The 55,550-nt window shown below is 70.4% G+C and carries 56 protein-coding genes and 1 pseudogene (2 of these 57 only partly in view); 34 read left to right on the top strand and 23 right to left on the bottom strand.

The features are described 5' to 3' along the window. Together KOI35_RS06135 and KOI35_RS06130 are read right to left on the bottom strand one after the other, a co-directional pair. Positions 1–1,048 carry the 5' portion of a sensor histidine kinase gene (locus KOI35_RS06135; RefSeq protein ID WP_246612621.1) on the bottom strand. Its footprint begins 131 nt before the window's first position, so 1,048 of the gene's 1,179 nt are visible here — the first part of the coding sequence; the start codon lies at positions 1,046–1,048; its stop codon lies off the left edge, out of view. A gap of 78 nt (positions 1,049–1,126) precedes the next feature. Next, positions 1,127–1,339, bottom strand: coding sequence for a DUF7455 domain-containing protein (locus KOI35_RS06130; RefSeq protein ID WP_215785057.1), 213 nt, complete (start codon positions 1,337–1,339; stop codon positions 1,127–1,129). Positions 1,340–1,653: 314 nt separating this feature from the next. On the opposite strand from KOI35_RS06130, the gene KOI35_RS06125 reads away from it, so the two are divergent. After that, positions 1,654–2,052, top strand: a complete 399-nt coding sequence (locus tag KOI35_RS06125; RefSeq protein ID WP_215785056.1) for a response regulator — start codon at positions 1,654–1,656, stop codon at positions 2,050–2,052. A gap of 612 nt (positions 2,053–2,664) precedes the next feature. Here the strand turns inward: KOI35_RS06125 and KOI35_RS06120 are convergent. Together KOI35_RS06120 and mshA are read right to left on the bottom strand one after the other, a co-directional pair. Beyond that, a complete protein-coding gene (locus KOI35_RS06120) occupies positions 2,665–3,147 on the bottom strand; it encodes a type III secretion system chaperone family protein (RefSeq protein WP_215785055.1) in 483 nt (160 codons plus the stop codon). After that, positions 3,141–4,409: a D-inositol-3-phosphate glycosyltransferase gene (gene mshA / locus KOI35_RS06115; protein WP_308120811.1), complete on the bottom strand. Its 1,269-nt coding sequence runs from the start codon at positions 4,407–4,409 to the stop codon at positions 3,141–3,143. Before mshA ends, KOI35_RS06120 begins: the two co-directional genes overlap by 7 nt. A 124-nt stretch (positions 4,410–4,533) precedes the next feature. On the opposite strand from mshA, the gene KOI35_RS06110 reads away from it, so the two are divergent. Further along, positions 4,534–5,292: an SDR family NAD(P)-dependent oxidoreductase gene (locus KOI35_RS06110; protein ID WP_215785054.1), complete on the top strand. Its 759-nt coding sequence runs from the start codon at positions 4,534–4,536 to the stop codon at positions 5,290–5,292. Between the two features lie 4 nt (positions 5,293–5,296). After that, positions 5,297–6,055, top strand: a complete 759-nt coding sequence (locus tag KOI35_RS06105) for a class I SAM-dependent methyltransferase (RefSeq protein ID WP_215785053.1) — start codon at positions 5,297–5,299, stop codon at positions 6,053–6,055. Here the strand turns inward: KOI35_RS06105 and KOI35_RS06100 are convergent. Then, positions 6,052–7,335, bottom strand: a complete 1,284-nt coding sequence (locus KOI35_RS06100) for an MDR family MFS transporter (protein ID WP_215785052.1) — start codon at positions 7,333–7,335, stop codon at positions 6,052–6,054. The two genes, KOI35_RS06105 and KOI35_RS06100, sit on opposite strands and share 4 nt — an antisense overlap. Before the next feature lie 134 nt (positions 7,336–7,469). Here KOI35_RS06100 and KOI35_RS06095 point away from each other — a divergent pair, with 134 nt between their 5' ends. Next, positions 7,470–8,216 (top strand): phosphoglyceromutase, encoded by a 747-nt coding sequence (locus KOI35_RS06095; RefSeq protein WP_215785051.1) that lies wholly within the window; start codon positions 7,470–7,472, stop codon positions 8,214–8,216. A 74-nt stretch (positions 8,217–8,290) separates the two neighbouring features. Here the strand turns inward: KOI35_RS06095 and phoU are convergent, their stop codons facing one another. After that, positions 8,291–8,944, bottom strand: a complete 654-nt coding sequence (gene phoU / locus KOI35_RS06090) for a phosphate signaling complex protein PhoU (RefSeq protein ID WP_215785050.1) — start codon at positions 8,942–8,944, stop codon at positions 8,291–8,293. A gap of 224 nt (positions 8,945–9,168) precedes the next feature. On the opposite strand from phoU, the gene KOI35_RS06085 reads away from it, so the two are divergent. Together KOI35_RS06085 and KOI35_RS06080 are read left to right on the top strand one after the other, a co-directional pair. Then, positions 9,169–10,434, top strand: coding sequence for a sensor histidine kinase (locus KOI35_RS06085; protein ID WP_438870589.1), 1,266 nt, complete (start codon positions 9,169–9,171; stop codon positions 10,432–10,434). A 31-nt stretch (positions 10,435–10,465) separates the two neighbouring features. Then, on the top strand, positions 10,466–11,149 hold the full coding sequence (locus tag KOI35_RS06080) for a response regulator (RefSeq protein ID WP_215785510.1): 684 nt from the start codon (positions 10,466–10,468) through the stop codon (positions 11,147–11,149). Between the two features lie 65 nt (positions 11,150–11,214). On the opposite strand, the gene KOI35_RS06075 is transcribed toward KOI35_RS06080, so the two are convergent. After that, positions 11,215–12,045: a DUF3109 family protein gene (locus KOI35_RS06075; RefSeq protein ID WP_308120809.1), complete on the bottom strand. Its 831-nt coding sequence runs from the start codon at positions 12,043–12,045 to the stop codon at positions 11,215–11,217. Positions 12,046–12,156: 111 nt separating this feature from the next. Here KOI35_RS06075 and KOI35_RS06070 point away from each other — a divergent pair, with 111 nt between their 5' ends. After that, positions 12,157–12,978, top strand: coding sequence for a sugar phosphate isomerase/epimerase family protein (locus KOI35_RS06070; RefSeq protein WP_215785049.1), 822 nt, complete (start codon positions 12,157–12,159; stop codon positions 12,976–12,978). On the opposite strand, the gene KOI35_RS06065 is transcribed toward KOI35_RS06070, so the two are convergent. Beyond that, a complete protein-coding gene (locus KOI35_RS06065; protein WP_215785048.1) occupies positions 12,930–13,514 on the bottom strand; it encodes a CGNR zinc finger domain-containing protein in 585 nt (194 codons plus the stop codon). The genes KOI35_RS06070 and KOI35_RS06065 overlap by 49 nt on opposite strands. Before the next feature lie 126 nt (positions 13,515–13,640). Between KOI35_RS06065 and KOI35_RS06060 the strand changes: the two genes are divergently transcribed. From KOI35_RS06060 to KOI35_RS06040, 5 genes are all read left to right on the top strand, one after another. Beyond that, positions 13,641–14,558: a proline dehydrogenase family protein gene (locus KOI35_RS06060; RefSeq protein ID WP_215785047.1), complete on the top strand. Its 918-nt coding sequence runs from the start codon at positions 13,641–13,643 to the stop codon at positions 14,556–14,558. A gap of 208 nt (positions 14,559–14,766) precedes the next feature. Next, positions 14,767–14,979, top strand: coding sequence for a helix-turn-helix domain-containing protein (locus tag KOI35_RS06055; RefSeq protein ID WP_127498359.1), 213 nt, complete (start codon positions 14,767–14,769; stop codon positions 14,977–14,979). Positions 14,980–15,143: 164 nt separating this feature from the next. After that, positions 15,144–15,245 carry a 30S ribosomal protein bS22 gene (locus tag KOI35_RS06050; protein ID WP_007465623.1) on the top strand — a complete coding sequence of 34 codons (102 nt, stop codon included), beginning with the start codon at positions 15,144–15,146 and terminating at the stop codon, positions 15,243–15,245. Positions 15,246–15,320: 75 nt separating this feature from the next. Beyond that, positions 15,321–16,385 carry an NAD-dependent epimerase/dehydratase family protein gene (locus KOI35_RS06045; protein WP_215785046.1) on the top strand — a complete coding sequence of 355 codons (1,065 nt, stop codon included), beginning with the start codon at positions 15,321–15,323 and terminating at the stop codon, positions 16,383–16,385. Beyond that, positions 16,382–17,392, top strand: coding sequence for a lysophospholipid acyltransferase family protein (locus KOI35_RS06040; protein ID WP_215785045.1), 1,011 nt, complete (start codon positions 16,382–16,384; stop codon positions 17,390–17,392). Before KOI35_RS06045 ends, KOI35_RS06040 begins: the two co-directional genes overlap by 4 nt. A gap of 110 nt (positions 17,393–17,502) precedes the next feature. On the opposite strand, the gene KOI35_RS06035 is transcribed toward KOI35_RS06040, so the two are convergent. Then, positions 17,503–18,717: a DUF5667 domain-containing protein gene (locus tag KOI35_RS06035; RefSeq protein ID WP_308120808.1), complete on the bottom strand. Its 1,215-nt coding sequence runs from the start codon at positions 18,715–18,717 to the stop codon at positions 17,503–17,505. Positions 18,718–18,883: 166 nt separating this feature from the next. Then, positions 18,884–19,753 carry an ECF subfamily RNA polymerase sigma factor, BldN family gene (locus tag KOI35_RS06030; RefSeq protein WP_246612718.1) on the bottom strand — a complete coding sequence of 290 codons (870 nt, stop codon included), beginning with the start codon at positions 19,751–19,753 and terminating at the stop codon, positions 18,884–18,886. A gap of 405 nt (positions 19,754–20,158) precedes the next feature. On the opposite strand from KOI35_RS06030, the gene KOI35_RS06025 reads away from it, so the two are divergent. From KOI35_RS06025 to hemB, 8 genes are all read left to right on the top strand, one after another. Next, a complete protein-coding gene (locus KOI35_RS06025; protein ID WP_215785042.1) occupies positions 20,159–21,676 on the top strand; it encodes an AMP-binding protein in 1,518 nt (505 codons plus the stop codon). Then, positions 21,673–21,900 carry a glutaredoxin family protein gene (locus KOI35_RS06020; RefSeq protein ID WP_215785041.1) on the top strand — a complete coding sequence of 76 codons (228 nt, stop codon included), beginning with the start codon at positions 21,673–21,675 and terminating at the stop codon, positions 21,898–21,900. Before KOI35_RS06025 ends, KOI35_RS06020 begins: the two co-directional genes overlap by 4 nt. A 10-nt stretch (positions 21,901–21,910) precedes the next feature. Further along, positions 21,911–22,552 (top strand): HAD family hydrolase, encoded by a 642-nt coding sequence (locus KOI35_RS06015; RefSeq protein WP_215785040.1) that lies wholly within the window; start codon positions 21,911–21,913, stop codon positions 22,550–22,552. A 173-nt stretch (positions 22,553–22,725) separates the two neighbouring features. Continuing rightward, positions 22,726–23,484, top strand: coding sequence for a redox-sensing transcriptional repressor Rex (locus tag KOI35_RS06010; RefSeq protein ID WP_215785039.1), 759 nt, complete (start codon positions 22,726–22,728; stop codon positions 23,482–23,484). Continuing rightward, positions 23,481–24,770, top strand: coding sequence for a glutamyl-tRNA reductase (locus KOI35_RS06005; protein WP_215785038.1), 1,290 nt, complete (start codon positions 23,481–23,483; stop codon positions 24,768–24,770). The genes KOI35_RS06010 and KOI35_RS06005 overlap by 4 nt, the downstream gene beginning before the upstream one ends. Beyond that, on the top strand, positions 24,767–25,696 hold the full coding sequence (gene hemC, locus KOI35_RS06000) for a hydroxymethylbilane synthase (protein ID WP_215785037.1): 930 nt from the start codon (positions 24,767–24,769) through the stop codon (positions 25,694–25,696). The genes KOI35_RS06005 and hemC overlap by 4 nt, the downstream gene beginning before the upstream one ends. Beyond that, on the top strand, positions 25,693–27,279 hold the full coding sequence (locus KOI35_RS05995) for a bifunctional uroporphyrinogen-III C-methyltransferase/uroporphyrinogen-III synthase (RefSeq protein WP_215785036.1): 1,587 nt from the start codon (positions 25,693–25,695) through the stop codon (positions 27,277–27,279). Before hemC ends, KOI35_RS05995 begins: the two co-directional genes overlap by 4 nt. A gap of 9 nt (positions 27,280–27,288) precedes the next feature. Then, a complete protein-coding gene (gene hemB, locus KOI35_RS05990; protein WP_215785035.1) occupies positions 27,289–28,275 on the top strand; it encodes a porphobilinogen synthase in 987 nt (328 codons plus the stop codon). Here hemB and KOI35_RS05985 read toward each other — a convergent pair. The 3 genes and pseudogenes from KOI35_RS05985 to KOI35_RS05975 form a co-directional block, all read right to left on the bottom strand. Beyond that, a pseudogene (locus tag KOI35_RS05985) lies at positions 28,272–30,428 on the bottom strand (lamin tail domain-containing protein); the annotation flags it as partial. The gene hemB and the pseudogene KOI35_RS05985 overlap by 4 nt on opposite strands. 207 nt (positions 30,429–30,635) lie before the next feature. Next, positions 30,636–31,655 carry a GNAT family N-acetyltransferase gene (locus KOI35_RS05980; RefSeq protein ID WP_215785033.1) on the bottom strand — a complete coding sequence of 340 codons (1,020 nt, stop codon included), beginning with the start codon at positions 31,653–31,655 and terminating at the stop codon, positions 30,636–30,638. Positions 31,656–31,742: 87 nt separating this feature from the next. Further along, complete coding sequence (locus tag KOI35_RS05975; protein WP_215785032.1) at positions 31,743–32,822, bottom strand: lytic transglycosylase domain-containing protein; 1,080 nt, start codon at positions 32,820–32,822, stop codon at positions 31,743–31,745. 82 nt (positions 32,823–32,904) lie between these two features. On the opposite strand from KOI35_RS05975, the gene KOI35_RS05970 reads away from it, so the two are divergent. The 3 genes from KOI35_RS05970 to KOI35_RS05960 all read left to right on the top strand — a co-directional run bounded on the left by KOI35_RS05970 (position 32,905) and on the right by KOI35_RS05960 (position 37,840). Next, on the top strand, positions 32,905–33,795 hold the full coding sequence (locus KOI35_RS05970) for a hypothetical protein (protein WP_215785031.1): 891 nt from the start codon (positions 32,905–32,907) through the stop codon (positions 33,793–33,795). A gap of 461 nt (positions 33,796–34,256) precedes the next feature. Further along, complete coding sequence (locus KOI35_RS05965; RefSeq protein WP_215785030.1) at positions 34,257–34,487, top strand: FmdB family zinc ribbon protein; 231 nt, start codon at positions 34,257–34,259, stop codon at positions 34,485–34,487. A gap of 710 nt (positions 34,488–35,197) precedes the next feature. Next, entirely contained in the window at positions 35,198–37,840 is a 2,643-nt protein-coding gene (locus KOI35_RS05960; RefSeq protein WP_215785029.1) for an ATP-binding protein, read from the top strand. On the opposite strand, the gene KOI35_RS05955 is transcribed toward KOI35_RS05960, so the two are convergent. After that, positions 37,837–38,334 (bottom strand): phospholipase, encoded by a 498-nt coding sequence (locus KOI35_RS05955; protein ID WP_215785028.1) that lies wholly within the window; start codon positions 38,332–38,334, stop codon positions 37,837–37,839. The genes KOI35_RS05960 and KOI35_RS05955 overlap by 4 nt on opposite strands. A gap of 165 nt (positions 38,335–38,499) precedes the next feature. On the opposite strand from KOI35_RS05955, the gene KOI35_RS05950 reads away from it, so the two are divergent. Further along, on the top strand, positions 38,500–39,513 hold the full coding sequence (locus tag KOI35_RS05950) for a potassium channel family protein (protein WP_215785027.1): 1,014 nt from the start codon (positions 38,500–38,502) through the stop codon (positions 39,511–39,513). Here KOI35_RS05950 and KOI35_RS05945 read toward each other — a convergent pair. From KOI35_RS05945 to KOI35_RS05935, 3 genes are read right to left on the bottom strand one after another with little or no spacing between them, the layout of a single operon-like run. Further along, positions 39,510–40,286: an SAM-dependent methyltransferase gene (locus KOI35_RS05945; protein WP_215785026.1), complete on the bottom strand. Its 777-nt coding sequence runs from the start codon at positions 40,284–40,286 to the stop codon at positions 39,510–39,512. The genes KOI35_RS05950 and KOI35_RS05945 overlap by 4 nt on opposite strands. 12 nt (positions 40,287–40,298) lie before the next feature. Then, complete coding sequence (locus tag KOI35_RS05940; RefSeq protein ID WP_215785025.1) at positions 40,299–41,321, bottom strand: 2-oxoacid:ferredoxin oxidoreductase subunit beta; 1,023 nt, start codon at positions 41,319–41,321, stop codon at positions 40,299–40,301. Next, positions 41,314–43,167: a 2-oxoacid:acceptor oxidoreductase subunit alpha gene (locus tag KOI35_RS05935; RefSeq protein ID WP_215785024.1), complete on the bottom strand. Its 1,854-nt coding sequence runs from the start codon at positions 43,165–43,167 to the stop codon at positions 41,314–41,316. The genes KOI35_RS05940 and KOI35_RS05935 overlap by 8 nt, the downstream gene beginning before the upstream one ends. A 158-nt stretch (positions 43,168–43,325) precedes the next feature. Here KOI35_RS05935 and ndhC point away from each other — a divergent pair, with 158 nt between their 5' ends. From ndhC to KOI35_RS05905, 6 genes are all read left to right on the top strand, one after another. Continuing rightward, complete coding sequence (ndhC, locus tag KOI35_RS05930; RefSeq protein WP_215785023.1) at positions 43,326–43,703, top strand: NADH-quinone oxidoreductase subunit A; 378 nt, start codon at positions 43,326–43,328, stop codon at positions 43,701–43,703. A gap of 69 nt (positions 43,704–43,772) precedes the next feature. Next, the gene (locus KOI35_RS05925; RefSeq protein ID WP_215785022.1) at positions 43,773–44,309 is read left to right on the top strand and encodes a DivIVA domain-containing protein; all 537 of its coding nucleotides are present in this window, start codon (positions 43,773–43,775) and stop codon (positions 44,307–44,309) included. Continuing rightward, complete coding sequence (locus KOI35_RS05920) at positions 44,306–44,800, top strand: SRPBCC family protein (RefSeq protein ID WP_215785021.1); 495 nt, start codon at positions 44,306–44,308, stop codon at positions 44,798–44,800. The genes KOI35_RS05925 and KOI35_RS05920 overlap by 4 nt, the downstream gene beginning before the upstream one ends. A 34-nt stretch (positions 44,801–44,834) precedes the next feature. Continuing rightward, positions 44,835–45,485: a DNA-3-methyladenine glycosylase I gene (locus tag KOI35_RS05915; protein WP_215785020.1), complete on the top strand. Its 651-nt coding sequence runs from the start codon at positions 44,835–44,837 to the stop codon at positions 45,483–45,485. Positions 45,486–45,498: 13 nt separating this feature from the next. Next, a complete protein-coding gene (locus tag KOI35_RS05910; protein WP_215785019.1) occupies positions 45,499–46,020 on the top strand; it encodes a hypothetical protein in 522 nt (173 codons plus the stop codon). A 284-nt stretch (positions 46,021–46,304) separates the two neighbouring features. Further along, the gene (locus KOI35_RS05905) at positions 46,305–47,108 is read left to right on the top strand and encodes a S1 family peptidase (RefSeq protein WP_215785018.1); all 804 of its coding nucleotides are present in this window, start codon (positions 46,305–46,307) and stop codon (positions 47,106–47,108) included. Between the two features lie 125 nt (positions 47,109–47,233). On the opposite strand, the gene KOI35_RS05900 is transcribed toward KOI35_RS05905, so the two are convergent. Beyond that, positions 47,234–48,034 carry an enoyl-CoA hydratase/isomerase family protein gene (locus tag KOI35_RS05900; RefSeq protein WP_215785508.1) on the bottom strand — a complete coding sequence of 267 codons (801 nt, stop codon included), beginning with the start codon at positions 48,032–48,034 and terminating at the stop codon, positions 47,234–47,236. Between the two features lie 29 nt (positions 48,035–48,063). After that, the gene (locus tag KOI35_RS05895; protein WP_215785017.1) at positions 48,064–48,873 is read right to left on the bottom strand and encodes a PaaX family transcriptional regulator; all 810 of its coding nucleotides are present in this window, start codon (positions 48,871–48,873) and stop codon (positions 48,064–48,066) included. Between the two features lie 260 nt (positions 48,874–49,133). Here KOI35_RS05895 and KOI35_RS05890 point away from each other — a divergent pair, with 260 nt between their 5' ends. Both KOI35_RS05890 and KOI35_RS05885 read left to right on the top strand, forming a co-directional pair. Then, positions 49,134–49,301 carry a DUF3117 domain-containing protein gene (locus KOI35_RS05890; RefSeq protein ID WP_014694782.1) on the top strand — a complete coding sequence of 56 codons (168 nt, stop codon included), beginning with the start codon at positions 49,134–49,136 and terminating at the stop codon, positions 49,299–49,301. A 77-nt stretch (positions 49,302–49,378) separates the two neighbouring features. Continuing rightward, positions 49,379–50,794 carry a leucyl aminopeptidase family protein gene (locus tag KOI35_RS05885; RefSeq protein ID WP_215785016.1) on the top strand — a complete coding sequence of 472 codons (1,416 nt, stop codon included), beginning with the start codon at positions 49,379–49,381 and terminating at the stop codon, positions 50,792–50,794. On the opposite strand, the gene KOI35_RS05880 is transcribed toward KOI35_RS05885, so the two are convergent. Continuing rightward, positions 50,774–51,343 carry an O-methyltransferase gene (locus tag KOI35_RS05880; protein ID WP_246612710.1) on the bottom strand — a complete coding sequence of 190 codons (570 nt, stop codon included), beginning with the start codon at positions 51,341–51,343 and terminating at the stop codon, positions 50,774–50,776. The two genes, KOI35_RS05885 and KOI35_RS05880, sit on opposite strands and share 21 nt — an antisense overlap. A 259-nt stretch (positions 51,344–51,602) precedes the next feature. Between KOI35_RS05880 and KOI35_RS05875 the strand changes: the two genes are divergently transcribed. Together KOI35_RS05875 and KOI35_RS05870 are read left to right on the top strand one after the other, a co-directional pair. Next, the gene (locus KOI35_RS05875) at positions 51,603–52,844 is read left to right on the top strand and encodes a S1C family serine protease (RefSeq protein ID WP_308120804.1); all 1,242 of its coding nucleotides are present in this window, start codon (positions 51,603–51,605) and stop codon (positions 52,842–52,844) included. Between the two features lie 112 nt (positions 52,845–52,956). Next, positions 52,957–53,379, top strand: coding sequence for a twin-arginine translocase TatA/TatE family subunit (locus tag KOI35_RS05870; RefSeq protein WP_215785014.1), 423 nt, complete (start codon positions 52,957–52,959; stop codon positions 53,377–53,379). 36 nt (positions 53,380–53,415) lie between these two features. Here the strand turns inward: KOI35_RS05870 and KOI35_RS05865 are convergent, their stop codons facing one another. The 3 genes in view from KOI35_RS05865 to KOI35_RS05855 are tightly spaced (at most 24 nt apart) and all read right to left on the bottom strand, a layout consistent with a single transcriptional unit that may run on beyond the window. Next, a complete protein-coding gene (locus KOI35_RS05865) occupies positions 53,416–54,564 on the bottom strand; it encodes an Mrp/NBP35 family ATP-binding protein (protein WP_215785013.1) in 1,149 nt (382 codons plus the stop codon). 24 nt (positions 54,565–54,588) lie between these two features. Beyond that, a complete protein-coding gene (locus KOI35_RS05860) occupies positions 54,589–55,149 on the bottom strand; it encodes a DUF1003 domain-containing protein (RefSeq protein WP_215785012.1) in 561 nt (186 codons plus the stop codon). Further along, positions 55,146–55,550, bottom strand: partial view of a magnesium transporter MgtE N-terminal domain-containing protein gene (locus KOI35_RS05855; protein WP_215785011.1) — the end only. Its footprint extends 879 nt past the window's final position; the window shows 405 of its 1,284 coding nt (coding positions 880–1,284); its start codon lies off the right edge, out of view; it ends in the stop codon at positions 55,146–55,148. Before KOI35_RS05855 ends, KOI35_RS05860 begins: the two co-directional genes overlap by 4 nt.

Raw genomic sequence — 55,550 nt, 5'->3', positions numbered from 1 at the left:
TGAACCGCCCGAACAGGTTGGGCAGCAACTCGTCCGGGATGCCCGGACCGCTGTCCTGCACGACGAGATCGACCTGCTCGCCGTGCCGCCTCGCGGTCACCCGGGTCGGTGCCACCCCGTACGCGAGAGCGTTGTTGATCAGGTTTTGCAGCACCGCGGCGACGTGACCGCGGTCGGCCAGCACCGACGTCTCGGCGTCGATCTCGATCAGCATCTCGCCCGGGCCGGCCGCGGACCCCGCCACCACCGTCTCGGCCACCTCGTGCAGCGGCACCGGCACCCGCCGCGCGGTGACCGAACCCATGTCGAGCCGGAACAGCAGCTGCAGGTCGTTCATCATCTTGATCAGCCGCTGCGTGTTCTTGTCGATCTTCGTGGCCAGCTCGTGCCGGACGTCGTCGGGCAGATCGTCCCAGTCCTGGTGGAGCAGCTCGGCCAGGCTGGCGATCGAGCTGATCGGCTGGGCCACGTCGTGGGTCAGCATCGAGGTGAGGTCGTTCTTGAAGGTGAGCGCGTTCTCCAGCCGGGTGTTGGTCTCGCGCAGCCGGGTGTTGCCCCGCTCGAGCTCGGCCGCGTGCTCGCTCAGCGCCTCTTCGGCCCGTTTGCGGTCGGCGATGTTGGTGTCTCTCGCCACGACGGCCTCGTTCATCGACTGGGCCAGCGTGTCGGTGAAGCCGGCCAGCTCACGCTGCCGGCGGTCGGCGCTCATCAGGGTGCGGATCAAGTGCCCGAGCAGCAGCAGGACGGCCAGGGCGAGCAAGGTGGCGACGGAGGCGGCGGTGTGCCGGGCGAACGTGGCGACACAGATCGCCACGGCGGCGATCGTCAGGAGGGCGGCCAGGCCGTGCACGACCCGGCCGGCGTTCCGGCTGACCACCGGGGTCGCCTGCAGCAGCAGGGCGAGTCCGGCCGGGACGAGCGCGGCCGCCGGATCGGCGAGGAAGCCGTCCGGCGGAGCGCCTTTCAGTGACAGGAGCAGGGCCGTGGTGCCGAAGACGGCGACCGCGACGCCGGCGCACCCGGCGGTCAGCCGGGAGAGCCTGCCCAAATCACGCGCCGCATCACGCACGTAATCCCCTCAATTTCCGAGGAAACGAGCATAACGCGGCGTAAGCGGATCAAGCGGTTACTTTCCGGCCCACTCGTAGCCGTCCTCCAGCACGATGCGCTCGGCCACCTTCACGATGTCTTCGTGGTGGCGGTTGCCGTGATGCCCACAGAAGGCCAGCTCACCGCCGGTGGACAGGGTGACCACCAGTTTGGCGGCGGCGCTGCAGCGGTCGCAGCGCTCGGTCATCGCGGGGACGGTGGTGATCTCGGGCGACAGCACGCTGGACATATCGCTCTCCTTGCTCAGTGGCGGTGTGTAGCGGTACGCCGGGTCAATCGGCGCCCCGCTCCGCGGCTTTAGCGGTTCTCTGTCGATCTTCCAAGCCCTGGGTGCGGCCTCGGAGGTGTTGCAACCCGAGTGCAACCGGGTCGCCCCCAATCTTCCCGCAACCGGCGGCCGCCATGCAGTTCCGAGAGGGTGAAACGCATGACTGTGCCCGGACGGAACGGGTTCGGAAAAGGCCGGACCGTGCAACCTGCTGCGGATAGCGTGAGGTTCCGGAAGCCGTACGGAACGTGACCGCAGAACCACCGGGAGGATCCATGTCGCAGGCGCCCGCACCCGAGTCACGCCCCACGGTCCTGGTTGTCGACGACGAGGAGGACCTGCGCGACATCATGCGGAGGATGCTCGAGCGCCGCGGCTTCGCCACCCTGATCGCCGGCGACTCACAACAGGCGATCGCCGCCTGCCGGGAACACCCCGGTGACATCGACATCCTGGTGACCGACCTCGGGCTGCCCGGGGTCTCGGGCGGTGAGCTCTCCCGGTCGGCCACCCAGCTGCGGCCCGAGATGAGCGTCGTCTACATCTCGGGGCTGCCCAAGGAGCTGGCCGTGGCCGACGGGCTGATCGGCGAGGACGCGCTGCTGGTCAAGAAGCCCTTCAGCAGTGAGGTGCTCGTGCAGACCCTGCGCTCGGTGCTGGGAGAAGATTCCTAGTTTCCCGTACGCATCCAGGCGTCGCCGTGTCCCGCACGGCGGCGCCTTTTCGCACGCAACTTCGACGCAACGACCCGCCCACCGACGTCGCACCCGGGCGACCCCACTCTGGGGTGCAGACGTTACTCACCCCCTGAGGTCGGGCCGGTCCGCTGCGGAGGACCGGCCCGACTTCGTCTTCCTGCGGGCGCAAGTCTTCCTGGGGGCACGTCTTCCTGAGGGCACGTCTCTCTGGGCACAAAAAAACGGCCCCTGACGGCCGTGTTGGTTGGCACCGGCGGCGGCGGACGACGCCCATCCCCATAGGCGTCGCCCGCACTAACCGCCGGTCTCGGGTCGCGCCGTCCCCCAACGGCTTATGCCACCCGTCCCCAAACGCCGGCCGCGGCGATCGTCTCCGATCAACCAGTTCCCCGAACTAACGGTCCGACGTCCATTGATTACGCTAGTTGGGGCAGTCAAGGCAGACAAGCCAACTGGCTGTCCGCCATCTGTCTGCACCATCACAGTCATCGACAATTGGCCGATCGGCGGATGACCGCTAGCACCTCCGGTCGCGTGACCAGCCAGATTTGAGTCTGCCGAAAAGACTGCGCCGCACAAAGTGGACAATTACGGCGAAGGTGGGGCGAGATGCTTGAATGCCTGCAGATTCGCCAGGGACTCGCCGCGCTTGACCCGCCACTCCCACTCGCGCCGGATCGACGAGCCGAAGCCGATCTCGAGCATCGTGTCGAACGACTCGTCGGCGTAGGTGAGCACCGATCCCAGCAGCCGGTCGAGTTCGTCCTCGTCGAGGCCGCCGAGCGCCACCCGGCCGGTGAGATAGACGTCGCCGGCCGCGTCGATCGAGAACGAGACGCCGTACATGCGGGCGTTGCGGCGCAGCAGCCAGGCCCACAACTCCTCGTGCCGCTCGTCCGGCCGGCGCATCACGAACGCCTCGACGCGTAGCGCGTGCTCGCCCACGATCAGGTTCACCGCGGTCTTGAGCTTGTGCGTGCCGGGCAGCGTGACCACGTAGGCCCCGGGCCCGGTCGGCTCCCACTCGAGCTCGCGGTCGGTCAGCACCCGTTCGATCAGGTCGGTCACCATGCGTACGCCTCCAGGCGCTGCGCGATCAGGGCACGGTGCTCGGTCACGGCCTCACGGTAGACCCGGAGCAACCCCTCGGCCGTACGGTCCCACGAGAAGTCGGACGCGTGCGCGACCGCCCCGGCCGACAGGCGCCGCAACTCACCCGGCGACGCCAGCAGGTCGTCGAGCACCCGGGCCCATTCCTTGGGGTCGTGCCCGTCGACGAGCACCCCGCTCAACCCGTGCCGTACGGCGGTGACCAGGCCTCCGACCGCGGCCGCGACCACCGGCGTGCCGCAGGCCTGGGCCTCGAGCGCGACCAGGCCGAACGACTCGTTGTGGGACGGGACGGCGACCAGGTCGGCGCTGCGATAGAGGGCGGCCAGGCCGGCACCGTTCTGCGGGGGCAGGAAGACGACCTGGTCGCTCACCCCGAGCGAGGTGGCCAGCTCGATCAGCGCGCTCGGCTTGTCGAGGCCGGTGCCGCTCGGGCCGCCGCAGATGACCAGGGTGGTGTCCGGCTCGCTCATCGCGGCCAGCGCCGAGATCAGCACGTCGGGCGCCTTGAGCGGCTGGATCCGGCCGACGAAGGCGATGACCTTGCCCCGCTCGGGCAACCCGAACCGGGCGCGCTCGGCCGGGCCGGGCCGGAACCGCTCGAGGTCGACGCCGGGCTGCACGACCGTGGTGCGGGCCGGGTCGGCGTCGTAGTAGGCGACCAGATCCTGCGCCTCGAAGCGGGTGTTGCCCACCAGCCGGTCGGACTCGGCGATCACCTGCTCCTCGCCGATCACCCGGGCCTTGGGCTCGGGCCGGTCGCCCTCGGCGATCAGCCGGTTCTTCACCTTGGCCAGGGTGTGCGCGGTGTGCACGTGGGGCACGCCCCAGCGCTCGCGGGCCAGCCAGCCGACCTGGCCGGACAGCCAGTAGTGCGAGTGGATCAGGTCGTAGTGGCCCGGCGGGTGGGCCGCCTCGGCCCGCAGCACGCCGTTGGTGAAGGCGCACAGCTGGGCGGGCAGTTCCTCCTTGGAGAGGCCCTCGAACGGGCCGGAGGTGACGTGCCGGACGGTCACGCCGGGAACCATCTCGACGACGGGGGGAAGCTCGCCGCGGGTGGCGCGGGTGAAGATCTCCACCTCGACGCCGAGCCGGGCGAGACGCTTCGAGACCTCGACGATGTACACGTTCATGCCGCCGGCGTCACCGGTGCCGGGCTGCTCTAGCGGCGACGTGTGAACCGAGAGGGTGGCGATGCGCCGCGGGGTCGGCCACTCAGCCACGATCAATCCTCCTGGACTACGGACGCGCAGATAGTTGCGCAGTCACTAATCTTCCCCGCCGCGAAGCCACGAACCACTATCCCGCCGCTCGGGGGTGACCCAAGTCATCGGGAAAGATGGGGGCATGCAGAACATCGCAGTGGTCACGGGCGCGTCGAGCGGGATCGGGGCGGCGACCGCCCGCCGGCTCGCCACCGAGGGATTCCACGTCGTGGCGGTGGCTCGCCGGGCCGATCGGCTGGCCGCCCTGGTCGACGAGATCGGCGCGAAATCGGCCACCGCGGTCGAGGGCGACGTGACGTCCGACGAGTCGGTGGCGGCGCTGGCGGCCGCCGTGACCGCCCTCGGCGGTCCGGTCACGCTGCTGGTCAACAACGCCGGCGGTGCTCAGGGGCTCGACCCGGTCGAGTCCGGCTCGGTCGCGGACTGGCAGTGGATGTACGACGTGAACGTGCTCGGCACCCTGCGGGTGACCCAGGCGCTGCTGCCGGCCCTGGTGGCGAGCGGAGCGGGCACGATCGTGACGGTCGGCTCGACCGCGGCGTTCACGGTCTATGAGGGTGGTGGCGGCTACACGGCGGCCAAGCACGCCCAGAATGCCCTGGTCGGGACGCTGCGGCTGGAACTGTCGGGAAAGCCGGTGCGGGTCATCGAAGTCGATCCGGGCATGGTGCGGACCGACGAGTTCTCGCTCAAGCGCTTCGGCGGCGACCAGGCCCGGGCCGACGCGATCTATCAGGGTGTCAAGGAGCCGCTGGTGGCCGACGACATCGCGGACATCATCGCGTACGCCGCGACCCGCCCTCAGCACGTGAATCTCGACCGCATCGTGGTGCGCCCGATCGCCCAGGCGGCCCAGCACAAGGTCCACCGGGAGAGCTGAAGTCGTGAAGGCGGTCGGCGCGATCACCCGGGGGACCACCAATCCCAACCGGCTGCGCCGCGTCGACAACTACATCGCCCACCGCTGCGGAGATCTGCTCCGGGCCGCGGCCGATCCCCTGGTGATCGACCTCGGCTACGGCGCCACCCCGGTCACCGCCGTCGAGCTGCGGACCCGCCTGGCCGCGACCGTCCGCCCCGACGTCACGGTGGTGGGTCTGGAGATTGATCCCGTACGCGTGCAGGCCGCCCAGCCCCACGCCGACCCTCCGCACCTGCAGTTCCGGCGCGGGGGCTTCGAATTGGCCGGCCTGCGCCCGACGGTGGTCCGCGCCTTCAACGTGCTGCGGCAGTACGCCGAGGACGAGGTGGCCGCGGCCTGGACGGCGATGACCGCGAGCGGTGCCGTGCTGGTCGAGGGCACCTGCGACGAGCTGGGCCGGATCGCGACGTGGACCGTGGTCGAGGCGGGTGTGCCGGGTTCGCTGACGTTCTCGGCCCGCTTGTCCGATCTGGACCAACCCGCGACGTTCGCCGAGCGGCTGCCCAAGGCCCTGATCCACCACAACGTGCCGGGCGAGCCGGTGCACGAGCTGCTGCTGGCACTGGGCCGGGCCTGGGACACCGAGGCGACCCCGTTCGGGCCCCGTCAGCGCTGGCTGGCCACCTGCCGCCGGATGCGCGAGGAAGGCTGGCCGGTGCTCGACGGGCCGGCCCGATGGCGGCTCGGCGAGCTGACGTTTCCGTACCCCGGACGGCTCTAACGCGCGTGCGACGGCGGCGCGTCGGCGACCGGCTCGGCGACGGCCGGCACCGGGATCGTGGGCTCGTCGAGCACGGGCTCGACCGGGCCCAGCAGCCGGATCCGGCGTTCGCGGCTCGGGGCGGCGGCCAGGTGCCCGACCGCGACCAGCGCGCACACCGCGAAACAGCCGATCCACAGCGCCGCGTTGCCCAGGTGCTCCTGGGTCAGGCCGCCGACGATCGGGGCCAGCGCGGTGCCGGCCGACCAGCCCAGCGAGTTCAGGCCCTGGTAGCGGCCGCGCATCGACGGCGGCGACAGGGCGGCCACGGTGGTCGCGTTGCTGGGCGACTGGATCATCTCGCCCAGGGTCCAGACGATCACGGTGAGCGCGAAGAACCAGGGCGCGTGGGCGAAGGCGGTGAGCCCGAACCCGACGCCGATGATCAGTGAGCCGAGCGCCAGCACCCGGGCCGGGGAGCGCCCGTCGATCAGCCGGGGCACGAAGAGTTGCCCCAGCACGATCAGCACGCCGTTGACCGCGATCACCCAGCCGTAGGTGGCCGCCGACAGGCCCTCCGACGTCATGGCGATCGGCAGCGTCGACATGTGCTGCATCATCACGACGATGCCGCCCGCCGAGATCAGCAGATAGGTCATGAAGACGCGGTCGCGCAGCACGGTGATCATGCCGCCCGAGTCGCGCTGCTTCACGACGACCGTCGGCTTGGTCTCACGCAGGAAGATCAGGCAGATCAGCGCGGTGACCAGGGTGGTGCCCGCGTCGACCACGAAGAGCAGCAGGTAGTCGACCTTGGCGGCCAGCCCGGCGCCGACCGCGGAGAGGGCGAAGCCCAGGTTGATCGCCCAGTAGTTGAGCGAGAACGCGCGGACGCGATCGCGGTCGGGCACGACGTCGACCATCATCGCCGAGAAGGCCGGCCGCACCGCCTCGGTGAACACGCCGAGCAGGAACGTCACCGCGAGGATCTGCCCGTAATCGTGCGCGAAGCCGAGCGCCAGCATGAGAGCGGCCGCCCCGAACTGGGCGGTCAGCATCGTCGGCTTGCGGCCCCAGCGGTCGGCCAGCACCCCGCCGACCGTCGTGCCGATCGCGCCACCCACGCCGTACAGGCCGATCACCAGACCGGCCCGGCTCTGCGAGAAATGCCGGTCGGCGGTCAGATAGATGGCCAGGAAGATCACCACGAACGAGCCCAGCCGGTTGATCAGCGTGCCCGTCCAGAGCAGCCAGAACTGCCGCGGCAACCCGCCCACGGCCTGGCCGAACCAACCCCGCACGTTTCGCCCCCGTAAGCACTGGAAAAGCCTCGTCGCCTTACAACCTAAGGGGCTGCGCAATCGGGTTTCCACGTGGTGGTCGCCACTTGAGGGTCCGTGCCCGGGTGGGGAGCGGCTGCGGCAGGATGGAGGTCATGACTGGGACTCTGGTGCTGCTGCGACACGGCAACAGCGAGTGGAACGCCAAGAACCTCTTCACCGGTTGGGTCGACGTCGATCTCGACGCCAAGGGCGAGGCCGAGGCCCGCCGCGGTGGTGAGCTGCTGAAGGAGAGCGGTGTGCTGCCGGACGTGGTGCACACCAGCGTCCTGCGCCGCGCCATCCGCACCAGCGAGATCGCCCTGCACATCACCGACCGCCACTGGATTCCGGTGAAGCGGTCGTGGCGCCTCAACGAGCGCCACTACGGCGCCCTGCAGGGCAAGGACAAGAAGCAGACCCTCGAGACGTACGGCGAGGAGCAGTTCATGCTCTGGCGCCGGTCCTACGACGTACCGCCGCCGCCGATCGAGGCCGACTCGGAGTTCTCGCAGTTCGACGACCCGCGCTACGCCTTCCTGCCGTCCGAGGCCAAGCCCAAGGCCGAGTGCCTCAAGGACGTGCTGGTCCGGGCCCTGCCCTACTGGTACGACGAGATCGTGCCGGACCTCCGCGCCGGCAAGACGGTGCTGGTCGCCGCGCACGGCAACTCGCTGCGCGCCTTCGTGAAGCACCTCGACGACATCTCCGACGAGGCGATCTCGAAGCTCAACATCCCGACCGGGATCCCGCTGCGCTACGACCTCGACGACGACCTGCGCCCGCTCAAGCCGGGCGGCGAATACCTCGACCCCGAGGCGGCGAAGGAAGCGGCAGCTGCCGTCGCCAACCAGGGCCGCTGACCCTCCCGCGGACAGCAAGAGGCCGGGACGCCCCCGTGGCGTCCCGGCCTCTGCGCGACCAGGCGAGCGTCAGCTCAGCTCTGGTCGCTCACCGGCTCTCCGGTGATCAGGTACACAAGCTGCTCGCCCACGTTGACGGCGTGGTCGGCGTACCGCTCGTAGAAGCGGCCCAGCAGCGCGCCGTCGATCGCGGTCTCCGCGCCGTACGGCCACGAGTCGTCCAGCATGATCTTGAACAGCTGACGCTCGAGCTCGTCGATCTCGTCGTCCTCGGTCTCGAGCTTGGCCGCCAGCTCGGCGTCGGGCTTGGCCAGCAGGCTGGCGATCTGCTCGGCCATCCGGTCGGCCACCTCGGCCATGCCCTGGAAGACCGGGCGCAGCTCGGCCGGCACGGCGGGCGACGGGTGGCGACGCTTGGCCGTCTTGGCCACGTGCTCGGCCAGGTCGCCCATCCGCTCCAGGTCGGCCGAGATGTGCAGGGCGGTGATGACCATGCGCAGGTCGGAAGCGACCGGCGCCTGGCGGGCGATGGTGTCGGCCACCTTGGCCTCGACCTGGCTGTTGAGCTCGTCGACCTCTTGGTCGCGCTCGATCACGGCCTCGGCCGCCTGCAGGTCAGCGGTGAGCAGGGCCTTGGTCGCCTTGCGCATCGCCTCTCGCACGGATTCGGCCATGGTGACCATCAGGCGGCTGACCTCGTTGAGGTCGGCCTGGAACTCCTCGCGCATGTCCTCGTCCCGGGGTTGGGTGGGGCCGTCCCAGGGCAGGGCACGACCGTAGTGGCTGGCTACAAACTATGCGCGCCCGGAAGCGCGCTCGTGAACGGCGATGAACGACGCCGGGCGCAGTGGTGAACTTTATTCGACACGCGCCCGGTTTGTCCGGATCACCGTAGGAGCCAGGTAAACAATGACCCTACGATCGCACCGTGGACCTGGCGTACGGCATCCCTCTGATCCTCGTCGCGCTCGTCGTCGGCGTGGGCGCGGGGCTGGTGGTGGCGCGCGTTCGCAGGCCGACAGGGGCCGCTGAGAAGACTGCCGGCGGGCCGCACGAGGGAGGACGCGTCATCGACACCGACGAAGGCCACACCGGTAAGCACGGCATGAAGGGGCTCGGTCGCAAGAGCCTCGACTCGCTGCGCGTCGGCGTGGTGGTGCTCGACGCCGAGGACCATCCGGTGCTGGTCAATCCGGCCGCCCGGGCGATGGGACTACTGCGGTCGGGCGGAGCGCCGGGCACGATCGCGGCCCACCCGATCCTGCGGACGCTGGCCGGTCAGGTGCGGCGTACGGGCGTACGGCGGGAAGTCGAACTTGATCTTCCGCGGGGCCGGGCCGGGGCCGCGCACGCCCCGCTGGGCCTGCACCTGCGCGCGGTCGCCCTCAACCAGACCCACGTCGCGGTCGAGGCGGCCGACGTCACCGAGTCGCACCGGCTGGCCCGGGTCCGCCGCGACTTCGTGGCCAACGTCAGTCACGAGCTCAAGACCCCGATCGGCGCGCTCCAGCTGCTGGCCGAGGCGCTGCTCGACGCCACCGAACTTCCCGCCGCCGAGCCCACCGACGAGCCGAACGAGGATCTGCTGGCCGCCCGCCGGTTCGCCGAGCGCATCCACCACGAGTCGGCCCGGATGGGGCGCCTGGTGAACGAGTTGCTCGAGCTGACCCGGCTCCAGGGCGCCGAGCCGCTGCCCACGCCCGAGCCGGTCTCGGTCGACTGGGTGATCGCCGAGGTGATCGACCGCACCCGCACCACGTCGTCGGCCAAGAGCATCGAGGTCGTCTACAACGGTCCCAAGGGCTCGACCGTCTACGGCAGTGACAGTCAGGTCGCCACCGCGGTGACCAATCTGGTGGAAAACGCGATCGCCTACTCGGGCGAAGACACCAAGGTCGAGCTGACTCTGCGTCAGGATGACGACTGGGTCGAGATCGACGTGGCCGACCAGGGCATCGGCATCGCCCCGCACGACGTCGACCGCATCTTCGAGCGTTTCTACCGGGCCGACCAGGCCCGATCCCGATCCACCGGCGGCACCGGCCTGGGCCTGGCGATCGTCAAGCACATCGCGACCAACCACGGGGGCCGGGTCGACGTGACCAGCACCCTGGGCGACGGCTCGACGTTCACTCTGCGCCTACCGGCCCGTCCCCCCGAAGCCCCCTTGCCGTTACCGACGGCAATTGAGATCGAGTCCGGTGCGTCCGGGCATTAGTCCCGGAAGCCGGAAGATGGAAGGAACCACATTGGCCCGCGTGCTCGTGGTCGAGGATGAGGAGTCGTTCTCCGACGCCCTGTCGTACATGCTGCGCAAGGAGGGCTTCGAGGTGTCGGTCGCCCCGACCGGGACCTCGGCGCTGACGCAGTTCGACCGGACCGGTGCCGACATCGTGCTGCTCGACCTCATGCTTCCCGAGATGTCCGGCACCGAGGTCTGTCGCCAGTTGCGGCAGCGCTCGGCCGTGCCGATCATCATGGTCACTGCCCGGGACAGTGAGATCGACAAGGTGGTCGGGCTCGAGATCGGCGCCGACGACTACGTCACCAAGCCGTATTCGCCGCGTGAACTGGTCGCCCGCATCCGGGCCGTCCTGCGCCGCCAGGGCACCGACGTCGCCGAGGTCACCACCCCGACGCTGGCCGCCGGTCCGGTGCGGATGGACGTGGAGCGCCACGTGGTCACCGTCGACGGCGCCGGCGTGCAGCTCCCGCTCAAGGAGTTCGAGCTGCTCGAGCTGCTGCTGCGCAACGCCGGCCGGGTGCTCACCCGCGGCCAGCTGATCGACCGGGTCTGGGGCGCCGATTACGTCGGCGACACCAAGACCCTCGACGTGCACGTCAAGCGGCTGCGGTCCAAGGTGGAGCCGGAGCCGTCGGCGCCGCGCTACATCGTCACCGTGCGTGGCCTGGGCTACAAGTTCGAGCCCTGATCCCCCATCCAACCGCCCCACCGCCGCCCCTGAACGGACTGAAGGCTGCGACATGGCGCGGCGGGTTACTTCCCGCCGCGCTTCTCGGCGGCCACGGTCGCCGGGTGCACCGCGACGAGACCGGCCTTCAGCCGGGCGTCGCAGAGTTCCGCCAATTTCCCGTACGCCGCCTGGCCGATCAACGCGGTCAGCTCGGGCGCATACGAGATGTACATCGGATCGCTGCCCACGTGGGCCTCGGGTGACGAGGTGCACCACCAGTCGAGGTCGTGCCCGCCCGGACCCCAGCCCCGGCGGTCGAACTCGGTCAACGTCGACTGCAGCAGCTTCGACCCGTCCGGCCGCTTGATCCAGTCCTGTTCCCGGCGCACCGGCAGCTGCCAGCAGACGTCGGGCTTGTACTCCAGCGGGTGCTTGCCGTCGCGCAGCGCCTGGGCGTGCAGCGCGCACCCGCCCCCACCGGCGAAGTCGGCGTCGTTGAGGAACACGCACGGCCCGTCTTCGGACTGTGTGGCCGTGCGCCGGGCCGGCTTCGATCCGTCGATCGTGTCGACCTCGGTGTAGTTCTTGAACCCGCGGCGATAGTGCTGCCAGTTCTCCGGCGTCAGCTTCTGGGCGGCCGCCTTCACCCGGTTCTCGTCGTCGGCGTCGGTGAAGAACGCGCCGTGCGAACAGCAGCCGTCCTGCGCGCGACCGGCCACGATGCCGTGACAGGCCGAGCCGAAGACACACGTCCACCGGGACAGCAGCCAGGTCAGATCGGCCCGGACAAGGTGCTTCTCGTCGCCGGGGTCGAGGAACTCGATCCACTCACGAGGAAAGTCGAGGTCGACCTCGGGCGCCCGCTCGGCGGCCGCGGGGTCGAGGGTGATGCGGATCGGGGTACGGCGGCTCACTCGCGACAGCGTACGCGCGCCGGTGACCAACGCCGCGTCGACGCCCGGTATGGCCGCATATACCCGGTCGAGGAGGAGGCGCCCGCGACAATCGGGTCTACGCTTGACCCTGTGAGTTCCCGAGTCCCCGTGCTTCTGTCCAGCTCGTCGGTGTTCCCCGAGCCGACGGCCGCCGCGTTCGAGTTGGCCGCCTCGGCCGGCTACGACGGCCTCGAGGTCATGGTGTGGACCGACCGTGTCAGCCAGGACGCCGGCGCGCTGAAAGGTCTGTCCGAACACTACGACCTTCCGGTGCTCTCGGTGCACGCCCCGTGCCTGCTGGTGACCCAGCGGGTGTGGAGCCCCGACCCGTGGGAGAGGCTCAACCGGGCCGCCCAGCTCGCCGAGACGCTCGGTGCCCCCACCGTCGTGGTGCACCCGCCGTTCAGCTGGCAGCGTGACTACGCCAAGAACTTCGCCGGCGGCTTGGCCAAGGTGCAGGCCCGGTTCCCCGACCTCGCGTTCGCGATCGAAAACATGTTCCCGGTCAAGATGGCCGGTCGCTGGTTCGTGCCTTACACGCCGGGCTGGGATCCGACCGAGACCGGCTTCGACGCCTACACGCTCGACCTCTCGCACTGCGCGGCGTCGCGGATCAACGCGCTCGGCATGGCCGACAAGATGGGCGCCGGCCTCAAGCACGTGCATCTGGGCGACGGCACCGGCGAGGGCCGCGACGAGCACCTGGTGCCCGGCCGGGGCAATCAGCCGTGCGCCGAGTTGCTGCGGTCGCTCTCGGCGCGCGGATTCACCGGATCGGTGGCTCTCGAGGTCTCCACGCGTAAGGCGCCGAGCCGCGCGGCCCGCGAGGCCGACCTGCGCGAGTCGCTCGAGTTCGCCCGTCGCTACCTCGCGCCGGCCGACTCGGCCACACCCGCCATCTCCCGAGGCTGAGCCTGGGGCTGAGCCATTTCAGCTCGTTTGCGGGCGCGGTGCGCGGCCACATGGGAGCGGGTCGCGCAGCGCTCCGAGCAGAAGCGCCGGCAGTTGTTGGACGACGTGTCCAGATAGACATTGCCACAGCGCTCGTCGGCGCAGATGCCGAACCGGGCACTGCCGTACTCGCAGAGCCACACCGACAGGCCCCAGACGGCGCCGGCCAGGTATTCGGCGCTGACCGACGAGCCGCGGCTGGTGACGTGCATGTGCCAGTCGGCGGCGTCGTGCCCGGAGATGCGCGGCTGCACCGGGAACATCTCGAGCAGTGCGTTGAGTTCCTTGACGGCGTCGCCGTCGTGACCGGACGTGCCGTTCTCGAAGACCTCGCGCAGACGGCGCTGGGCGCGGCGGAACACAGCGACGTCCTTGTCGGCGACCTCGTCGCGCATCCAGGCCTGTTCGTCACCGAACAGGGCCCGCAGCCCGGCGAGATCACCCATGTCCGCGTTGACGAGGTCGACCGCGGTGCGGGCGTACGCATCGAAGTTCACCCGACAAAGGTAGCCGCCCCCGCGCCGGTCGAACATAAGCGTTGTGGTCACACGCACTCGAGGGGGTCATCGCCACGCACGTGGCTCTCCCGCGATGGCGGGTGTTCCGGGCGATACCCTCGGGTCATGCTCCGTTCCCTGCTCCTGGCCGCCGCCGGTTCGGACCGTCTCGGCCGGCTCGCCGGCTCGGCCCCGGCCGGCCGTAACGCCGTCCGCAAGTTCCTGGCCGGCCGCGACATCGACGAGGCGTTGCCCACCGGTCGCGCCCTGGTCGACGACGGTCTGGCGATCACCTTCGACCTGCTGGCGGTCGAGACGCGCAGTGCGGAGCAGGCGGTCGCGGTGCGCGACGAATACCGGGCGCTGCTCGGCCGGCTCAAGGGTGCCGGCCTGGTCCCGGCGGCCGAGGTCAGCGTGAAGCTGTCGGCCCTGGGCCAGCGGCTCGACGAGAAGCTGGCCTACGAGCACGCCCTGGCCGTCTGCGTGGCCGCGGCCGAGGCGGGCACCACGGTGACGCTGGACGCCGAAGACCACACGCTCACCGACTCCACTCTCGAGATCCTGGCCGAGCTGCGGAAGGACCACCCGGGCACGGGGGCGGTGCTGCAGGCCCATCTGCGCCGCACCGAGGGGGACTGCCGCGAGCTGGCCACGGCCGGGTCGCGGGTGCGGCTGTGCAAGGGGGCGTACGCCGAGCCCGAGTCGGTGGCGTTCCAGTCGGCGCTCGACATCGACAAGTCGTTCGTACGCTGCCTCAACATCCTGATGTCGGGCGAGGGCTACCCGATGGTGGCGACCCACGACCCGCGGCTGATCGCCATCGCCGAAGACCGGGCGCGCTGGTTCGACCGCACCGCCGACGAGTACGAGTTCCAGATGCTGCACGGCGTACGCACCGAGGAGCAGGCGCGACTGGCCGCCGGCGGCAACGTCGTGCGCGTCTATCTGCCGTACGGGGAGCAGTGGTACGGCTACCTGATGCGCCGGTTGGCCGAGCGCCCCGCCAATGTGGCCGTTCTCGGACGCTCGCTGATCGGTCGATAGTCACGACACCGGTCACAATTCGGGCTAAAACCCAACAGATCCGGCGTGTCGGCCTTGACTTTTTCTGACCATTTTCACGGAACGTATCGCGTTGGTCACAACCGTATCGATACCGTCCTAGAGACACGCACGTCAGCCACCCGCGTCCACGGCCTCCACGGCCACCCTGGTCACCGCGGTTGTGCCTGCGAAAGGATCGGTGCGACACATGACGGGTCCAGCCCAGACCGAGGAAAAGCTCTCGGAGGTGCGGTTCCTGACCGTGGCCGAGGTGGCCGCGTTGATGAGGGTCTCCAAGATGACGGTCTACCGGCTTGTGCACGGCGGTGACCTCACGGCCGTACGGGTCGGGCGCTCCTTCCGGGTGCCCGAGCACGCGGTGCACGAATATCTCCGGGGCGCTTTCTCGCAGACCGCGTAGAGCGGGCCCAGGGGTCGTTTTGGCCCGGCCGCGGCCGGGCCGGTACGCTGGTGCGGTTGGCTCCCGGAGGCTCGATGTGTCTCCGACAGTCGATTCAAGTCGGATCGGGTCAGTGCCAGTGGGCGCGCCCGGTCCGAGCCACCAGGTTTCGAGAGGCATTCCGTATGGGCTCCGTGGTCAAGAAGCGCCGCAAGCGTATGGCGAAGAAGAAGCACCGCAAGCTGCTGCGCAAGACCCGCGTCCAGCGTCGCCGTTTGGGCAAGTGACCTGTGGCCGGGTGATTCCACCCGGCCGACAGAGCACTTGCCATTCGCACCTCGCTCGCATCGGAAGGTGCGCCCGTGGCCTCTCCGCCCAGCGTCGTCGTGGTTACCGGAGTCAGCCGATATCTCGGCGCCCGGGTGGCCGCCCGTCTCGCCGCAGATTCCCGGATCGACCGTGTCGTCGGCCTGGATCCGCACGAACCGCCCACGGCTCTGCGTGAGCTGCTGGCCGACGTCGAGCTGATCCGGGCTGACGCGCGTGCCGCGTCCGGCGCCATCGCCGACCTCGGTGCCGAGGCGATCGTGCACCTCGCGGTCACCAGCGCGCCCGACGTGCAACACGGTCGCGCCGCGATGAAAGAGCAGAACGTCATCGGCACGATGCAGCTGCTCGCGGCCGCCCAGGCCGCACCCCGGCTGCGCAAGCTGGTGGTGCGATCGTCGACGGCCGCATACGGCGCGTCCTTCCGCGATCCCGGCGTCTTCACCGAGGACACCGAGCCCCGGGCCGTGCCGCGGGGCTCGTTCGCGCGCGACATCCTCGACATCGAGGGTTACGTGCGCGGGTTCCGGCGTCGCCGCCCCGAGGTCGCGGCCACCGTGCTGCGCTTCGCGCCGTTCATCAGCTCGACGGCCGACACGACGCTGACCCGCTACTTCGCCCAGCCGGTGGTGCCCACCGTGCTCGGGCGTGACGCCCGGCTCCAGTTCGTGCACGTCGACGACGCCCTCGAGATCCTGCACCGCTCGGTCATCGAGGAGCACTCCGGCACGTTCAACGTGGCCGGGGCCGGCATCCTCGCGCTCTCCCAGGCCATCCGCCGGGCCGGGCGCATCTCGGTGCCGCTGCCCGAGGGCACGCTGTCCACGCTGGCCGGTGTGGCCCGCAACGTGGGCATCGGCCAGATCGGCTTCGACCAGATCGACCTCTTCGTGCACGGCCGGGTGGTCGACACGACCCATCTGGTCCGCGAGTTCGGGTTCACCCCGCGCAGCACGGCCGAGGCCTTCGACGACTTCATCCGCGGCCACGCCAACGGGTCCTCGCTCACCTCCGACCGGCTCGCCGCGGCCGAAAAGGCGATCCTCGACGGGATCCGCCGGGTGCGCTCCGGCGCCGGTGCCGGAGGTGACCGGCATTGAGCCAGGACGAGTTTCGCGACATGCTTCCGGGGCACGCCGACTTCACGCTGCCACGGCCGGCCGAGCCGAAGCGGGTCAACGGCCGTCGTCCGATCCCGGAGGTGCCGTCGATGAACGGGAACGGGCACCACCCGCCGCCTCCGGAAGAGCCCGAGGTGGACGTCCTCGACGTCTGGGATCAGCGCGTGGCCCGTGGCCTCGCCTTCCTGCGCCGGCGTCTGACCGGTGGCTACGAGGTCGACGAGTTCGGCTTCGACCGCGAGCTCAACGACGCCGTGTTCCAGCCGATCCTGCGGGTGCTGCACCACGACTGGTTCCGCACCGAGGTCTTCGGCATCGACAACGTGCCGGCCAAGGGCGGCGCCCTGGTCGTGGCCAACCACTCGGGCACGCTGGCGCTCGACGCGCTGATGCTCGGCACGGCGATCCGCGACCGGCATCCCGAGGAGCGGCATCTTCGTCTGCTCGGCGCCGATCTGGTCTTCCGCATGCCGGTGCTGAGCGAGCTGGCCCGCAAGTCCGGCGCCACCGTGGCCTGCAACCCCGACGCCGAGCGCCTGATGAGCACGGGTGAGCTGGTCGGCGTCTTCCCCGAGGGCTTCAAGGGCATCGGCAAGCGTTTCGCCGACCGCTACAAGCTGCAGCGCTTCGGCCGGGGCGGGTTCGTCCAGGCGGCGCTGCGCACGGGCACCCCGATCGTTCCGGTGGCCATCGTCGGCGCCGAAGAGATCTATCCGATCCTGGCCGACATCAAGCCGCTGGCCCGGTTGCTCGGCGTCCCCTATTTCCCGGTCACGCCGACCTTCCCCTGGCTCGGCCCGTTGGGTCTGGTGCCGCTGCCGAGCAAGTGGCTCATCCAGTTCTGCCCGCCGATCCCGACCGAGCATCTGACCGAGCTGGCCGACGATCCGATGGTCGTCTACAACCTGGCCGACCAGGTGCGCGAGACGATCCAGGCCACGCTCCTGGAGCTGCTCGAGAAGCGGCCGGACGCCTTCGGCCTGTGACTGAATGTGACTGGATAGTCACGACTAGTGTGTTTATAGTGACAAGTGAGGGGCGGCACCGGTAACACCCGGCAACCGCCCCTCGCCATGTCCGCGCTTCGTCGAGCCGACTAGTTGCCGCCTCCGAAGATGCCGCCGAGCAGGCCACCGAGCACGTCGTCGTCCTCGTCCGGGGCCGGCTGTTCCTGCTGCTTCTGCTGCTGCGAGGTCTCGTCGGCCGGTCGGGTCGACTGCACCGGCGTTCCGCCCGGGGGCAGCGACGGGGCGCTGGTCTGGGCCCGCTTGCCCGGAACCGCGACGTCGGCCGTGGTGGCCGGAGTGGCCGCCGGGTCGCTCGCCTTCGGGTCCGCCTTCGCGCCGTCCGCCCCGCCACCGGGCCGGGTGGCCGGTTGCTTGCCACTGGTCCCGGACGGGCGCGACGACTGGCTGTCGGAATCGTCGCCGGCCGCACAGCCCTTGAGCTTGGGCCCGAGCGCGTCCGAGCCCGCCGGTACGACGGTGTCGCAGCCCAGACGAGTACGCAGGGACTCGGCCCGATCGCTGACCGAGTCGAGCAGCGAGATCGAGGTCTGCGCCCGCTCCTGGTTGGCCGACGACATCTTGCTCAGCGCCGGCGTCAGGGTCTGCCGCTGCCGGTTGACGAACGTGTCGACGGTGGCCAGCGGCTTGATGTCCTTGCGGGCCACCGCCGAGGTGGTCAGCAGCTTGACGCCCTTGCGGGTGTCGGCGTCCATGTCGTCCAGCACACCCGCGAACCCGGTGTCGTTGCCGGGCATGGCGACCGCCTCGGCCAGCCGGTTGCGGGCGAAGTCCAGGGACAGCTGCCCCCGGGTGACGTCCGAACCGGCCATGGCCAGCTGGGCCCGCTCGGTCGACCGCTTGACCCCGTAAAGGGCGTCTCCCGGTGACGCGTTCTCGCTGGCCGCGGAGATTCCGGAGACCGCGAGCGCACCCGCGGCGACCCCGATGACGATCGCGCCGCGGGCCCGGATGCGGCCGCCGTGGCCGAGCAGTCCGTGCCCGAGACGGCCGGCGCGGGCCGCCATGGGCTGTGCAGTGGTGGCGGGCTCGTCGACGGCGCTCGCGGTGCGGCCGATGCCGTCGCGCTCGGCGGTGGCGACCAGCATGGCCCGCAGCCCGGTCCGGAACTCGGCATCGACCCGGGCGCCGGGGCGTGCCGTGGACAGGCTGCTGCCGATGGCGACCAGCTCGGCGAGCTGTTCGTCGGCCGGGCCGCGGGTGTGATGCCGCCGGCCGCCGCTGGTCTCGTCGAGAAGCTCCGCGAAGCGCTCGGCGCTCCGCCGGTCCAGAAAGTCGAATCTCACCGCGGGCACCTCCCCTCGCTCGTGAATGTCTCGCCGGCAGCAGTGCCGGCGGTCGCGACGAAACCGGTGGCCGGCAGGGCCGCCCGGGGTCGCACTCGGACAAACGCGCGACACGCGTCCCCGGTTACGGGCCACATCGGCGCGCATCGGGTAATAGAGAGGCCCGTCACGCCTGGAATCCGTCCGGCAGAAGCCGGGCGAGTGCTCGAACCGCGCGATACTGCAGGGCCTTGATCGCGCCCTCGTTCTTGCCCATGGTCTGCGCGGTCTCGGCCACCGAGAAGCCCTGCAGGAAGCGCAGCACGATGCACTCCTGCTGCTCCGGGTTGAGCTGCTTGACCGCGGTGAGCAGGGCGACGTTGGTGATGTGGTCGACCACCGACGCCTCGGGGCTGCCCTCGGGCCCACGGGCCTCACGGTCGGCGTCGAGCACGTCGCCGGTGGTCACCTCGAGGCGGTAGCGCCCCGACTTGAAGTGGTCGGCCACCAGGTTGCGGGCGATCGTGACCAGCCAGGCCCCGAGGTCGCGGCCCTGCCAGGTGAAGCTGCCGATCCGCTTGAGCGCGCGCAGGAACGTGTCCGAGGTGAGGTCCTCGGCCAACTGCCGGTTGCCGACCCGGAAGTAGACGAAGCGGAAGACCGTGTCGACGTACCGGTCGTAGATCAGCCCGAACGCCTCGGCCTCGCCGGCCTGGGCCCGTTCGACCAGCGCCCAGACCTCGGCCGCGGGATCGCTGCGGTCGGGCCGGGCCGGATACTTCGGCGGCTCGGCGTCCCGCTGCGGTCCGGTCGTGCTCTGTGCGGGCACGACGACGGTCTGATCGCCGATCGGTGCCTCGGGCAGGTTGCTGCGCTGGCCCGCGGTCGGCTGGGCCGGCATCGCCGGTCGCCCGGGCACGGCCACCCGGCCGCCTCCGGGCATCGGCTTGGTGTTGCCGGTCGGCGGGATCCGGTGGCCCGGAGCCTCGTTGACGTGCGGGCGGTTGCGGGTCCGCTTCGGCCCGTCGCCCCGGATGGTGTTGACGAGCCCGGTCAGCCCGTCGGCGAGGGAGGAGCGGTACGGATCCCCGGCGTAAACATGACTCACTGCGCCTCCTCGACCCGGCGGAGCTGTTCCGACTGCTGATCCGTCCCGCCAGACAGGGATCGGCAGTGTTTCCGTGCTTTTTGTGGCACAGCGGCCTCCTCGGGATGAGGGGTGATCACTCATAGCAAAACGGGTGAAGTGGCCCGCAATTTGCCAGACCGACCTCACCCAGGGCTTTGGAGTCCGTTACTCAGACGCGAAGTATCACGGGCTCCGAACACACGGAGTCGCACTCTGTGTGCGCTGCGCAAAAATAGTACGAAGTGGCGCAGACAAGACACAAGGAACGTCTGCCACGATGACCGACACGGGTGTTTGCGCGACGGACAACCTGTCCGCTGTCCACTTCCGTGGATGTTTGTGCCAGACTCGTGCCTCGTGGACGAAGCTGCCCGCGACCTCGTCGCCGCCGCGGCCGCGCGCCGGCCCGACGGCCTCGCGCTGATGACCACCGAAACCGAGCTGACCTGGGCCGACGTCGATCGGCGGGTGACCGCCGCGGCCCATCGGATCACGGCCCGCACGGCGCCGGGCGACCGCGTCGCGATTGTGCTGGGCAACTCCGTGGAGTTCGTGGTGGCCTTTTTCGGGGTGCTGCGGGCGGGCCGGGTGGCCGTGCCGCTCAACCCCGGGTACACCGCAAATGAACTCGACTGGGTGATCGCTGATTCGGGGGCGGCGCTGATCGTCGGCGGTGGGGACACCGGGTCCGGGCCTCCCCGCGTACGGGGAAATCTGGATGAAGAAGTGACGGAGGGTGACCTTCCGTCGGTGTCGGCGCGTGACCTCGCCGTGCTGCTCTACACCTCGGGCACCAGCGGGCGGCCCAAGGGCGCCATGCTCACCCACGCCGCGCTGGCGGCCAACCACGACCAGCTCGACGCGATCGACCCGCCGGTCGTCGGCCCGGACGACGTCGTGCTGCTGGCCGTGCCGATGTTCCACGCCTACGGGCTGAACACCGGGCTCGGCAGCGTCGCCCGGCACGCGGCGACCGGCGTGCTGATCGACCGGTTCGACCCGGCCGCCTCCCTGGCCGCGATCGCCGAGCGTGGCGTGACCGTAGTGGTGGGCGTGCCGGGCATGTATGCGGCCTGGTCCCGGCAGCCCGAGGTACGCACGGCGCTGCGCAGTGTGCGGAGCTCGGTGTGCGGGGCGGCTCCGCTGGTGCCGGACGAGATGGCCCGCTTCGGCGCCGCGACCGGGCAGAGCATCATCGTCGGCTACGGACTCACCGAGACCGCGCCCGTGCTGACCACCACGGCAGTCAGTGACCGGGGCAAGCCCGGCTCGATCGGCCGGCCGCTTCCCGGGGTGTCGCTGCGGCTGCGCTCGGCCGCCGGGCAGCTGCTCTGGGTCGACGGCACGGCCTCGGCCGATGAGGATCTGGCCGAGCTCGACCTCTCGGTGGAAGACGTGGCCGGCACCGACCCGGGCGAGATCGAGGTGCGCGGAGGCAACCTGTTCTCCGGCTACTGGCCCGACGGGCGCGGTGGCCCGGATGCCGACGGCTGGTGGGCGACCGGTGACGTGGCCTACGCGGACGGCGAGGGTGACCTGCATCTGGTCGACCGGATCGACGAGCTGATCCTGGTGCACGGCTTCAACGTCTATCCGGCCGAGATCGAGCGGGTGCTCGACTCGCATCCCGGTGTCGCCGAGACCGCCGTGGTCGGGGTGCCCGATCACGACTCCGGGCAGCGGCCGCACGCGTTCGTCGTGGCCGCCATCGACCCGCCGCCCACCCCGGCCGAGCTGCAGGTCTTCTGCGCCGCGCACCTCGCCCGGTTCAAGCTGCCGACCGTCGAGCTGGTGCGTGAGCTTCCCCACTCGGCCACCGGCAAGGTGCGTAAGAGAGAGCTGCCCCTATGAGCCGTGTGACTCTGATCAGCCGCGAGGGCTGCCACCTCTGCGAGGAGGCGGAGGCCGTGCTCGACCGGATCCTGCCCGGTCAGTGGGTACGGGTCGACATCGCGTCGTCGATCGAGCTCGAACGCGACTACGGCGACCGGGTGCCGGTGGTGCTGCTCGACGGGGCCGAACACGGCTACTGGCGGGTCGAGGAGGCTCGCCTGCTTCGCGACCTCGACCGGTAGGTTGTTCGCCGTGGCGCGCACTCACCTGGTCTGGGACTGGAACGGCACCCTGCTCGACGATCTCAGCCTGGTGGTCTCGTCGACCAACACGGCCTTCACCTCGGTCGGCGGGCGCCTGGTCGACGCCGACGAGCACCGCAGCCGGTTCCGGCGCCCGGTGGCCGAGTTCTACGCCGAGATCCTCGAGCGGGCGGTCGACGACGAGGAGTTCGGCCGGCTCGACCGGATCTTCCACGACGCGTACCGGCTCGGTCTGACCGACATGACGCTGGCCGCCGACGCCACGGCCGCGCTCAAGGACTGGCCCGGCTCCCAGTCGCTGCTGTCCATGTGGTTCCACTCCGAGCTCGTTCCGGCCGTCGAGACGTACGGGCTGGCCGGGGTCTTCACCCGGGTCGACGGGCTGCGCACCGAGATCGGCGGGCACCTCAAGGCCGGTCACCTGGCCGAGCACCTGGCCGGGCTGGGGCTCACCGGCGACCAGGTCGTGCTGATCGGCGACTCGCTCGACGACGCGGCCGCGGCCGACGCGGTGGGCGGGCAGATCGTGCTCTACACCGGCGGGTTCACCGACCCGTCCCGGCTGCGCGCCTCGGGACGTCCGGTCGCGGACACTCTGGTCGAAGCGGTCGCTCTCGCGCGTACTCTGTAAATTGCCGTTTAACACGCTGGATGATCTTTGTCCAGCTGCGCTACCAAGATCGCGATTTGTGCACGCCTTCACAAGCGCCTAGTCTTTGATGCCGAAGAGCCCCGGTAGCACGCCGGAAGATTTCCAGGCGCCCGGGGGTTCGCAGGTTCGCCACCTCGTCGGCACGGAGTCAGATGAGCCAGCAGCGTCACGGAGTCACGCCCGGTAATGCCCCAGGCGACCGCGCCGGTGCCGTTCCGGCCTTCCCGGATCTGCCGGAGGCCACGATCGCACGGTTGCCCGAATACCTGCGCGCCCTGCACAACCTGGGCGACGCGGCGGCCGACACGATCTCGAGCGAAGGTTTGGCCGCGGCCGCCGGGGTCAACTCGGCGAAGCTCCGCAAAGACCTCTCGCACCTCGGGTCGTACGGCACCCGGGGGGTCGGCTACGACGTCACGCTGCTGATCGAGCAGATCGAGTACGTGCTCGGCCTCGACCAGCGCCGGGCGGTCTGCCTGGTCGGTCTCGGTAACCTCGGCCACGCGCTGGCCGGCTACGACGGGTTCGCCAGCCGCGGCTTCAAGATCGTCGCGCTCTTCGACGCCGACGCGTCCAAGGTCGGCGAGCTGATCCAGGGCCTGGAAGTACGCCACATCGAAGACCTCGGCCGGGTCGCGGTCGAGGAGAACATCGCCATCGGCGTGATCGCCACCCCGGCTCTGGCCGCCCAAGCCGTCGCCGACGTGCTGGTCGACGCGGGCGTCACCAGCATCCTCAACTTCGCCCCGTGCGTGCTCTCGGTGCCCGCCAACGTCGACGTCCGCAAGGTCGACCTGGCCATCGAACTGCAGATTCTCTCATTCCACGAACACCGCAAGGCGTCGCTCACCGCGCTGCCGGGCGGCCGGTCCGCCGCGTCGGCGGGCAATCAGGAGGCGGTCGGGTCGTGAATCTCCTCAGCGTCGGTGCGTCCTACCGCACCGCCGACGTCGCCACGCTCGAGCGGCTCGTGATCGCCGACGAGGCCGTGCCCGGGCTGCTCGAGAAGCTCGTGGCCCAGCCGTTCGTGGGCGAGGCGGTCGTGCTCTCCACCTGCAACCGGGTGGAGATCTACGCGGCGGTCAACACGTTCCACGGCGGGCTCGGCGACATCTGCAACGTGCTGGCCGAGGTCTCCGGCATCCCGGCCACCGACCTCGCCGGTCACCTCTACGTGCACTACGACGAGGCGGCCGTGCTGCACTCTTTCAAGGTGTCCAGCGGCCTCGACTCCATGGTGGTGGGCGAGTCCCAGATCCTGGGTCAGCTGCGTGACGCCTACCACGCGGCGGCCGAGGCCGACACGGCCGGTCGCCTGCTGCACGAGCTGATGCAACAGGCCCTGCGGGTGGGCAAGCGGGCGCACAGCGAGACCGGTATCGACCGGGCCGGTCAGAGCGTCGTGACCGCCGCGCTCGACGTGGCCGAGGCCGCGCTGGGTGACCTGGACGGACGGCGGGCGCTGGTGATCGGCGCGGGTGCGATGGGTGCGCTGTCGGTCGCCACGCTGACCCGGGCCGGGGTCGGGCCGCTGCGGATCACCAACCGGAGCGCGGCCCGGGCCGATCGGCTGGCCGAGGCGTACGGGGCCGTGGCCGTGCCCTACGACGAGCTGGATGCCGCCCTGCGCGAGGCCGACCTGGTGGTTTCCGCCACCGCGTCGACCGAGCCGGTGCTCACCCGCGAACGTCTCGAGGCGGCCGCGCCGCTGGTCGTGCTCGACCTGGCCGTGCCGCGCGACGTCGCTCCGGATGCGACCGGCATCCCCGGCGTCACCGTGATCGACATCGACAGCCTGGCCGCCACCCGCCGCTCGATGCCGGCCGCCGCCGAGACGGCCGCGGTCGAACAGATCGTCACCAGCGAGGTTGATCACTTCCTGGGCTGGCTCCGCGGGGCCGACATCGCGCCGACCGTGGCCGCGCTGCGCACCCGGGCCGAAGACGTAGTCACTGCCGAATTGCGCAAGCTCTACTCGCGCCGCTCCGAATTCTCCGAGGAGCAACGGGCCGACGTTTCCCGTACGCTGCATCGCGTCGTCCAGCAGCTGCTGCACTCGCCGACCGTACGGGTGCGACAGCTGGCCGCCGAGCCCGGTGGCGACCAGTACGCCGCCCTGCTGCGTGAACTGTTCGACCTGGACGTCCCCCACGCCACGCCCGCCAACGCAGTGCCCGAGATCGGAGGAGACGCGTGAGCACCGCCCTTCGTCTCGGCACCCGCGGGAGCGCCCTGGCCCTCGCGCAGTCGCAGCTGACCGCCGACGCCCTGACCGCGGCCACCGGCCGCCCGGTCGAGCTGGTCCGGATCGTCACCCAGGGCGACCGCTCGTCGGCCCCGGTGGCCCAGCTCGGGGTCGGTGTATTTGTCTCCGCCCTGCGTGACGCGCTGCTCGCGGGCGAGATCGACTTCGCCGTGCACTCGTACAAGGACCTGCCCACGGCCATCCACCCGGGCCTGCACATCGCCGCCGTCCCGCCGCGCGAGGACCCGCGTGACGTGCTGATCGCGAAGGGTGATTTGACGTTGGCCGAACTCCCGCCCGGCTCGGTCATCGGAACCGGCGCGGTGCGCCGAATCGCGCAACTGCATGCTTTGGGCCTAGAGTTGCAGGTCACGCCGATTCGCGGAAACGTCGACAGCAGGATCGCCCGGGTGCACGGACCTGAGGCCGATCTCGACGCCGTCGTTCTCGCCCGAGCCGGCGTGGTGCGTCTCGGCAGGGCCGCCGAGATCACGGAAACGATCGACCCGATGCTCATGCTGCCCGCCCCCGCCCAGGGCGCGTTGGCCGTGGAGTGCCGGGGCGACGACTCAGACCTGGTCGAACTGCTGGCCGCACTCGACCACGCACCGTCCCGCGCCGCCGTCACGGCGGAACGGGCGATGCTCGCCACGCTCGAGGCCGGGTGCTCCGCCCCGGTCGCGGCCCACGCCGAACTCGCCGAGGGCGAGACCGGCGACGAGATTTACCTGCGCGGTGCGGTGATCAGCCCGGATGGGGTTCGAGCCATCCGGCTGTCGCGCACCGGAACGCCCGCCGACGCGGCGGAGATCGGCAAGGCCCTGGCCGCCGAGCTCCTCGAGAACGGCGCCGACACCCTGATCGGGAGCACAGAATGACCACCCGCACCGCCCGCAAGCCAGCAGGACGCATCGCGTTCGTCGGCGCCGGTCCCGGCGACCCGGAACTGCTGACCCGCCGCGCGCACGCCGCGCTGACCGATGCCGACCAGGTGGTCTACGACCGAGGTGTCCCCGAGTCCCTGCTGGCCGCCATCCGGTCCGAGGCCAAGGAAGACGCCCAGTTCAGCCCGGCCGAGGGAGCGCCCGGCGACGTCGCCAAGGTGCTGCTCTCCGCGGCCAAGTCGGGGCTGTCGGCCGTGCACCTCGTGGCCGGCGACCCGTTCGGGCACGAGTCCGTCGTCAAGGAGGTGCAGGCGGTCGCCCGCACCGCGGTGCACTTCGAGGTCGTGCCCGGCCTGGGCCAGGCCGAGGGCGTGGCCACCTACGCCGGTGTGCCGCTGCCCGGCGTCCGGGTCACGGCCGACGTCGGTGACGTGTCCGCCCTCGACTTCGAGGCGCTCGCCACCGCGGCCATCAAGGGCTCGTTCGCGGTCGCGGTCGACGCCGGTGACCTCGCCGCCGTACGCGACGGGCTGCTCGCCGCGGGTGTCGAGCCGGGCATCCCGGTCGCGGTGACCGGCGACGGCACCGGCGAGACGCAGTACACGACGACCTCGACGGTGGACAGCTTCGTGGCCGCCGCGCTCGGCTTCACCGGCCGGGTCGTCCTCACGGTCGGCACCGAGGTGTCCGAGCGCGACTCGATGAGCTGGTGGGAAAACCGTCCCCTGTACGGGTGGAAGGTCCTCGTCCCCCGTACGAAGGAGCAGGCCGGCGCGATGAGTGCCCGGCTCCGGGCCTACGGTGCCATCCCGTGCGAGGTGCCGACCATCGCGGTCGAGCCCCCGCGCACCCCGGCTCAGATGGAGCGCGCGGTCAAGGGCCTGGTCGACGGCCGGTACGCCTGGGTCGTCTTCACCTCGGTCAACGCGGTCCGCGCGGTCTGGGAGAAGTTCGACGAGCACGGTCTCGACGCCCGCCACTTCGGCGGCGTGAAGATCGCCTGCATCGGCGAGGCCACCGCCGCGGCCGTTCGCGACTTCGGCATCCAGCCCGAGCTGCTGCCCAAGGGTGAGCAGTCGAGCGAGGGCCTGCTGGCCGAGTTCTCGCCGCACGACGAGATCCTCGACCCGGTCGGCCGGGTGCTGCTGCCCCGGGCCGACATCGCCACCGAGACGCTGGCCGCCGGCCTGATCGAGCGGGGCTGGGAGGTGGACGACGTGACCGCGTACCGCACGGTCCGCGCCGCGCCGCCGCCGGCCGAGATCCGCGACGCGATCAAGTCGGGTGGCTTCGACGCCGTGCTCTTCACGTCGTCCAGCACCGTTCGCAACCTGGTCGGCATCGCCGGCAAGCCGCACGCCCGTACGGTCGTCGCGGTGATCGGCCCCAAGACCGCCGAGACGGCCACCGAGTTCGGCCTGCGGGTCGACGTCCAGCCCCAGCACGCCTCGGTGCCGGATCTGGTCGAGGCGCTGGCGTCGTACGCGGTCGAACTGCGCGAGAAGCTGGCCGCCATGCCGGCCAAGCAGCGCCGGGGCTCCAAGGTGCAGGGACCTACGGCTCTTCGATTCCGCTAGGGGTTTCCCATGTCGTTCCCGGATGTCCGTCCGCGCCGGCTCCGCCGCAGCCCGGCCATGCGCCGCCTGGTCGAGGAGACCCGGCTGGCGCCGGCCGAGCTGGTCCTGCCCCTCTTCCTCAAGGAGGGGCTGACCGAGCCGCGGCCGATCAGTTCTCTGCCCGGCGTCATGCAGCACTCACGTGAGTCGCTGCGCAAGGCGGCCCACGAGGCGGTCACCGCCGGGGTCGGCGGGCTGATGCTGTTCGGCGTGCCGACCGCGGAGAACAAGGACGCTACCGGCTCGGCCGGCCTCGACCCGGACGGCATCCTCAACGTCGGCATCCGTGACCTGATCGCCGAGGTGGGCGACTCCACGGTCGTCATGGGCGACCTGTGTCTCGACGAGTTCACCTCGCACGGGCACTGCGGTGTTCTGGCGGCCGACGGCTCGGTGGACAACGACGCCACCTTGGATCTTTACGCCCAGATGGCCGTAGCCCAGGCCTCCTCGGGCGTTCACATGGTCGGACCGTCGGGCATGATGGACGGTCAGATCGGGGTCATTCGCCGGGCTCTCGACAAAGCGGGCTATCAGGACGTCTCGGTGCTGGCCTACTCGGCCAAGTACGCCGGGGCGTTCTACGGCCCGTTCCGCGAGGCGGTCGAGTCGACGCTGCAGGGCGACCGGCGGCAGTACCAGCAAGACCCGCCCAACCTGCGCGAGGCCCTGCGCGAGGTCGACCTCGACGTGGCCGAAGGCGCCGACATCGTCATGGTGAAGCCGGCCCTGCCCTACCTCGACGTGATCGCCGCGATCCGCGAGCGGGTCACCGTGCCGGTCGCGGCTTACCAGGTCTCGGGCGAATACGCGATGGTCGAGGCGGCCGCGGCGAACGGCTGGATCGACCGCGAGCGGGTCATGCTCGAGTCGCTCACCTCGATCAAGCGGGCCGGGGCCCAGATCACGCTGACCTACTGGGCCACCGAGGTCGCCCAGAAGCTCCGTCAGTTCTAGTCGTCGTTGACGATCGTTCCGGTGCCCCGGCCGTCCACGACGCGTACGGAAGGCGCCGCGATCTCCAGCGTCAACTGCTCGTCGCCTTCGCGCAGGCGGTCGCCGCGCACCTGAACCGGGAAGTCGACCCGGGTCGAACCGGCCGGAACGGTGCGGCAGCCCAGGTACGGGTCGAAGTCGGCGTACGGCAAGGTGGTCGTCCCCGGCACGGTGGCCGCGCAGACCGTCAGCGCCCGGCTCATCGGGCGGGTCAGCGTCACCGGGAACACCAGCGGCGTCCGGCCCGAGTCGCCCTCGATCACCCGCGCGTCGCCGACCGACAGCCCGGCCCGTGACTGGAACCGCGCCACCTGCGGATCGTGGTCGCTCACGGCATCCGGGTGGTCGGCGTTGATGTGTGCCGCGCGCATCTGGATCAGGTCGCCGTGGAGCGCGTCGTTGACGAACAGCTGGTCGAGCGTCTGCGCCTGCCCCTGGAAGACATACGAGTACGCCGCCGTGGGTGCATCGGCGGTCAGGTTGTCCCACAGGTTGTGCAGCTTGTCGAGCGGGGCGAGCTGGGCGTCGTGCGGGTAGATGTTCAGATCGCCGCCGAATACCACCCGTTCTTGCGCGCCGTCTTGCGTGCCGATGGCGTCCACGATCGCGGCGCCGTATGCGGCCTGCTCGGTCCGCTGACCCACGCGGGTCTCCGGGCCGGAGGAGAAGTGGTTGCTGATCGCCCACAGCCGGTAGCTGTCCGCCGCCGCACGCACCTCGAACAGGCCCACCTGCGGCGCTCGGGTATAGACGTTGCTGCCGTCGACGCCGGTGGAACGGTCGACGTCGGCCGGCAGCACGGCGTTGAACGCCTTCGGATTGGACTCGTCGGCGTTACCCGGCAGGGGAGCGCCCCGATAGTCCACCTGCAGCTTGAGTTGAGTAGCGGTGACCAGCGCGAGCCGGTCGGTGCGATAGAGGAACCCGGACACGATGCCCCGGGCGTCGGCGCCGCTGCGGTCGGAGGCTGCGTCGTACGCGGGACCGCCGTTCCGCGCGATGGTCAGCGCGAGCTCCTGCAACGTGTCCGGCCGGCCGTCCGCGTTGTCGGCCGCGCCGCAGCTCAGGGCGGCCCCGACGACGCGGCAGACATCCTGATCCTCGGCCTCCTGCACCAGGATCAGGTCGGGGCTGTGCAGGCTGTCGGTCACCTGGCGGGCCAGCCGTCCGAGGCGCGCGTCGTAGTCGGCCTGGCTGCCCGGCACGTAGTCGAACGGCGGGGTGACGCCCGGGCAGCCCGCGTTGCCGGTGAAGTCGCAGCCGTCGTGCGGGTCGTCGCGGAAGTCGTACAGGTTTTCGACGTTGAACGTCGCGATCGACACCTCGCGCTGCCGGTCGGCGGGCTTCGGCGGGTTGTTCGCGGCCGGGTCGGTGCCGGGGGTGAAGCCGATGCCCGCGACCTGGATGCCGTATTTGCCGAAGGCGTAATACAGCCCGCCGACCGCGTCGCCGCTGGTGGTGTCGAACGTCCGAGCCGTCGGCAGGTTCCCGTCCGTCGCCTTCAGCCCCATCGGGCCGAGCATGATCCGGTTTCCACCCCTTCTCCCGTACGGGTCGGGGCGCTTCATCACCGGATCATCGCGGTCGACCAGCCACACCTCGGCGTCCCCGGTGGCCGGATAGGTCTTGGTGCCCGACACCACGCCTGAGCCGGTTCGCACCCGCAGCTGCATGCCCTCGTGCCGTTCCCAGAACAGGTCGTCTTCTGCCGGCGGGACTGCGTCGTCGATCTGGATCTCGCTGACCGCAGTGCTCAGGGTGGTGATCCACTCGGCGTTGGTGAGCTGGGTGAGGTCGAAGTATTCGGCGACCCGTGCGCTGACGACGATCTCGTCGCCGACGACAGGTGCGTAACCGCCGATCAAGGTCGTGAACGTGCCCATGTAGACGAACACGCCGTCGGACGTGGCGGGGTCGCCGTCGGTGTTGGTCGTGCGGCTCTGCAGGAAGAAGCCGTGCTGCTCGGCGCCCGTGTTCGTGTGCGCGAGCGTGAGCTGGGTGACCACGCCCCGGACCTGGTATTTCGCGCTGCTCGAACCGTTGCCGGTCGTCGGGGCGTACGGGGAACGCGGTGTTGTGCCCTGGACGGCGCCGACCGTCAGAGGGTCAACCGCGGTTTGCGCGTACGCCGTTGCCCCGCTCGACAACAGCAGCATCGGGAGAGCAACGAGCAGCGTCAGCATTCGGCGACCCAGCACAATGCCTCCACGCCGGACCGGTTTCCGCCGACCGGCGCTCCCGGCCGGCCATCCTCGAGCCGGCGTCAGTCGACCGTCCCCGGTCCGCCTCGGCCGACCGTCGTCCGGTCGCAGAGGTTGAGCCTAGTCGATGGACTCGAGGCTTTGAACAAGTTGCGAAACGTCGGCACCATACTCGTACCAGTCGCGGTCGGCCTGATAGCCCAGCTCAGCGTTGACCTTGAGCATCGACTCGTTGTGCTGAGCGTTCCAGGTCTGCACCTCACGCAGCCCCGGCTCGGCCGACCGCAGCTCGAACAGCATGCGCGCCTTGATCGCCCGGTCGATGCCGTAACCGCGGTGGTCGCGCACGACGATCGTGTCGTACTGATCGGCGCGCTCGGGGTGATGCGCGGGCACGACGACCTCGGTCAGCCCGGCGACCACGCCACTCTCGTCGTGCCGGGCCAGCACGATGTACGCCGTCAGGCCGCGCCGGTGCAGCGTGTCGAGCGAGTCGCGCAGCCGCTGCGGGTCGGACGAACGTGGCGCCAGGTCGAGGTCGTCGTCATCGTCCTGAGCCTCCAGTTTGGCCTGCGCATAAGCCTCGAGCAGGTGGTCGGGCGGCCCACCCGGATGGAACTCGACCTGATAGCCGCTCCCGATGCCGTTCGCCATCACGGTCAAGGCGGGCCAGTCCACCCCGGACAGGGTCAGCACGCTGCGCGTCTCGACATACTCCCGCTCGAACCCGAGCGACTCGTAGAACGCGATCGCCGGAGTGCCGCCGATAGCCTCGACCCCGATGCTGGAAAAGCCTTCCAGGTACGCCCGTCGAGCCGCGACCGCCACCAGCTGCCGGCCCAGACCCCGCCGTCGCAGGCTGGGCCGCACGAGCACCTCGAGCACACCGATGTCGCCCAGCAGCAGCATGCTGATGTGGGCGAAGATCTCGCTCTCGCCCTCGGGGAGCCGGTCGTCCTCGGCCACCCAGCTGATCCGGCGCTCGCCGGGCATCGTCTCGGCGAGGTAGTCGCGGACCTGGCCGTCGACCCACGGCGGGTCGTCGGGGAGATCGGTGGCGAGCACCGCGTTCACCGTCTCCACGAGCGACCGGATCTCCGCCGCCGAGGCGCTCCGGGGATCCCATTCACGCACCCTCACCCATACAGCTTGCCGGTAAGCGTTCCGTCTGGGAAGTGCTCCGCACGTAAATGTGTAGGTATCGTCACACTGCGTGCAACTTTGAGGTCAGGTCCGCGACCGTTTCCCATAGTCGTTCGCGGTGTCGAACACTTTCTGTGCATAGGGCCGCACGGCGTTGTACGACAGGATCGCGTCCCACCACGACTCCGGCTTGGACAGGTCCCGCCCGTTCTGGCACAGGTACTTGGCCGCGGTCAGCGACGCGTCGTCGATGTCGTTGGGGTCGGCCACACCGTTGTTGTCGGCGTCCACCTTGAAGGAGTTCCAGGTCGCCGGGATGAACTGCAGTGGACCGACGGCCCGGTCATAGGTGGTGTCGCCGTCGAGCGCGCCGCGGTCGGTGTCCGGGATCAGCTGCCGGCCGCCCTTGCCGTCGAGCGGCAGCCCCAGAATCGGCGGCATCGCCATGCCGTCGGTCGAGAGAACAGCCCCGTTGGCGCTGCCGTGCGACGACTCCACACTGGCAATAGCGGCGATCGTGGTCCAGCTCAGGTGACACGAGGGCATCGTCTTGGCCGTGACCAGCTCCGCATACCCGTACGCCTGAACGGCGACGACCGGAATGCCGACCCGGGTACCGATCTGCCCCGCCCAGCCCGCAAGCGCATCGGCCGGCCGCCCCTGCGTCTGCGCCGCAACGGTCGGCGCGATGGTCTCGGCCCCCACCGGCGCGGAGGCGCTGGGCAACTGACCGGTGCCGTCCGGCAGCCCGCCCGGCTGACCGGCCGAGGGAATCCCACCCGCGGCGTCGAGCGGAAAGCCCGGCGTCGCACTGGGCGAGGGAGCCGACTGCAGTGCCTCGGGCACGAGATAGGCACCCGCTGTGCCGGCGGCACCGAGCAGCACGACGGCGATGACCGCGGGCACGATGAGCCGGCCGCTGGGTCGCTTGGCCCATGCGGCGGCGCCCCGGCCTGCGCGCCCCACCGCCCCGAAGCGGCCGTTCCCGCGCCGAACCGCAGTCCCCACCGTGGCGGTCGGGGCCAGCGCGGCGCCAACCGTGCTGCCCTTGCTCACCTCGGGCGGCGGGCCTGCGCTTGTCTTGTCCTTCTCTTCTGCGGGGGGCTTGGCGGCTTTCGTGGTCGACTCGGCTTTGAGGCGGGCTGCGCGCTCCACTTCGCTCATACCGCCCGCCACCGCACCTGCGCCCGCCGCACCCGCACTTGCGCCCGGCTTGGCCGCCGGCGTCCCTGTGCCCGTCGCGCCCGTGCCCGTCGCGCCCGGCTTGGCGCCCGGCGTGCCCGTGGCCGTCGCGCCCGTGCCCGTCGCGCCCGGCTTGGCGGTCGGCGTGCCCGCGCTCGGTGTGCCCGCGCCCGGCGTGGCGGTCGCAGTCGGCGTGCCCGAACTTGGTTTGGCTGTCGCGCCCGTGCCCGGCTTGTCCGTTGCTGTGGGCGCGCTTGCGCTCGGCTTGCCCGTTGTCGCTGGCGTGCCGGCGCCCGGCATGCTTGCTGTTGTCGGCGTGCTGCCGTCCGGCGTGTTCGTTGCTGCTGGCGTGCTGGCGTCCTGCGTGCCTGCTGTTGTCGGCGTGCTGGCGCCCGACTTGCTCGTTGTCGTTGGCGTACTGGCGCCCGGCGTGCTTGCTGTTGTCGGCGTGTTGGCGCTTGGCGTGCTCGTTGCTGCTGAGTTGCTCGTGCTCGGCATTCCGGCTGTTGCGGGCGTGCTCGCTGTCGGCGTGCTGGCGCTTGAGGTGCTCGTTGTCGCCGGCGTGCCGGCGTTCGGGGTGCCCGTTGTCGCTGGGTTACTGGCGCCCGGCATTCCCGCTGTAGCCAGCTCGCCCGGTCTCGACGTGCCCGCTGTTGCCGGCATGCCCGGTCGTGGCGTGGCCGCTGGTGCCGACGCGCTCGGCTCGCCCGTCGGTATCGACGGCTTGGCGAAGTCAGACGTGGGCGTCGGCGTCCGGGTAGCAACGGGCATCGGCGTGGGCGTCGGTGGCCGCGCGGTGTCTGCGGTGGGTGTCGGTGGCCGGAGGGCATCTGCGATGGGCGACGGTTCCGGCGGCCGAGGGGCATCGGCGGTGGGTGGTGCCGGAGGCCTGTCGGCGTCCGTCGCGGTCGGCTCGAGCGGAGCCGCCCCTGAGCTGGCCAGCGGACCACCCTGATGGGGCGCCGCAGCTCTCAGCTCGGGCCGTGCCACCGGTTCTTCCTCCCGCTCCACCACGCCGACGACAGTACCCAACCCGAGCCCACCGGCGAGTGCCCGCGTCGACGCCTGTGGATAACTTCAGGCCTCGATGTCGGACCTGTGGACAACCCGCGCCGCGCCAACCCGATCTTGCGTAGTCTCTGGGCCCGCCCCCTGGTTGGGCGGGGTGGGCTGGTGACGCGTCAAGATCGGGCCGGCAGGAGCACCGATGCTGCGGGGATCGAGCTGGGTGCCTGCTGACGTTGCGGGGATCGAGTTGGGTGCCTGCTGACCGCTCCGAGGACCGAGCTGGGTATGTGCCGACGCTGGGGGGATCGAGCCGGGGTTGGCGCTGACGCTGCGGGTGCTGGCCAGGCGGTGACGTGTCGGGGAGCGGCTGGCTGTTCCGGTGGGTGGGGGAGGGCCTACGCTGCTCTCATGCCGCGTTACGAGTTCCGCTGCCGCGCCTGTGGCGACACGTTCGAGGTCAACCGGCCGATGAGTGAGGCCTCCGCGCCCACGTCGTGTCCGCAGGGCCACGGCGACACGGTCAAGCTGCTCTCGACGGTCGCGTTCACCGGTCGTGGCGGCAGCGCGCCCACTCGCCCCGCGGCCCCGGCCAGCGGCGGCGGTGGTGGCGGTTGTTGCGGCGGCGCCTGCGGCTGCTGAGCGGCCCCGCAAAGCAAGCGAGCGACGGGCCGCAAAGCAAGCGAGCGACGGGCCGCACAGCAAGCGAGCGGCGGGCCGCACAGCAAGCGAGCGACGGGCCGCACAGCAACCAAGCGACGGACCGCACAGCAACCAAGCGACGACCGCGCCAACAGCGTGCAACGGGCCGCACCAGCAACAAGCGACAGTCCGCACCAGCAGCAGGCGGCCGCCGGGTAGCAGCAAGTAACCGTCGCGCCGCACCAAGCGACGACCCCAGAGCAAGAAACGATGGACTCAGCGGCAAGCGCCACCACCTGCGAAAACACCCAAAGCCGAAAGCCCGTCCACATAGCGGGACCGATTGCCCGATCATGCACCCGCTCAGGGAATTCCACGCCGATCTTCCCCAATGGCGGACCACCTGTGCGACCTGCGGCGACGCCACCAGAAATATGATCATCTAGCGGTGCAAATGGTGACCGAACAACGTCGCACAAATGGACACTGACGGGGACCCCCGAACGGGCGGCCGGAAGTGGCCAACCGCGGCGTGACTCGGCTCGATCCATTTCGTTACGTCACGCGTAGTGCTTAACGCGGCCCCCGATATCCATCGTCCAGGGTCGGCCGTGACGGGAGCATGGTTACCGTCCGTTTCTACGATGGTCGGTGACAGAGTGATACGGCAGCATGAGGCGCGACTTCCCAAAGGGGGCGGAGGTTCCACCGTGTCGGGACGGACCGAGCTGCCGAGTGGGCTGGTGACCTTTGTGTTCACCGACATCGAGGGCTCGACGCGGTTGGCCCGGATGCTCGGCGACGACTACGGCTCGGTCCTCGGCGATCACCGATCGGTGATGAGGGCTGCGCTGAGTTACTTCAATGGTGTCGAGCTCTTCACCGAGGGTGACAGTTTCTTCATTGCTTTTCCCGATCCGGGTGCGGCCGTCGCGGCCTGTGTGGAGGCTCAGCGGCAACTGTCCGCACATGACTGGCCGAGCCCGGACGTGGCGCCTCGCGTCCGGATGGGCATGCACACCGGCTGGGCCCGCCCGATCGGGGACGAGTACGCCAGTGCCGAGGTCCACCGCGCCGCCCGGGTCTCCGCGGCCGCGCACGGCGGCCAGATCCTCTGTTCCGGCGCCACCGCTCTCAGCCTGATCACCAAGGGCACAGAGGTGCCGTTCGCGCTGACCAGCCAGGAGAAAGAGCAGCGGGCGGAGTTCGACCTTTTAGACCTCGGCCCCTTCCGGCTCCGCGGCTTCGATGACGACGAGCAGCTCTTCCAGATCCTGGCCACCGGCCTCGACCGCGACTTCCCCCGCCCGCGCACGCCGGGGGCGGCGCTGCACAACCTGCCCACCCCGCTCACCAGCTTTGTCGGCCGCCGCAGCGAGCGGGCCGAGGTCAGCGAACTCGTCCACGGGCATCGCATCGTCACCGTCGCCGGTCCGGGTGGTGCGGGCAAGACCCGGCTCGCGCTTCAGGTCGGCGAGGACCTTCTTCCCGCGTACGGGGAAGGGGTCTGGAACGTCGATGTGGCCGAGGCGCGGAACGGGTTGGCTCCCGCGCTGGCCGCCGCCCTCGGGGTGCGCACCGAGCCGGGCCGTCCGGTGCTCGAGACGCTGCTGGAACGGTGCGCCGACCGGCGGCTGCTGATCGTCCTGCAGACCGCCGACGCCGCGCCCGCCGCCTGCGCCACCCTGGTACGCCGCCTGCTCGCGCGCTGCCCCCAGGTGCGGGTGCTGGTCACCAGCCGGGTGCCGCTGAACGTGCCCGGCGAGGTCGTCTGGCGCATCCCGCCGATGTCCCCCGCCGACGCTTTCATGCTGCTGGACGAGCGCACCACCGAGGCCCGGGGTGGCCGGCCGAGCCCGATCGGGGAGCACGCCGATCTGGCCGACATCGCCGTACGGCTGGAGGGCTCCCCGCTGGCGGCCGAGCTGGCCGCGGCCCGCTTGCGTTCCCTGTCGGCGGCGCAGCTGGCCACCCGCCTGGACGATCCGCTGGCCGCGCTCGATCCGGTCGAGGCTCCGGCCGAGCATCGCCACGACAGTCTCAGCGCCACCCTGGACTGGTCTTATCGGACGTTGAGCGGGCCGGCCGCCGGTCTGCTCCGCCGGCTCGCGGTGTTCGCGGGCACGGTCGATCTGGCCACGGTGGAATGGTGCGGCACCGAGGCGCTCGGTGCGCTGTCCGAGCTGACCGACAAGTCGCTGGTCGAGGTCGTGCCGGGACCGCGTTACCGGCTTTCCGGTCAGGTGCGGTCGTTCGCGTCGCGGCGCCTGACCGCCGCCGGAGACGAGCACGCCGCCCGCGACCGGCACGCCGCCTGGGCACTGCACACACTGGAGTCGGTCGCGATCGACACCGACGGGCAGCCGCGCACGACCTCGCTGACCGACATGGCGCCCTACGTACCCGAATGGCAGACCGCGCTGCACTGGACCGCGACCCACGGCAGCGTACGGACCGGCTTATGTCTGGCCCTGGCCCTGGACCCGTGGTGGCGTGAGCACGGCGGCGCGAACGAGGGACGCGACCTGCTGTTCCGGCTCTACCAGCGGCTCGACGGGGTCGACGTGCCCCCGGCCACGCTCGGCTACGTCCACCTGGTGCACGCCGGGCTGACCGACGATCGGGCCGAGCGGTCCCGGTTCCTCGATCGGGCCGAGCGGATCGCGCGGGTCGAGGAGAACCGCGAGCTTCTCGTACGCTCCCGGGCCGGTCACCGGTCCACGCTGGTCGCGGCGGGCCGGTTCACCGAGGCCGAGCAGCTGTGCCGTGAGGTGATCGCCGAGGCCGAGCGCGGCGGGGTGGCCGAGTCGGCGCTGCCGGCCGTGATCGCGCTGGCCGAGTTGCTCTGGCGGCGCGACGCGTTGACGTCGGCGGCCGAGCTGCTGGGCGGGGCCCGGCAGGCCGAGGCGAGCTGCCCCGAGCACCGCGGTAAGCGTACGGTCGACTGGCTGCTCGGCATGGTCGCGTTGCGACGCGGTGACCTGGTGGCCGGGCACGACCACCTGGTTGTCGCGCTGCGGTCACGGCTGCGGCACGGGTTCAGCGGGCCGGCGGCCGATGCGGTGGCGGCCATCGCCGTGCGCTGTGCCATGGGTGGTGACCCCGCGACCGCCGCCGTGCTGTTCGGCGGGGCCGAGGCGGCGCGCGGGGCCCGGCGTACGGAGATGTTCGGGCGGTTCTGGTCGGATCAGCAGATCGCCGTACGGTCCGCGCTGGGCGATGCCGCCTTCGACGCCGCGTACGCGGACGGGGTGGGTCTCGGTTTCGACCGGATCGTCGCGATGGCCTTGGCCGTCGAGCACCCCGACCTCGAGGACGGCGCCGCCCGCTTCGCGCAGACCCTCCAGGGCTAGCGTTCCTTCAACTTCTGGGCGCGATCGAGGTCGGCCTTGCGCACGAAGGACACCGAGCCGAACACGTGCACGGCCTGGTAGTAGATCCAGGCCACGCTGTAGCAGGCCGGGCGCACGAGCACGCTGTACTTGACGCAGACCCGCTTCATGTCGGCGTAGAAGGTGTCGTCGACGCGGTCCTTGTTGGCCGGGAACCGGCCCAGGTCCTTGTAGTTGCGGTAGCCGAAGTCGTGGTGCCAGCAGGCGTTGCTGAAGTCGAAGCCGAGCGGCTTCTCCGGGCTGGCCGTGCAGTAGTCGGTGGACCAGTCGAAGCCGTAGTCGGCCCAGGGTCCGCGGTCGACGCGGGCGGCGTTCCAGGCGGCGGCGCTGGCCGGGGTGGGCTGGGTCCAGCTCGCCAGCACGGTCGCCTTGTCGGTGGTGGTGGCCCGGGCGATCCCGGCGGGGGCGAGCAGAGCCAGCGCCAGGGCGAGGACGAGAGCGATGCGTCGGGTCATCACTGCAGTTTTCGAACCGGACTCCCAGGCATACAACGTCGTCTATCCCGCTTTTCCGAAGCGTGCCGAGATGCCTAGTTGATGTTCCCTTAACGTTGATTAATGTGATGTCCTGGGTGGTCGTCCCAGGCTCGATCGCTATGGTGTCACCGTGCGGGGCATCACATGATCAATTTGCCGAGGGTCCGACAGGGACCTCTGCGGGCGCTGGGCATCCGAATGGGGCTCGCGCTCGCGCTCGTCCTGGTCACGGTCACCATCATCTACATCGACCGAGACGGCTACCGAGATGTCAACGAAGACGGCCTGACACTGCTCGACTGCTTCTACTACGCGGTCGTCTCGCTCTCCACCACCGGCTACGGCGACATCACGCCGGTCACCCCGCACGCGCGGCTGATCAACGTCCTGTTCATCACGCCGGCCCGCGTGCTCTTCCTGATCATCCTGGTCGGCACCACCCTCGAGGTGCTGACCGATCAGTACCGCAACAGCCTGCGTGTCACGCGGTGGAGGCGAAAGTTGAAGGACCACGTCATCATCTGCGGCTACGGCACCAAGGGCCGGGCCGCGGTCGCCGCGCTGCTCGAGACGGGCTACGACAAGTCCCGCATCGTGCTGGTGGAAAATCGTCCCGACGGCGTCCGCCAGGCCCAGGCGAACGGGCTGGCGGTGATCGACGGCAACGCGACCCGTTCGGCCGTGCTGCTCGAGGCCGACGTGAAGAACTGCAAGGCCGTCATCATCGCGACCGACAGCGACGAGGCGTCGGTGCTGATCACGCTGACCGTGCGTCAGCTGACCGCGGGCCAGGTCCGGATCATTGCTTCCGTACGCGAGCAGGAGAACGCCGCCCTCCTCAAGCAGAGCGGCGCCCACCACGTCATCGTGTCGTCGGCGACCGCGGGCCGGCTGCTCGGCCTGACCACCACCGCGCCGCCGCTCATCGACGTGGTGGAAGACCTGCTCACCCCCGGTCAGGGCATGGCCCTGGCGATGCGCAGCGCCGAGCGTTCCGAGGTGGGCCGCAACCCGCGCGAGCTGGCGACGCTGGCCGTCGCGCTGATCCGCCGGGGCAAGGTGCTGCCGCTCGGCGGCGAGCAGAAGGTCACCATCGAGACCGGCGACCTCATCGTCTACATCCGAGACGAGAGCAGCGCGGTCGACCTCGCCGTCTAGACCTTGCGCCCGACCCCGGCAAACTCGGACACCTTGTCGGTGATCTCGTGCCGAGACGGGTCGGGCCGCCAGGCCGAGCAGGTCACCACGCCGGGCGGCACCAGCTCGAGCCCGGCGAACCAGGCACCGATCTCGTCCCGCGTACGGGCCGTGATCGGCGCCGCGCCGCTCTCGTTCCACTGCCGCATCGATTGCTCGACCGCCGGGCCGTTGACCTCGGTGGTCGGATGCGAGAGGAGCAGATAGCTTCCCGGCGGCACCGCGTCGAGCAGGCGCTGGACCACCGCATCGGCCTCGGCGTCGTCGACCACGAAGTTGATGATGCCGGACAGGATCACCGCGACCGGCTGCCCGAAGTCGAGCGTGCGGGCGGCCGCCTCGAGGATCCGGCCGGTGTCGAGCAGGTCGGCCTCGAGGTAGCCGGTGGCGCCCTCGGGCGTGCTGGTCAGCAGCGCTCGCGCGTGCGTCAGCACCAACGGGTCGTTGTCGACGTAGACGATCCGGCAATCGGGAGCCGCGGCCTGGGCCACCTCGTGCGTGTTGTTCGCCGTGGGCAGGCCGGTGCCGATGTCGAGGAACTGGCGGATGCCCGCCTCGCCGACCAGGAACCGCACCGCACGACCGAGGAACTCACGGTTGGCCCGCGCCGACTGCACCAGCTCGGGCATCAGGGCCAGCGCATACTCCGCGGCTTCACGGTCGACGGGGAAGTTGTCGTGACCGCCGAGCAGGTAGTTCCACACCCGGGCGGAGTGCGCGACCTCGTCGGCCACGGCGGTGCCTCCCTACATGATCGTCCAGGTGTCGGCCTTGTTCAGCAGGTTGTCGAGCATCTGCTCGGCCGTGCCGTCGGCCTGGGCCTTGGCGTCGACCTGCTGTTTGGTGATCAGCTCGTCGTAGGACGGACGCCGTACGTTGCGGAACACGCCGATCGGCGTCGTGCCCAGGTCGGAACCGGAGAGCCGGCTCAGGGCGAACGCGTAGGCCGGGTCTTCCACCGTGGCGTCGTGGACGATGGCCTCGCCGCCCTCTTCCACCTTGAGGCCGAAGCCGCCGGCCGGGTGCGTCACCGCGAAGCGGCCCTCGGCGCCGAACGTGACCGGCTGCCCCTGCTCGAGCCGGATCAGGTGGTCGTCACGGGTGCCGGCGTCCTTGATCAGCTCGAACGCGCCGTCGTTGAAGATGTTGCAGTTCTGATAGATCTCGACGAACGCCGAACCCTGGTGCTCGGCCGCCGCCCGCATCACCGACTGCAGGTGCTTGGCGTCCGAGTCGATGGTCCGGCCGACGAAGGTGGCCTCGGCACCGAGCGCGAGCGAGATCGGGTTGAACGGCGAGTCGGCCGAGCCGGCCGGCGTCGACTTGGTGATCTTGCCGAGTTCGGAGGTCGGCGAGTACTGCCCCTTGGTCAGGCCGTAGATCCGGTTGTTGAACAGCAGGATCTTGAGGTTGACGTTGCGGCGCAGCGCGTGGATCAGGTGATTGCCGCCGATCGACAGCGCGTCGCCGTCGCCGGTCACGACCCACACCGACAGATCGGGCCGCGATACCGACAGGCCGGTGGCGATCGCCGGGGCCCGGCCGTGGATCGAGTGCATCCCGTACGTGTTCATGTAGTACGGGAAACGGGACGAGCACCCGATGCCCGAGACGAACACGATGTTCTCCCGCGGGATGCCGAGCTCGGGCATGAACCGCTGCATCGCGGCCAGGATCGAATAGTCGCCGCAGCCCGGGCACCAGCGGACTTCCTGGTCGGACTTGAAGTCCTTGGCCGTGAGCTTCAGTTCGACGGTGGGGCTAGCCATTCTTGACCACGTCCTCGAGCATGCTCTCCAGGGTCGCGGCCGTGAACGGAAGGCCGCTGACCTGGTTGAAGGGGACCGCGTCGACCAGGTACTTCGCGCGGATCACGTGGGCCAGCTGACCCAGGTTCATCTCCGGGATCACGACCTTGTCGTACGCCGCCAGCACCTCACCGAGGTTGGCCGGCAGCGGCGCCATGTGCCGCAGGTGGGCCTGGGCGATCGGCAGACCGCGCTGCCGCAGCGCCCGGCAGGCGGCACCGATCGGCCCGTACGTGGAACCCCAGCCCAGCACGAGCACACGCGCGTTCTCATCCGCGTCTTCGACCTCGACGTCGGGCACCTCGATGGCCTCGACACGGGCGGCGCGGGTACGCACCATGTGCTCGTGGTTGGCCGGGTCGTACGAGATGTCACCGGTCTTGTCGGCCTTCTCCAGGCCGCCGATGCGGTGCTCGAGGCCGGGCGTGCCGGGGATCGCCCACGGCCGCGCCATCGTCTCGGGGTCGCGCAGGTAGGGCAGGAAGCGGCCGTCGTCGCCGTTGGCCTCGCGGGTGAACTCGACCGAGATGTCGGGCAGCTCATCGGTCGACGGCAGCAACCACGGCTCGGAGCCGTTCGCCACGTAGTTGTCCGAGAGCAGGATGACCGGCGTCCGGTACTTCAGCGCGATGCGGGCCGCCTCGATGGCCGCGTGGAAGCAGTCAGACGGGGACTTGGGCGCGATCACCGCCAGCGGCGCCTCACCGTGCCGCCCGTACAGGGCCATGTTGAGGTCGGCCTGCTCGGTCTTGGTCGGCATGCCGGTGGACGGGCCCGCCCGCTGCACGTCGACGATCACGAGCGGCAGCTCGAGCGCGATGGCCAGCGAGATCGTCTCGCCCTTGAGCGCCACGCCGGGACCCGAGGTGGTGGTGACACCCAGGCTTCCCCCGTACGAGGCTCCGAGCGCAGCGCCGATCGCCGCGATCTCGTCTTCGGCCTGCATCGTCGTGATGCCGAACTTCTTGTGCTTGCTCAGCTCGTGCAGGATGTCGGAGGCCGGGGTGATCGGATAGGCCCCCAGGAAGAGCGGCAGCTTGGACCGCACGCACGCCGCCACCAGCCCGAGCGCGAGCGCCTGGTTGCCGGTGATGTTGCGATAGGTGCCGGGCTTCATGCGAGCCGGCTTGACCTCGTACCGGACCGCGAAGTCTTCCGTCGTCTCGCCGAAGTTCCACCCGGCCTGGAAGGCGGCCTTGTTCGCCGCGACCAGGTCGGGGCGCTTGGCGAACTTCGACTCCAGGAACCGCAGGGTCGACTCGAACGGCCGCGAATACATCCAGCTCAGCAGGCCGAGGGCAAACATGTTCTTGGCGCGCTCGGCGTCCTTCTTGGCCACGCCGAGCTCGGCCAGCGCGCCCACCGTCATCGAGGTGAGGGCGACCGGATGCACGGCGTATTCGCTCAGCGAGCCGTCGTCGAGCGGGCTCGCCGGATAGCCGACCTTGGCCAGGTTGCGCTTGGTGAACTCGTCGGTGTTGACGATGATGTCGGCGCCCGCGGGCAGGTCGGACAGGTTGGCCTTGAGTGCGGCCGGGTTCATCGCGACCAGCACGTTGGGCGAGTCGCCGGGCGTGAGGATGTCGTAGTCGGCGAAGTGCACCTGGAAGCTCGACACGCCCGGAAGGGTGCCCGCAGGGGCGCGGATCTCGGCCGGGAAGTTGGGCAACGTGGAGATGTCGTTGCCGAGCTGGGCGGTTTCCGAGGTGAATCGGTCACCGGTCAGCTGCATGCCGTCGCCCGAGTCGCCCGCGAACCGGATGACCACCCGGTCCAGCTGTTCGACTCGCTTCGCTCCAGCGGACACGTTCGCAACCTCCCAAAGGCACCGGCGGCCCGGCCGAGACAGTCATCTCCAGCGTACGTCGCCGGTCCTTACGAGCCGGGAACGAGACTTGGACCACAGTAGCCAGGTCCGGCTTAGTGGAACCACCGGAGTCCACTATCCGGCTAGGCTGTCGCGTCGTGGACTCCTATCTCGGGTCTTACGCGACGCTGGGCCTGGTCGCAGCGGCCGGCGTACTCGTCTTCGTCGGTGCCTTCGGGGCCAACAAGCTGCTGCGCCCGGCCGCTCCGGCTCAGCCGCCGGGCAAGTTCGTGGCCTACGAGAGCGGCATCGACCCGGTCGGCGGCGACTGGGCACAGGCGCAGATCCGGTACTACGTATACGCGTACCTCTATGTGCTTTTCGCCGTGGAGGCCGTTTTTCTCTTTCCGTGGGCGGTCGTCTACGACCTTCCCGGTTTCGGCTGGGCCACGGTGACCGAGATGGGCGTCTTCGTGGCCGTCCTCGCGCTGGGCATCCTCTACGCCTGGCGCAAGAAGATCCTGACCTGGACTTAACGCCCCGCTCCCGGGCGCGTCGGGGTGGCGGGCTCGCCACGCGCTGTCCGACATGCCAACATTCAGCGCATGGGTCAGCTTCTCCTCTTCATCGTCGTGGCACTGGTCGTGGCAGCGATCGTGTTCGGCGTGACCGTGATGATCGGCGGCGGCGACAACGCATTGACGCCGGTCGAGCCGGACGGTGCGGCCGTGCCGCTGCCGAGCGACCGGCCACTCGGTGAGGAGGACGTCGTCCGGACGAAGTTCGACACCGCCTTTCGTGGCTACCGCATGTCCCAGGTCGACCAGGCGCTGCAGCGCGCGGCCTACGACATCGGCTACAAGGGCGAGCTCATCGGCGTGCTCGAGGCCGAGGTCACGGCGCTGCGCGAAGGGCGCACGGCCGACGCCGACGTGCTCCGCAAGGCCCGCGAGGCGGCGATCGCGCCGTCCGAGGCCGGCGAGTCGCCCGCTCCGGCCGCCGGCGACCTGCAGATCGCGGTGAGCCAGGCTTCGCCCGAGGCTTCGGCCGGCGATTCCCCCGAGGCGAAGACCGCCCCCGGGGCCCAGGCAGTCCCCGACGACGCTCCGGTCGCGAGCAGCCAGTCGGCGGAGCCGCGGTGAGCGCGACCGGACCGGCCGACGGGCTGGGTGACGCCGCCCGCCCCGGCACCGGCGAAGTGACCGCCACCGTGATCGTGAACGCCCCCGCCAAACGGGTCTTCGACGCCTTCCTCAACTGGGAGAAGCAGGGCGACTGGATCCCGTTCACCAAGGTCCGGGTGGTCGAGGGCGACGGTGGCGAGGGGAGCCTGGTCGAGGCGATCACCGCCCTCGGCCCGGCCGCGTTGCGCGACGAGCTGCGCGTGGTCAAGATCAATCCGCCGTACGAGGTCAGGGTCGTGCATTGCGGCAAGGTGCTCCGCGGACCGGGCACGATGCGCTGCACGCCGATGTCGGGCGACCGCACCCAGGTGGTGCTGCACGAGTGGTTCCACCTGCCCGCCGCGGTCGGCAAGGTGGCCTGGCCGCTGCTGTGGCCGGGATCGAAGCTCGGCTTCACCGGGGCGCTGAAGAAGTTCGGCCGGCTCGTCGAACAGGGCCGCCTGCCCTGAGTTTCTGTCAGACCCCGCCTCTACGGTGGGCGGCATGACAGACACCTCGGCGTTCGGTGCTCCGCAGCCCGGCGTGGCCCCGGCCGACCTTCTCGAGGCCGGTCTGGTCGTCGGCGACGACGGCCGGGCGCGGTGCTTCTGGGGCGGCAGCACGCCTGACTACGTGCCCTACCACGACTCCGAGTGGGGTCGCGTGGTGCGCGGCGACGACGCGCTCTTCGAGCGGATGTGCCTCGAGGCGTTCCAGTCCGGCCTGTCCTGGATCACGATCCTGCGCAAACGCCCCGCCTTCCGGGCCGCGTTCGCCGGTTTCTCGATCGCCAAGGTGGCCGCCTTCTCCGACGCCGACGCCACCCGCCTGATGACCGACGCCGGCATCGTCCGCAACCGCATGAAGATCGACGCCGCCCTGGCCAACGCCCGGGTCGCGGCCGACCTGCCCGACGGTCTCGACGCGCTGCTCTGGTCCTACGCTCCCGCGCCGAAACCGCCCCGCCCGGCCACCCGGGCCGACGTCCCGGCCATCACACCCGAGTCCAAGGCGATGGCCAAAGACCTCAAGAAGCGCGGTTTCCGCTTCGTCGGCCCCACCACTGCTTATGCGTTGATGCAGGCGACGGGCATGGTCGACGACCACTTGGCGGGCTGCTGGGTCCCACCTGGCGGGGCCGATCCGGGCGCGTGATGAGATTGACCGCATGGCGCAGTGGGCGGTGATCATTCCGGCGGATCAGTGGGCGACCGAGCGGCTCTTCCACCACGACACGGTGACCGTGTCGGGTGGCGCGGGCCCGGTCAGTCCCGACGACGAGGTGCTGCTCGTCGCGGAGGGCGACGTGGTCGCGCTGGCGCAGGCGGTGCCCGGCGAGGGCGACGAGCTCACGCTGGCCTACGTGCGGCGCGCGTTCGACGCACCGGTGTCCGCCGCCGGGCTGGCCCTCGACGACGACGCCCGGATCGTCTCGCTCGACCCGGCGGTCTTCCGCGCACTGGCGGGCACGCTCGGCGGAGCCGCCGACAAACAGACGTGGCTGGTCAGCGTCGCGCTCCCGATCGAGGCGGCCACGCCGGCCGACGCCGTGCGTCAGTTCTGGTCACACGTGCACGAGCTGGGCCCGGTCGAGCTGCCGACCTACGTGTGGCCTTCCGGCAACGAGCTGGCCATGCAGGCCTTCGTCCTCGGCGATGAGGCAAATCAGGACCCCGAGGAAGAAGACTGAGCCTATGGTCGCCGCTCCGCGGCTCCGGGATTTCGCCCCTACAGGCCGATGACTTGGGCACCGAAAACGGCCTCGCTCCGCTAGCCGTTTTCGGCGCCCAAGTCATCGACGGGCGAAATCCGACTCTGGTCGCCGCTTCGGGATTTCGCCGCTACAGGCCGATGGCTTGATCTGACTCTGGTTGCGGCGCTGTGTGGCTGCGCGATATGACGGTTTTGGGATCGTCACATATATAGATCTCAATGCCTAGGCTCCCTCCAACAACTCGTTGGTGGGAGGACCGGATGGTCGAGTGGCGGATTCTGGTGAGCACGGCGGTGGCCGCGCTGACCGTGGCGGCGTGGGGCACGACGGCTGAGGCAGCGCCGACCGCGCCGCCCGGCGACGGTGTGGTGTCCCCCTCGGTGGTCGGCGGCAGCCGCGCCACGCAGGGTGAGTTCCCGTTCATGGTGCGCCTGTCGATGGGCTGCGGCGGCGCCCTCTACAGCCCGAACCTGGTGCTCACGGCCGCGCACTGCGTGAGCCGTACCGGCGCCAACACGTCGATCACGGCCACGCTGGGCACGGTCGACCTGCAGTCGAGCAGCCGGATCACCCGGACCTCGAACTACGTCTACCGCGCCCCCGGCTACAACGGCAACGGCGACGACTGGGCCTTCATCCGCCTGTCCAGCCCGGTGACGACGCTGGCCACGCTGCCGATCGCGACGAGCACCGCCTACGACTCGGGCACGTTCACGATCGCCGGCTGGGGCGCCAACCGTGAGGGCGGCGCGCAGCAGCGCTACCAGCTCAAGGCGACGGTGCCGTTCGTCAGCGACTCCACCTGCAACTCGTCCTCGATGTACGGCGGCCAGGTCATCGCCGCCGAGGAGATCTGCGCCGGCTACGCCGCCGGTGGCGTCGACACCTGCCAGGGCGACTCGGGCGGCCCGATGTTCCGCCGCGACGCCGCCAACGCCTGGATCCAGGTAGGCATCGTGAGCTGGGGCGACGGTTGCGCCCGCCGCAACAAGCCCGGCGTCTACACCCAGGTGAGCTACTTCTCCTCAGCGATCCGCAGCGCCGCCACCAGCCTCGGCGGCTGACCACCGACCGGTGAGCGAGCACTCACAAACCCCGCGTTAGTGAGTACTCACTCACCAAGAAGTGGTGCGCCAGGGCGGTGGGCCAGAGCAGTAGGCCAGAGCGGTGCGCCCGCCTTCAGTGGCACTCAGTTGCCGTTGAAGGCGGGCTTCTGCTTGTTCACGAAGGCGTTGACGGCGGCCTTGTGGTCGGCCGTCGCGCCGCAGATGGCCTGGGCCTGGGCCTCGGCGGCGAGCGCGTCGGACAACGTGCCGGCGTCGCCGATCGACAGCTCGCGCTTGATCGCCCCGTAAGCCACCGTCGGACCGGCCGCGAGGCGTGCGGCGAGCTCCTGCGCGGCCGGCAGCACCTCGTCGTCAGTGGAGGTCAGGCGGGAGAGCAGCCCGATCTCCAGGGCACGAGCGGCCCGCACCGGCTCGGCCAGCAGCAGCATCTCGAGCGCCTGAGCGTGTCCGACGATGCGGGGGAGCGACCACGACACGCCGCTGTCGCCGGCCAGTCCGACGTTGGCGAAGGCCATCAGGAAGCTCGTCTTCGGCCCGCCGATCCGGAAGTCGGCCAGCAGCGCGAACGACGCCCCGGCCCCGGCCGCCGTGCCGCGGACGGCCGCCACCACCGGCTTGGGCATGCTGGCCAGGCGCTGGGCGATCGGGTTGTAGTGGACCCGTACGGTATCCAGATCGGTTTTGCCTGATTCCAGCTGCTCGGCGTGCTCGCGCAGGTCTTGCCCGACGCAGAACGCGGTGCCCGCCCCGGCCAGCACGATCGCCCGGCACGACTTGTCGCTCTCGAGCGCGGCCAGCGTGTCCCGCAGGGCCTCTTTGAGGTCGACGGTCAGGGCGTTCATCGCCTCGGGCCGGTTGAGCGTGAGCGTGACGACCGCGTCAGTGCGGTCGACGAGCAATGATTCGGTCTTCAGTCCGGTCATGGGCGGCGGGTGGGGTGGTTGGACGGCGGTCATGCGTCTGAGAATCCCACACGGCCGCGACTCACCGAGTGCAGGCATCGCTCGACGTAGCGGTCGGCCGCGGGCCGTAGCCGGGTCGCGTGCCGGTCGAAGAAACCGGCCGCGCTCACCCCGGGCCAGCGTGCGGGCAGCAACGAGGCGGGCAGCTGTGGATCGCGGAACAGGAACGATCGCCACGAGTGGACCAGGTGGAAGCGGGCCGCGTACGCCTCCTCGTCGCTGCTGCGTGCGTTGACCGAGGTGACCACGGGTCGCAGGTCAGCCACGAAATCCTCGTACGAGCGGGCCAGTTCGGGCAGATCCCAGGCCCGCCCGACCACGTCGGCGGCACCGGGTGACCCGGCGGCGTGGCTGGCGGTGAACCGTTCGTAGCCGACCCCGGCCTCGCGCAGCACGGTGTCGGCCTCGTCGGCCGGTCGCGGCGCTACCCACGCGTTGTCGCCGAGTGCGCCGTAGCCGAGGAAGGCGAGCCGACCGGCGTCGCGCTTGCCCAGCGGATCGTGCAAAAGCACCAGATCGAACTTCCCGTCCCAGCTGACGCGCCCGGTGCGGTAGATCCGGGCCGACGCCTCGTCGAGTCGCCGGGCGGCCTTGGGGGTCAGCAGATAGCCGGGTCCGGAGACCAATCGCATAGGGTGCAGCCACCCTTGGCGCACCATCCGGGACACCGCGGTGCGCACCGCGGGAGGGGCGATGCCGAGCGGCGCAAGCAGTCTGACCAGGGCCGCGACCGGCGCCCGGCCGCCTCGGGGGCGGAGATAGTCGCCGTACAGGTCGAAGAGTGCCGACCGCGCCTGCATGACCGCACATTGTGACAGCCCGAAAGGCGATATGCTAGACGCTGTCACATCCGCCCGGGCTGGGTTTGGGTTCGCCGGTGTTCATCAGGGAAAATGTTTGATCGGCACGGTGGGCCGGGTCGCGTCAGCACGCGCAAAGGCCCGTCTGGCCGCCGGTCGGAAACGAGGTACCGCGTCACGTGGGGCTGAGCACGTGGCGTTGTGGCAGTGGCTGTGGGGTAACCCACCGACACCCTGATGTGGGTCTGAGGGGAGACAAGATGGCGGCGATGAAGCCGCGGACGGGCGATGGTCCGCTGGAGGTCACCAAGGAGGGACGGGGCATCGTCATGCGCGTCCCGCTGGAAGGTGGTGGCCGTCTCGTCGTTGAGATGACTCCGGACGAGGCCAGCGCGCTGGGTGACGCGTTGAAGTCGATCGCCGGCTGACGTTTCACGCGAGCCCGCCGGTACGGTACCGCCCGTACCGGCGGGCTTTCCACGTCTTCGAGAAAGGTCACGCTCTCGTGTTTCCGATCCGGTTGACCGACCACCTCGACGACGACCTGACCCGCATCGTGCCGATCGGTACGCCGGGTCCACTCTCGCACCCGGGTGGCGACCTGGGAGCCGAGATCGCCGCACTGGCCGAGACGGATCGGCGGGCCGGTTCGGTGCAAGACTTCCCGCGTCCGCTGCGGCGGCCCGCCCGGGTGCTGTTGGTGCACGTCGGAGCGGGTGACGAGGCCGGTTGGCGAGCGGCCGGGGCGGCCGTTGCGCGCGCTCTGGAGGACGACGAGCCGGCCCAGCTCGACCTGAGGTCGGTGGAGACGGATGAGTCCGTACGCGGCCTGGCCGAGGGGCTCTGGCTCGGCGGCTACCGCTATCGCGACGCGCAGCAGGAACCCCGCTCGGCCGAGGTCGGGATCGTCGTGGACGACTCCGAGGCGTACGGGGAGAGCCTGGTTCTGGCCCGTGTGGCGGCCCGGGCGACCTGGCTGGCCCGCGATCTGACGAATGCGCCGCCCTCGCTGAAGAACCCGGACTGGATGGCCGAGGAGGTCACCGGCGCCTCGGCCAAGCGTGCCGGGGTCGGTGTCCGCATCGTGGCGGGCGACGATCTGGCCCGGTTCGGTGGCCTGCGGGCGGTCGGTGGTGGTTCCCGGTTCCGGCCCTGCCTGGTCGAGCTGACCTGGGCCCCGCCCGGCGCGACGACCCATGTGGTGCTGGTCGGCAAGGGCATCACGTTCGACAGCGGCGGCATCTCGATCAAGACCCGCGAGGGCATGAAACGGATGAAGAACGACATGGCCGGGGCGGCCACGGTGGCCGCCGCCACGCTGGGGGCGGCCGATCTTGATTTGCCCGTACGCGTCACCGCGCTGCTGCCCCTGGCCGAGAACGCGGTCAGCGGCTCGGCCTACCGGCCGGGCGATGTGATCACCCACTACGACGGCACGACCAGCGAGTCGACCAACTCGGACGCCGAGGGGCGCCTGGTGCTGGCCGACGCGCTCGGCTACGCCGTCGCCGAGCTGGCCCCCGACGTGCTGATCGACTTCGCCACCCTCACCGGGGCCGCGGTCGTGGCCCTCGGCAAGAGCACGGCCGCGCTCTACAGCGACAACGACGAGCTGGCGACCGGCCTGATCGCGGCCGGGTCGGCGGCCGGCGAGAGCATGTGGCGGATGCCGCTGCCCGGCGAGTACCGCGAACTGCTGCGCAGCGACGTCGCCGACCGGCACAGCTCGCCCACCCACGGCGGGGGGATGGCCGCGCTGTTTCTGCGCGAGTTCGCCGGTGACTACGCCGACCGCTGGGTCCACGTCGACATGGCCGGGCCGTGCTGGGCCGAGACGTCGGAACTCGAGCTCACCCGGGGCGCGACCGGCTGGGGCGTACGGACGCTGCTGCGGTTTATCTCAGCGCTTGACCGCGGCTAGCAGCCCGGCCCCGGAGGGAATGATCGCCGGGATCCACTCCTCGGAGTCGCGCACCGAGCGCACCGTCTCGCGGATGGTCAGCGTGTCGACGTCACGGGCCGACGGGTCGCTGATCCGGCCGCCGGCCAGCGCCTCGTTGACCAGCAGCACGCCGCCCGGCCGGAGCAGGCGCAGGGCGGCCTCGGCGCAGGCCCCGAACTCGGTCACGTCGGCGTCGACGAACACCAGGTCGTAGGCGCCGTCGGCCAGCCGTGGCAGCACGTCCAGCGCGCGGCCGGTGATGATCCGGGTGCGCGACGCGGCGAAGCCGGCCTCGACGAAGATCCGCCGGGCGATCCGCTGGTGCTCGTTCTCGACGTCGATCGTGGTCAGCACGCCGTCGGCGCGCATGCCGCGGAGCAGCCAGACGCCGCTCACCCCGGCGCCGGTGCCGATCTCGACCACGGCCTTGGCGCTGCCGGCCGCGGCCAGCAGGCGCAGCACCGACCCCGCAGCCGGGGTGACGCAGTCGAGGCCGAGTTCGTGCGCGAGGGCACGGGCGGTCTGCAGGACGACGTCTTCGTCGGCGTACGCCTCGGCGAACTGCTGAGCGTGGCCGTTCGGGCCGCTCGGACGGGCTGACGGGACGATGACGACCTCCGGTGCGGTTTGCGGACGCACGTGGATTCTGCCGCGCACATCGGATAGAAGGGTAGCGGGGCCGTCGATGGCTCAGCGGTCCGTACGAAACGGGCCGGGGCGGGGCGTCATCCGGGATCCGTGTCATTCTGGAGGGGGAGCCCGGGAGGAATCGAGTGGAGGCACCGACGTGACCGACGGCTGGAACGCGCGTCCGCCACAGCCACCACCACCCCCGCCGGGGTCGCCTTGGTGGTCTGATGCGCTCGCCGACCCTTGGCGAGACCCGTACGCGCCGACCGCCGTCGTGGTCGAGACGCCGGGTGCGACCACCGGCCCGCCGCCCGAGCCGGTCACCGACCCCGACGCGCCCCGGCGCTCGTACGGGCCGATTCTTGCCATCTGCCTGGTCACGGCCCTGCTCGCGGGTGGTCTGGGCGGCACGCTGGGCTATGTCTTCGCGGTCCGCGGGGGCGTCGCCACCGGCGGTGGCACCCAGCTCGGCGCGACCGCTCAAGACCCGCCGGCCGCGGCCAACCGGGCCCCCGACTCGCTGGCCGGGATCGCCGCCAAGGTGCTCCCGAGCGTGGTGACCGTGCGGGTCACCGGTGCCATCGGTTCCGGCTTCGTGGTGTCCACCGACGGTTACGTGATCACCAACGACCACGTGGTCGAGGGGGCCGACGACACCATGTCGGTGGCCTTCAGCGACGGCTCCACGGCCAAGGCCGAGCTGGTCGGCCGTGACCCCGAGTCCGACGTCGCTGTGATCAAGGTCGCCAAGACCGGTCTCACCCCGGTCGCGATCGGCAACTCCGACGCCATCGCGGTCGGCGACCCGGTGCTCGCCTTCGGGTCGCCGCTGGCCCTGCGCAACACGGTCACGTACGGCATCGTCAGTGCCCTCGACCGCACCATCGAGGCCGGCGACGCGGGCCAGACCCGCTACTACGCGGCCATCCAGACCGACGCCGCGGTCAACCAGGGCAACTCCGGCGGCCCGCTGGTCAACGCGGCCGGTCAGGTCATCGGCGTCAACTCGGTGATCCGCTCGGTCGGCGGCAACGAGACCGAGGCCGGCAACATCGGCCTGGCCTTCGCGATCCCGATCAACCAGGCCCGCCGGGTGGCCGGCGACATCATCGACCACGGCAAGGCCCGGCGCACGGTGATCGGCGCGACCGTGGTCGAGGGCGGCAACAGCACGTCGGGGGCCCGGTTGCGCTCGGTCGAGCCGGCCGGCCCGGCCGCCACCGCCGGTCTGAAGGCCAACGACGTGGTCACCAAGATCGACGGGCACGTGCTCGAGGACGGCACCGACCTGGTCGCCCTGGTCCGCAAGTACGCCCCCGGCGCCACGGTCTCGGTGGAGTACCGTCGCGGGACGAAGACCCAGACCGCCTCGGTGACGTTGGTGGCCGACTCCAACTGATCGCCGTCAATTCGCGAAGTCTTCAGCCGGGTTTCTGACGGTAGGCGGGGCGGACGGATGGCCGTCGCACAGCTCTCGTGCGTAGGCTGGGCCGGGACCTTGGGAGGGCCACATGTTCGAAAACCTGAACTGGTGGGAGATCGGCGCGCTGCTCATGCTGGCGCTGTTGATCTTTGGTGAGCGCCTGCCCAAGGTGATCGGCGACGGCCTGCGCATGCTGCGCGGGCTGCGGGCGATGGCGCAGAACGCGACCAGCGACCTCAACAAGGAGCTCGGCACCGACCTCCAGCTGCAGGATCTGCACCCCAAGGCGTTCATCCGCAAGCATCTGCTGAGCGAGGAGGACGAGGCGGCGATCCGGAAGCCGCTGCAGGGCCTCTTCGAAGACGTGAAGCAGGACCTGAACGGGGTCAAGAACGACCTGGGCGAGGTCGCCGCGGCCGCCGACATCAAGAACACCGGCTCCGCGTCGGCTGCGACCCCGGCCGCCCCGGCGGCTCCGGCCCGCCGCCAGCTGGATCTCGACGCCACCTGATCACGCAGGCGGCGCCGAGTCTGTCAGCGGTGTTTCTCAGCGGCGCGCGTTGACCATCAGGCCCAGCGGCTTGCCGACCAGCGACTCACGGCGTACGGCCAGCTTGTTCGCCACCGCGTCGAGAGCCTGGGCGGCCGGCGCGTCGGGCGCAGCCAGCACGATCGGGTCACCGGCGTCGCCTGCCTCACGCACCCGGGTGTCGAGCGGGATCTGCCCGAGCAGCGGCACCGAGGCCCCCACGGTGGTGGTCAGCGAGTCGGCCACGGCCTGACCGCCGCCGGCCCCGAAGACCTCCATGCGCGAGCCGTCCGGCAGCTCGAGCCACGACATGTTCTCCACCACGCCGACCAGGCGCTGGTGGGTCTGCATGGCGATCGCCCCGGCCCGCTCGGCCACCTCGGCCGCGGCCGTCTGCGGGGTGGTGACGACCAGGATCTCCGCGTTGGGCAGCAGCTGGGCCAGCGAGATGGCCACGTCACCGGTGCCCGGCGGCAGGTCGAGCAGCAGCACGTCGAGGTCGCCCCAGTAGACGTCGGCCAGGAACTGTTGCAGCGCGCGGTGCAGCATCGGCCCGCGCCACACGACCGCGGCGTTGCCGGCCGTGAACATCCCGATCGAGATCACCTTCACGCCGTGCGACTGCGGCGGCATGATCATGTCTTCGACCCGGGTCGGGCGGCCGTCGACGCCGAGCATGCGGGGCACCGAGTGGCCGTAGATGTCGGCGTCGATCACGCCGACCGAGAGCCCGCGCTTGGCCAGGGCCGCGGCCAGGTTGACGGTGACGCTGGACTTGCCGACGCCGCCCTTGCCGCTGGCCACCGCGTAGACCCGCGTGCGGGAACCGGGCTGGGCGAACGGGATGACCGGTTCGGCCGCGGCACCGCCCCCGCGCAGCGTGGTCTGCAGGGCCTTGCGCTGCTCCTCGTCCATCACGCCGAACTCGACGCTCACCGACGAGATGCCGGGGATCGAGGTGAGGGCGGTGGTGATGTCGTTGTTGAGCTTGTCGCGCAGCGGGCAACCGGCCACGGTCAGCAGCAGCTCGACCTGCACCGATTCGCCGGCGACGGTGAAGCCCTTGACCATGCCGAGTTCGGTGATCGGGCGGCGGATCTCGGGGTCGTCGACGGTGGCCAGTGCGGCCTGGATCGCGTCCTCGATGGTGGAGGCGGGTGCGGACATGATGCCCATGCTACGTCGCGGTAATCAGCGGGCTTCGTCGAAGTCCGTGCGATCGTCCGCCCAGTCCGAGCGGGGCTTTTTCTCCCGCTTAGTCCGCTTCTCTCGCCGGTGCGCGGCTTCGTCCAGCTCGCCGGCCAGCCGGGTCAGCTCGGAGCGCAGGAAGTCGCGAGTGGCGACCTCACCCATGGCGATCCGCAGCGACGCGATCTCGCGGGCCAGATATTCGGTGTCGGCCTTCTGCATCGCCGCGCGCCGGCGGTCCTCCTCGGCGGCCAGGCGGTCGCGGTCGGCCTGCCGGTTCTGCGCGAGCAGGATCAGCGGCGCCGCGTAGGACGCCTGCAGCGACAGGATCAGCGTCAGGAACGTGAACGTGTACGGGTCGAAGCGCGTCTCGCTCGGCGCCAGCGTGTTCCAGGCGAACCAGCTGGCGATCACCAGCGTCATCCACACGATGAACTGGGCCGTGCCCATGTAGCGGGCGATGCCCTCGGACCACGCACCGAACGATTCGGGGTCGAACCGGGGCAGACGTACCCGGCCCGGCTCGACGGGCTGGTCGAGGCGGTCGCGGCGGGGTTCGGTCACAACCGCACCTCCTGCGAGTCGTCCTCATGCAGGTCACGGTCGCGCCAGTCGCGGGGCAGCGAGTGGTCGAGCACGTCGTCCACCGTCACCGCCCCCAGGAGCCGGCGGGTCGGGTCGACCACGGGCATGGCCACCAGGTCGTACGTGGCCATCCGCTTGATGATCTCGGCGAGCGTGGTCTCGGGGCGCAGCGGATCGAGGTCGTTGTCGACGATGCCGCCGAGGATCGACGCGGGCGGCTCGCGCAGCAGCCGCTGGAAGTGGACCATGCCCAGATATTTGCCGGTCGGGGTGGCCGAGGGGGCCCGCGCGACGAAGACCTGCGCGGCGACCACCGGGGACAACTCCGGTTCCCGGATGCGGGCCAGCGCCTCGGCCACCGTGGCGTCCGGCGTCATGAT

Source organism: Paractinoplanes bogorensis, from assembly GCF_018829635.1.
GTDB classification, from domain to species: Bacteria; Actinomycetota; Actinomycetes; order Mycobacteriales; family Micromonosporaceae; genus Actinoplanes; species Actinoplanes bogorensis.
Note: the sequence above shows the minus strand (reverse complement) of the source record. Positions and strands in the feature narration are given on the sequence as shown.

What these genes read in the sequence shown, in the direction of transcription:
- KOI35_RS06130 (WP_215785057.1), bottom strand. Translation starts at nt 1,339, where the DNA reads ATGTCCAGCGTGCTGTCGCCCGAGATCACCACCGTCCCCGCGATGACC.
- KOI35_RS06125 (WP_215785056.1), top strand. Translation starts at nt 1,654, where the DNA reads ATGTCGCAGGCGCCCGCACCCGAGTCACGCCCCACGGTCCTGGTTGTC.
- KOI35_RS06120 (WP_215785055.1), bottom strand. Translation starts at nt 3,147, where the DNA reads ATGGTGACCGACCTGATCGAACGGGTGCTGACCGACCGCGAGCTCGAG.
- KOI35_RS06110 (WP_215785054.1), top strand. Translation starts at nt 4,534, where the DNA reads ATGCAGAACATCGCAGTGGTCACGGGCGCGTCGAGCGGGATCGGGGCG.
- KOI35_RS06095 (WP_215785051.1), top strand. Translation starts at nt 7,470, where the DNA reads ATGACTGGGACTCTGGTGCTGCTGCGACACGGCAACAGCGAGTGGAAC.
- phoU (WP_215785050.1), bottom strand. Translation starts at nt 8,944, where the DNA reads ATGCGCGAGGAGTTCCAGGCCGACCTCAACGAGGTCAGCCGCCTGATG.
- KOI35_RS06060 (WP_215785047.1), top strand. Translation starts at nt 13,641, where the DNA reads ATGCTCCGTTCCCTGCTCCTGGCCGCCGCCGGTTCGGACCGTCTCGGC.
- KOI35_RS06055 (WP_127498359.1), top strand. Translation starts at nt 14,767, where the DNA reads ATGACGGGTCCAGCCCAGACCGAGGAAAAGCTCTCGGAGGTGCGGTTC.
- KOI35_RS06050 (WP_007465623.1), top strand. Translation starts at nt 15,144, where the DNA reads ATGGGCTCCGTGGTCAAGAAGCGCCGCAAGCGTATGGCGAAGAAGAAG.
- KOI35_RS06025 (WP_215785042.1), top strand. Translation starts at nt 20,159, where the DNA reads ATGTTTGTGCCAGACTCGTGCCTCGTGGACGAAGCTGCCCGCGACCTC.
- KOI35_RS06020 (WP_215785041.1), top strand. Translation starts at nt 21,673, where the DNA reads ATGAGCCGTGTGACTCTGATCAGCCGCGAGGGCTGCCACCTCTGCGAG.
- KOI35_RS06010 (WP_215785039.1), top strand. Translation starts at nt 22,726, where the DNA reads ATGAGCCAGCAGCGTCACGGAGTCACGCCCGGTAATGCCCCAGGCGAC.
- KOI35_RS05995 (WP_215785036.1), top strand. Translation starts at nt 25,693, where the DNA reads ATGACCACCCGCACCGCCCGCAAGCCAGCAGGACGCATCGCGTTCGTC.
- hemB (WP_215785035.1), top strand. Translation starts at nt 27,289, where the DNA reads ATGTCGTTCCCGGATGTCCGTCCGCGCCGGCTCCGCCGCAGCCCGGCC.
- KOI35_RS05975 (WP_215785032.1), bottom strand. Translation starts at nt 32,822, where the DNA reads ATGAGCGAAGTGGAGCGCGCAGCCCGCCTCAAAGCCGAGTCGACCACG.
- KOI35_RS05965 (WP_215785030.1), top strand. Translation starts at nt 34,257, where the DNA reads ATGCCGCGTTACGAGTTCCGCTGCCGCGCCTGTGGCGACACGTTCGAG.
- KOI35_RS05955 (WP_215785028.1), bottom strand. Translation starts at nt 38,334, where the DNA reads ATGACCCGACGCATCGCTCTCGTCCTCGCCCTGGCGCTGGCTCTGCTC.
- KOI35_RS05950 (WP_215785027.1), top strand. Translation starts at nt 38,500, where the DNA reads ATGATCAATTTGCCGAGGGTCCGACAGGGACCTCTGCGGGCGCTGGGC.
- KOI35_RS05940 (WP_215785025.1), bottom strand. Translation starts at nt 41,321, where the DNA reads ATGGCTAGCCCCACCGTCGAACTGAAGCTCACGGCCAAGGACTTCAAG.
- KOI35_RS05925 (WP_215785022.1), top strand. Translation starts at nt 43,773, where the DNA reads ATGGGTCAGCTTCTCCTCTTCATCGTCGTGGCACTGGTCGTGGCAGCG.
- KOI35_RS05915 (WP_215785020.1), top strand. Translation starts at nt 44,835, where the DNA reads ATGACAGACACCTCGGCGTTCGGTGCTCCGCAGCCCGGCGTGGCCCCG.
- KOI35_RS05910 (WP_215785019.1), top strand. Translation starts at nt 45,499, where the DNA reads ATGGCGCAGTGGGCGGTGATCATTCCGGCGGATCAGTGGGCGACCGAG.
- KOI35_RS05905 (WP_215785018.1), top strand. Translation starts at nt 46,305, where the DNA reads ATGGTCGAGTGGCGGATTCTGGTGAGCACGGCGGTGGCCGCGCTGACC.
- KOI35_RS05900 (WP_215785508.1), bottom strand. Translation starts at nt 48,034, where the DNA reads ATGACCGGACTGAAGACCGAATCATTGCTCGTCGACCGCACTGACGCG.
- KOI35_RS05895 (WP_215785017.1), bottom strand. Translation starts at nt 48,873, where the DNA reads ATGCAGGCGCGGTCGGCACTCTTCGACCTGTACGGCGACTATCTCCGC.
- KOI35_RS05890 (WP_014694782.1), top strand. Translation starts at nt 49,134, where the DNA reads ATGGCGGCGATGAAGCCGCGGACGGGCGATGGTCCGCTGGAGGTCACC.
- KOI35_RS05870 (WP_215785014.1), top strand. Translation starts at nt 52,957, where the DNA reads ATGTTCGAAAACCTGAACTGGTGGGAGATCGGCGCGCTGCTCATGCTG.
- KOI35_RS05865 (WP_215785013.1), bottom strand. Translation starts at nt 54,564, where the DNA reads ATGTCCGCACCCGCCTCCACCATCGAGGACGCGATCCAGGCCGCACTG.